At 45.2% G+C, this 57671-nt stretch carries 50 protein-coding genes and 21 tRNA genes (2 of these 71 running past the window's edge); 19 read left to right on the forward strand and 52 right to left on the reverse strand.

From position 1 onward, the window contains the following. Nucleotides 1-157, forward strand: the final stretch of a protein-coding gene (gene treB, locus H9L11_RS10530; RefSeq protein WP_005383602.1) for a PTS trehalose transporter subunit IIBC. Its footprint begins 1268 nt before the window's first position; only the last 157 of its 1425 coding nucleotides appear in the window; its start codon lies beyond the left edge, outside the window; it ends in the stop codon at nucleotides 155-157. 87 nt (nucleotides 158-244) lie between these two features. Further along, nucleotides 245-1930, forward strand: a complete 1686-nt coding sequence (treC, locus tag H9L11_RS10535) for an alpha,alpha-phosphotrehalase (protein WP_033905856.1) — start codon at nucleotides 245-247, stop codon at nucleotides 1928-1930. Between the two features lie 103 nt (nucleotides 1931-2033). On the opposite strand, the gene H9L11_RS10540 is transcribed toward treC, so the two are convergent. From H9L11_RS10540 to H9L11_RS10550, 3 genes are all read right to left on the reverse strand, one after another. Further along, nucleotides 2034-2933, reverse strand: coding sequence for a hypothetical protein (locus H9L11_RS10540; protein ID WP_033905857.1), 900 nt, complete (start codon nucleotides 2931-2933; stop codon nucleotides 2034-2036). A 131-nt stretch (nucleotides 2934-3064) separates the two neighbouring features. Continuing rightward, nucleotides 3065-4585 carry a winged helix-turn-helix domain-containing protein gene (locus H9L11_RS10545; protein ID WP_033905860.1) on the reverse strand — a complete coding sequence of 507 codons (1521 nt, stop codon included), beginning with the start codon at nucleotides 4583-4585 and terminating at the stop codon, nucleotides 3065-3067. 90 nt (nucleotides 4586-4675) lie between these two features. Then, nucleotides 4676-5278 carry a YitT family protein gene (locus tag H9L11_RS10550; protein ID WP_205390747.1) on the reverse strand — a complete coding sequence of 201 codons (603 nt, stop codon included), beginning with the start codon at nucleotides 5276-5278 and terminating at the stop codon, nucleotides 4676-4678. A gap of 347 nt (nucleotides 5279-5625) precedes the next feature. On the opposite strand from H9L11_RS10550, the gene glyA reads away from it, so the two are divergent. Then, entirely contained in the window at nucleotides 5626-6876 is a 1251-nt protein-coding gene (glyA, locus tag H9L11_RS10555; RefSeq protein ID WP_005381985.1) for a serine hydroxymethyltransferase, read from the forward strand. Between the two features lie 461 nt (nucleotides 6877-7337). Here the strand turns inward: glyA and lipA are convergent, their stop codons facing one another. The 12 genes from lipA to leuS form a co-directional block, all read right to left on the reverse strand. Then, nucleotides 7338-8303, reverse strand: coding sequence for a lipoyl synthase (gene lipA / locus H9L11_RS10560; RefSeq protein ID WP_005391329.1), 966 nt, complete (start codon nucleotides 8301-8303; stop codon nucleotides 7338-7340). Further along, on the reverse strand, nucleotides 8300-8962 hold the full coding sequence (lipB, locus tag H9L11_RS10565; RefSeq protein WP_005384137.1) for a lipoyl(octanoyl) transferase LipB: 663 nt from the start codon (nucleotides 8960-8962) through the stop codon (nucleotides 8300-8302). Before lipB ends, lipA begins: the two co-directional genes overlap by 4 nt. Before the next feature lie 176 nt (nucleotides 8963-9138). Then, nucleotides 9139-9417, reverse strand: a complete 279-nt coding sequence (ybeD, locus tag H9L11_RS10570; RefSeq protein ID WP_005384135.1) for a DUF493 family protein YbeD — start codon at nucleotides 9415-9417, stop codon at nucleotides 9139-9141. 139 nt (nucleotides 9418-9556) lie between these two features. Beyond that, entirely contained in the window at nucleotides 9557-10735 is a 1179-nt protein-coding gene (locus tag H9L11_RS10575; protein WP_005384132.1) for a serine hydrolase, read from the reverse strand. A 91-nt stretch (nucleotides 10736-10826) separates the two neighbouring features. After that, a complete protein-coding gene (locus H9L11_RS10580) occupies nucleotides 10827-11630 on the reverse strand; it encodes a septal ring lytic transglycosylase RlpA family protein (RefSeq protein WP_017635670.1) in 804 nt (267 codons plus the stop codon). 2 nt (nucleotides 11631-11632) lie between these two features. Beyond that, nucleotides 11633-12754, reverse strand: a complete 1122-nt coding sequence (gene rodA / locus H9L11_RS10585; RefSeq protein ID WP_005384128.1) for a rod shape-determining protein RodA — start codon at nucleotides 12752-12754, stop codon at nucleotides 11633-11635. Continuing rightward, nucleotides 12754-14670 (reverse strand): penicillin-binding protein 2, encoded by a 1917-nt coding sequence (gene mrdA, locus H9L11_RS10590; RefSeq protein WP_033905861.1) that lies wholly within the window; start codon nucleotides 14668-14670, stop codon nucleotides 12754-12756. Before mrdA ends, rodA begins: the two co-directional genes overlap by 1 nt. Nucleotides 14671-14699: 29 nt before the next feature. Continuing rightward, on the reverse strand, nucleotides 14700-15170 hold the full coding sequence (rlmH, locus tag H9L11_RS10595; RefSeq protein ID WP_017821762.1) for a 23S rRNA (pseudouridine(1915)-N(3))-methyltransferase RlmH: 471 nt from the start codon (nucleotides 15168-15170) through the stop codon (nucleotides 14700-14702). Between the two features lie 4 nt (nucleotides 15171-15174). Further along, nucleotides 15175-15492 carry a ribosome silencing factor gene (gene rsfS / locus H9L11_RS10600; RefSeq protein ID WP_005373015.1) on the reverse strand — a complete coding sequence of 106 codons (318 nt, stop codon included), beginning with the start codon at nucleotides 15490-15492 and terminating at the stop codon, nucleotides 15175-15177. 88 nt (nucleotides 15493-15580) lie between these two features. Next, nucleotides 15581-16600, reverse strand: a complete 1020-nt coding sequence (gene holA / locus H9L11_RS10605; protein WP_033905862.1) for a DNA polymerase III subunit delta — start codon at nucleotides 16598-16600, stop codon at nucleotides 15581-15583. 5 nt (nucleotides 16601-16605) lie between these two features. Then, nucleotides 16606-17145, reverse strand: coding sequence for an LPS assembly lipoprotein LptE (gene lptE, locus H9L11_RS10610; protein ID WP_005384122.1), 540 nt, complete (start codon nucleotides 17143-17145; stop codon nucleotides 16606-16608). Nucleotides 17146-17297: 152 nt separating this feature from the next. Beyond that, nucleotides 17298-19871, reverse strand: a complete 2574-nt coding sequence (leuS, locus tag H9L11_RS10615) for a leucine--tRNA ligase (RefSeq protein WP_005384121.1) — start codon at nucleotides 19869-19871, stop codon at nucleotides 17298-17300. Between the two features lie 153 nt (nucleotides 19872-20024). Here leuS and H9L11_RS10620 point away from each other — a divergent pair, with 153 nt between their 5' ends. Then, nucleotides 20025-20495, forward strand: coding sequence for a zinc ribbon-containing protein (locus tag H9L11_RS10620; protein WP_005373024.1), 471 nt, complete (start codon nucleotides 20025-20027; stop codon nucleotides 20493-20495). An 83-nt stretch (nucleotides 20496-20578) separates the two neighbouring features. Here the strand turns inward: H9L11_RS10620 and lnt are convergent, their stop codons facing one another. The 5 genes from lnt to miaB form a co-directional block, all read right to left on the reverse strand. Further along, on the reverse strand, nucleotides 20579-22096 hold the full coding sequence (gene lnt / locus H9L11_RS10625) for an apolipoprotein N-acyltransferase (RefSeq protein WP_033905864.1): 1518 nt from the start codon (nucleotides 22094-22096) through the stop codon (nucleotides 20579-20581). Nucleotides 22097-22128: 32 nt separating this feature from the next. Beyond that, on the reverse strand, nucleotides 22129-23028 hold the full coding sequence (gene corC, locus H9L11_RS10630) for a CNNM family magnesium/cobalt transport protein CorC (protein ID WP_005384118.1): 900 nt from the start codon (nucleotides 23026-23028) through the stop codon (nucleotides 22129-22131). Between the two features lie 105 nt (nucleotides 23029-23133). Further along, nucleotides 23134-23598 (reverse strand): rRNA maturation RNase YbeY, encoded by a 465-nt coding sequence (gene ybeY / locus H9L11_RS10635; RefSeq protein ID WP_005373030.1) that lies wholly within the window; start codon nucleotides 23596-23598, stop codon nucleotides 23134-23136. 2 nt (nucleotides 23599-23600) lie between these two features. Continuing rightward, entirely contained in the window at nucleotides 23601-24698 is a 1098-nt protein-coding gene (locus H9L11_RS10640) for a PhoH family protein (RefSeq protein ID WP_005373033.1), read from the reverse strand. A 73-nt stretch (nucleotides 24699-24771) separates the two neighbouring features. Next, on the reverse strand, nucleotides 24772-26196 hold the full coding sequence (gene miaB / locus H9L11_RS10645; protein ID WP_005373038.1) for a tRNA (N6-isopentenyl adenosine(37)-C2)-methylthiotransferase MiaB: 1425 nt from the start codon (nucleotides 26194-26196) through the stop codon (nucleotides 24772-24774). A 257-nt stretch (nucleotides 26197-26453) separates the two neighbouring features. Here miaB and H9L11_RS10650 point away from each other — a divergent pair, with 257 nt between their 5' ends. After that, nucleotides 26454-27632 (forward strand): 2-octaprenyl-3-methyl-6-methoxy-1,4-benzoquinol hydroxylase, encoded by a 1179-nt coding sequence (locus tag H9L11_RS10650; RefSeq protein ID WP_017821766.1) that lies wholly within the window; start codon nucleotides 26454-26456, stop codon nucleotides 27630-27632. Between the two features lie 136 nt (nucleotides 27633-27768). Here H9L11_RS10650 and H9L11_RS10655 read toward each other — a convergent pair. The 25 genes from H9L11_RS10655 to lolB form a co-directional block, all read right to left on the reverse strand. Then, nucleotides 27769-27853: transfer RNA gene (locus H9L11_RS10655), tRNA-Leu, on the reverse strand. Nucleotides 27854-27906: 53 nt separating this feature from the next. Further along, nucleotides 27907-27981 (reverse strand) — tRNA-Gln (locus tag H9L11_RS10660). Nucleotides 27982-28031: 50 nt separating this feature from the next. Further along, nucleotides 28032-28116: transfer RNA gene (locus H9L11_RS10665), tRNA-Leu, on the reverse strand. 29 nt (nucleotides 28117-28145) lie between these two features. After that, nucleotides 28146-28230 (reverse strand) — tRNA-Leu (locus H9L11_RS10670). A 46-nt stretch (nucleotides 28231-28276) separates the two neighbouring features. Next, nucleotides 28277-28353 (reverse strand) — tRNA-Met (locus H9L11_RS10675). Nucleotides 28354-28375: 22 nt separating this feature from the next. Further along, nucleotides 28376-28460, reverse strand: a tRNA-Leu gene (locus tag H9L11_RS10680). 53 nt (nucleotides 28461-28513) lie between these two features. Continuing rightward, a tRNA-Gln gene (locus tag H9L11_RS10685) sits at nucleotides 28514-28588 on the reverse strand. A 30-nt stretch (nucleotides 28589-28618) separates the two neighbouring features. Next, nucleotides 28619-28703, reverse strand: a tRNA-Leu gene (locus H9L11_RS10690). A gap of 54 nt (nucleotides 28704-28757) precedes the next feature. After that, nucleotides 28758-28834, reverse strand: a tRNA-Met gene (locus H9L11_RS10695). Between the two features lie 22 nt (nucleotides 28835-28856). Beyond that, a tRNA-Leu gene (locus tag H9L11_RS10700) sits at nucleotides 28857-28941 on the reverse strand. A 53-nt stretch (nucleotides 28942-28994) separates the two neighbouring features. After that, nucleotides 28995-29069: transfer RNA gene (locus tag H9L11_RS10705), tRNA-Gln, on the reverse strand. A gap of 30 nt (nucleotides 29070-29099) precedes the next feature. Continuing rightward, nucleotides 29100-29184: transfer RNA gene (locus H9L11_RS10710), tRNA-Leu, on the reverse strand. Nucleotides 29185-29237: 53 nt separating this feature from the next. Further along, nucleotides 29238-29312, reverse strand: a tRNA-Gln gene (locus H9L11_RS10715). A 30-nt stretch (nucleotides 29313-29342) separates the two neighbouring features. Continuing rightward, nucleotides 29343-29427, reverse strand: a tRNA-Leu gene (locus H9L11_RS10720). A gap of 53 nt (nucleotides 29428-29480) precedes the next feature. Continuing rightward, nucleotides 29481-29555, reverse strand: a tRNA-Gln gene (locus H9L11_RS10725). A 30-nt stretch (nucleotides 29556-29585) separates the two neighbouring features. Beyond that, a tRNA-Leu gene (locus tag H9L11_RS10730) sits at nucleotides 29586-29670 on the reverse strand. 54 nt (nucleotides 29671-29724) lie between these two features. Continuing rightward, a tRNA-Met gene (locus H9L11_RS10735) sits at nucleotides 29725-29801 on the reverse strand. A 77-nt stretch (nucleotides 29802-29878) separates the two neighbouring features. Continuing rightward, nucleotides 29879-29953: transfer RNA gene (locus tag H9L11_RS10740), tRNA-Gln, on the reverse strand. A 32-nt stretch (nucleotides 29954-29985) separates the two neighbouring features. Then, nucleotides 29986-30070, reverse strand: a tRNA-Leu gene (locus H9L11_RS10745). A 40-nt stretch (nucleotides 30071-30110) separates the two neighbouring features. Next, a tRNA-Met gene (locus H9L11_RS10750) sits at nucleotides 30111-30187 on the reverse strand. A 284-nt stretch (nucleotides 30188-30471) separates the two neighbouring features. After that, a complete protein-coding gene (ychF, locus tag H9L11_RS10755) occupies nucleotides 30472-31563 on the reverse strand; it encodes a redox-regulated ATPase YchF (RefSeq protein WP_005393178.1) in 1092 nt (363 codons plus the stop codon). Nucleotides 31564-31573: 10 nt separating this feature from the next. Continuing rightward, nucleotides 31574-32164 (reverse strand): aminoacyl-tRNA hydrolase, encoded by a 591-nt coding sequence (gene pth / locus H9L11_RS10760; protein ID WP_005384112.1) that lies wholly within the window; start codon nucleotides 32162-32164, stop codon nucleotides 31574-31576. Nucleotides 32165-32315: 151 nt separating this feature from the next. Further along, a complete protein-coding gene (locus tag H9L11_RS10765) occupies nucleotides 32316-33260 on the reverse strand; it encodes a ribose-phosphate pyrophosphokinase (protein ID WP_005393176.1) in 945 nt (314 codons plus the stop codon). Between the two features lie 27 nt (nucleotides 33261-33287). Beyond that, nucleotides 33288-34160: a 4-(cytidine 5'-diphospho)-2-C-methyl-D-erythritol kinase gene (gene ispE, locus H9L11_RS10770; protein WP_005384108.1), complete on the reverse strand. Its 873-nt coding sequence runs from the start codon at nucleotides 34158-34160 to the stop codon at nucleotides 33288-33290. Beyond that, nucleotides 34157-34795, reverse strand: coding sequence for a lipoprotein insertase outer membrane protein LolB (gene lolB / locus H9L11_RS10775; protein ID WP_017634843.1), 639 nt, complete (start codon nucleotides 34793-34795; stop codon nucleotides 34157-34159). The genes ispE and lolB overlap by 4 nt, the downstream gene beginning before the upstream one ends. A 134-nt stretch (nucleotides 34796-34929) precedes the next feature. Between lolB and hemA the strand changes: the two genes are divergently transcribed. The 8 genes from hemA (at nucleotide 34930) to ybaK (ending at nucleotide 42784) form a co-directional block, all read left to right on the forward strand. Continuing rightward, nucleotides 34930-36186, forward strand: a complete 1257-nt coding sequence (gene hemA, locus H9L11_RS10780) for a glutamyl-tRNA reductase (RefSeq protein WP_005384104.1) — start codon at nucleotides 34930-34932, stop codon at nucleotides 36184-36186. A gap of 29 nt (nucleotides 36187-36215) precedes the next feature. Continuing rightward, complete coding sequence (gene prfA / locus H9L11_RS10785) at nucleotides 36216-37304, forward strand: peptide chain release factor 1 (protein ID WP_005382222.1); 1089 nt, start codon at nucleotides 36216-36218, stop codon at nucleotides 37302-37304. A 3-nt stretch (nucleotides 37305-37307) separates the two neighbouring features. After that, nucleotides 37308-38162, forward strand: coding sequence for a peptide chain release factor N(5)-glutamine methyltransferase (prmC, locus tag H9L11_RS10790; protein WP_017634841.1), 855 nt, complete (start codon nucleotides 37308-37310; stop codon nucleotides 38160-38162). A gap of 40 nt (nucleotides 38163-38202) precedes the next feature. Next, a complete protein-coding gene (locus tag H9L11_RS10795; protein ID WP_005382225.1) occupies nucleotides 38203-38586 on the forward strand; it encodes a SirB2 family protein in 384 nt (127 codons plus the stop codon). 5 nt (nucleotides 38587-38591) lie between these two features. Next, nucleotides 38592-39401 (forward strand): SirB1 family protein, encoded by an 810-nt coding sequence (locus H9L11_RS10800; protein WP_005384098.1) that lies wholly within the window; start codon nucleotides 38592-38594, stop codon nucleotides 39399-39401. 53 nt (nucleotides 39402-39454) lie between these two features. Further along, nucleotides 39455-40306 (forward strand): 3-deoxy-8-phosphooctulonate synthase, encoded by an 852-nt coding sequence (gene kdsA, locus H9L11_RS10805; protein WP_005384095.1) that lies wholly within the window; start codon nucleotides 39455-39457, stop codon nucleotides 40304-40306. A 219-nt stretch (nucleotides 40307-40525) separates the two neighbouring features. Then, nucleotides 40526-42208, forward strand: coding sequence for a bifunctional UDP-sugar hydrolase/5'-nucleotidase UshA (gene ushA, locus H9L11_RS10810; RefSeq protein ID WP_064377050.1), 1683 nt, complete (start codon nucleotides 40526-40528; stop codon nucleotides 42206-42208). Between the two features lie 102 nt (nucleotides 42209-42310). Further along, on the forward strand, nucleotides 42311-42784 hold the full coding sequence (ybaK, locus tag H9L11_RS10815) for a Cys-tRNA(Pro) deacylase (protein ID WP_064377051.1): 474 nt from the start codon (nucleotides 42311-42313) through the stop codon (nucleotides 42782-42784). A gap of 64 nt (nucleotides 42785-42848) precedes the next feature. Here ybaK and rluF read toward each other — a convergent pair whose 3' ends face one another. From rluF to H9L11_RS10830, 3 genes are all read right to left on the reverse strand, one after another. Next, a complete protein-coding gene (gene rluF / locus H9L11_RS10820) occupies nucleotides 42849-44006 on the reverse strand; it encodes a 23S rRNA pseudouridine(2604) synthase RluF (protein ID WP_064377052.1) in 1158 nt (385 codons plus the stop codon). A gap of 94 nt (nucleotides 44007-44100) precedes the next feature. Further along, nucleotides 44101-44682 carry a DNA endonuclease SmrA gene (gene smrA / locus H9L11_RS10825; protein ID WP_064377053.1) on the reverse strand — a complete coding sequence of 194 codons (582 nt, stop codon included), beginning with the start codon at nucleotides 44680-44682 and terminating at the stop codon, nucleotides 44101-44103. Between the two features lie 132 nt (nucleotides 44683-44814). Continuing rightward, nucleotides 44815-44955, reverse strand: coding sequence for a DUF3149 domain-containing protein (locus tag H9L11_RS10830; protein ID WP_005382236.1), 141 nt, complete (start codon nucleotides 44953-44955; stop codon nucleotides 44815-44817). Between the two features lie 259 nt (nucleotides 44956-45214). On the opposite strand from H9L11_RS10830, the gene H9L11_RS10835 reads away from it, so the two are divergent. After that, a tRNA-Pro gene (locus tag H9L11_RS10835) sits at nucleotides 45215-45291 on the forward strand. 186 nt (nucleotides 45292-45477) lie between these two features. Here H9L11_RS10835 and H9L11_RS10840 read toward each other — a convergent pair. Both H9L11_RS10840 and H9L11_RS10845 read right to left on the reverse strand, forming a co-directional pair. Next, nucleotides 45478-45900, reverse strand: coding sequence for a hypothetical protein (locus tag H9L11_RS10840; RefSeq protein ID WP_064377054.1), 423 nt, complete (start codon nucleotides 45898-45900; stop codon nucleotides 45478-45480). A 112-nt stretch (nucleotides 45901-46012) separates the two neighbouring features. After that, the gene (locus tag H9L11_RS10845) at nucleotides 46013-46885 is read right to left on the reverse strand and encodes a TraB/GumN family protein (protein WP_005382001.1); all 873 of its coding nucleotides are present in this window, start codon (nucleotides 46883-46885) and stop codon (nucleotides 46013-46015) included. 494 nt (nucleotides 46886-47379) lie between these two features. Between H9L11_RS10845 and H9L11_RS10850 the strand changes: the two genes are divergently transcribed. Further along, the gene (locus tag H9L11_RS10850) at nucleotides 47380-50031 is read left to right on the forward strand and encodes a beta-N-acetylhexosaminidase (RefSeq protein ID WP_205390748.1); all 2652 of its coding nucleotides are present in this window, start codon (nucleotides 47380-47382) and stop codon (nucleotides 50029-50031) included. A gap of 438 nt (nucleotides 50032-50469) precedes the next feature. Beyond that, a complete protein-coding gene (locus H9L11_RS10855) occupies nucleotides 50470-51162 on the forward strand; it encodes an oligogalacturonate-specific porin KdgM family protein (protein WP_005382004.1) in 693 nt (230 codons plus the stop codon). 65 nt (nucleotides 51163-51227) lie between these two features. On the opposite strand, the gene H9L11_RS10860 is transcribed toward H9L11_RS10855, so the two are convergent. Both H9L11_RS10860 and H9L11_RS10865 read right to left on the reverse strand, forming a co-directional pair. Further along, on the reverse strand, nucleotides 51228-51677 hold the full coding sequence (locus H9L11_RS10860) for a DUF411 domain-containing protein (protein ID WP_005382005.1): 450 nt from the start codon (nucleotides 51675-51677) through the stop codon (nucleotides 51228-51230). Nucleotides 51678-51698: 21 nt separating this feature from the next. Continuing rightward, nucleotides 51699-54395 carry a copper-translocating P-type ATPase gene (locus tag H9L11_RS10865; protein WP_205390749.1) on the reverse strand — a complete coding sequence of 899 codons (2697 nt, stop codon included), beginning with the start codon at nucleotides 54393-54395 and terminating at the stop codon, nucleotides 51699-51701. Nucleotides 54396-54873: 478 nt separating this feature from the next. Between H9L11_RS10865 and chiP the strand changes: the two genes are divergently transcribed. The 3 genes from chiP to gltX all read left to right on the forward strand — a co-directional run. Then, nucleotides 54874-55995, forward strand: coding sequence for a chitoporin (gene chiP, locus H9L11_RS10870; protein ID WP_017819978.1), 1122 nt, complete (start codon nucleotides 54874-54876; stop codon nucleotides 55993-55995). 123 nt (nucleotides 55996-56118) lie between these two features. Continuing rightward, nucleotides 56119-56715: a DUF2057 domain-containing protein gene (locus H9L11_RS10875; protein WP_005382008.1), complete on the forward strand. Its 597-nt coding sequence runs from the start codon at nucleotides 56119-56121 to the stop codon at nucleotides 56713-56715. 177 nt (nucleotides 56716-56892) lie between these two features. Continuing rightward, nucleotides 56893-57671, forward strand: partial view of a glutamate--tRNA ligase gene (gene gltX / locus H9L11_RS10880; RefSeq protein ID WP_005384075.1) — the 5' portion only. 649 nt of this gene lie beyond the right edge of the window; the window shows 779 of its 1428 coding nt (coding positions 1-779); its start codon is at nucleotides 56893-56895; its stop codon lies beyond the right edge, outside the window.

The following is a 57671-nucleotide window of genomic DNA, read 5'->3' on the forward strand; positions in this document are numbered from 1 at the left end:
TGTGGGCGGTTTGCCGGGCATCTTGTCTATCCAACCGCAGTTCTGGGGCATTTTTGCTTTGGCTATGTTAGTCGCAATGCTGGTACCTGCTGCATTAACGTTAATTCTTTATAAGCGTGCACAAGCCAAAGGTGAGCTTGAGCCTGCAAACGCGTAATTCTATTTGAGGCAGTGACTTGGCTGCCTCCTCCTATTTTTCTTTTCAAATTTTAAGTTTCCGATTACTGGTAAGTGAGTGTTAGAAATGGCTATGACCAAGCATGATGAGAGCTGGTGGAAAACCGCAACCATCTATCAAATTTACCCAAAAAGCTTTTGTGACAGTGGCAGTAAAGGCACGGGCGACATCAAAGGGATCATTTCTAAGCTGGATTATCTTAAGCATCTTGGTGTGGATGCGATTTGGCTGACGCCGGTTTACCAATCGCCAATGATCGACAACGGTTATGACATCTCCGATTACTACTCGATCAATCCACAGTTCGGCACTATGGAAGATTTCGATACTTTGCTAGCAGAAGCGCATCAGTTGGGCATTCGTATCATCATGGACATTGTAGTGAACCACACGTCGACAGAACACAAGTGGTTCCAATCCGCACTGGGTGATAAAAACAGCCCATACCGTGATTACTACATCTGGAAAGATCCGGTAGATGGTGCTGAACCAAACAACTGGCAATCAAAGTTTGGTGGCAACGCTTGGGCGCTGGATGAAAAAACAGGCCAGTACTATTTGCACCTTTTTGCTAAAGAGCAAGCGGACTTAAACTGGGAAAACCCAGTAGTGCGTGAAGAAGTGAAAGAAGTCATCAGCTTCTGGGCAGAAAAAGGAGTGGATGGTTTCCGTCTCGACGTTATCAACCTGATTTCCAAGCAGCAAGATTTTCCAAGTGATGATATTGGTGATGGTCGCCGCTTCTACACCGACGGCCCACGCGTGCACGAATACCTTCAAGAGATTAGCGAATCTGTGTTTCAAAAATACGGCAGCGTGACGGTGGGTGAAATGTCTTCCACCACACTAGAGCACTGCCAGCAATATTCTTCGCTAGACGGCAAAGAGCTATCCATGGTGTTCAACTTCCATCATCTGAAAGTCGATTATCCAAATGGTGAAAAATGGACCAAAGCGCCGTTTGATTTCATTCAGTTAAAACAGATCTTCAATCATTGGCAAACGGGCTTAAATGGCAAAGGGTGGGGGGCGCTGTTCTGGTGTAACCACGACCAGCCACGCGTTGTGAGCCGATTAGGTAACGACGAGCAATACCGTGTTGAATCTGCCAAGATGCTTGCGGCATCAGTGCACATGATGCAAGGCACACCTTATGTTTACCAGGGGGAAGAGATCGGCATGACCAACCCGGGTTATACCGAAATCAGCCAATATCGTGATGTTGAAAGTACTAACATGTACGACATCATGGTCAACCGTGATGGTGTATCTCATGACGATATGATGGCGATCTTGGCACAGAAGTCGCGTGATAACTCACGTACACCAATGCAATGGAACAGTGCAAAACACGCGGGCTTTACTGAGGGCACGCCGTGGCTTGAAGTGGCGCAGAATTACTCGGAAATCAATGCTGAAGCTGCGGTTGCCGATTTGAACTCGGTGTTCTACTTTTACAAGCGTCTGATTGAACTGCGTAAACAGGTTCCAGTCATCACCGATGGCCGTTACGAGGACCTGCTGCCAGAGCACAAACGTATTTTCGCTTACGCTCGTCAGAACGATAAGCAAACGCTGCTGTGTATCAATAACTACTACGCTGAAGAGGTGGAATGCGTTCTGCCAGAACGTTTTGATATGAGTAAGGCGAAAAACTTGCTATCTAACTATCAAAACTCAGCGAGCGCAGTCGCGTCAAACCATCAAGTGTTACGACCTTACGAAACTCGTATTTTATTGATAGAAGAATAAACTCGGGTGTCATCACCCCTAAGATTGATGTTCGAGATGAAGGCTTTGGTGTGCTCCCCAAAGCCTTTTTTATTGAGATGCGAGATACTTGTGGAGTACAGGCTTATTTTGTTTCAATTGCTGTTAGCTGCACTTTCTCTTCGTTGATTTGTACTTGTTGTACTTTCAGCAGTTCAATTTGTTCAATCAGACCTAAGCTCGGGTTAAACCAACGTTCTGCCGAAGTGGCGAACTCCATTGAGTCCATGTCATCACAGTTCAGGTTGTAGATGTTTTCTTCCATCAGGTATGCCGCTTCAATTTTCTTGCCTGAGATCGAGAACGCTTTACGCACGCCAGTCTCTCGGATTTGCTGTTGCCAAACCACTTGGCAAGATGCTGTCATAGGAAGGTTTTGTACCCACTCATGCTCTTCAAAACGGTCTAGTAGGTTGTGAACTGAGTAGCCTGTAAGAGTGGTTTGCAGAGATATAGTTTCTTCACCGATGTCAATATTCGGGCTTTTCTCTTTTACGTCGTCACCGTTTAGGCGGAAAATCGGACCGCTGCGCATAAGCATGGCAATAAACTGATGACCAATGAAATAAGCGTCAGTGATTTCATGGAGTGCACCATCTGATCCTGCAAAGTAAAGCGTATTGCTCTCTTCGTCGTCGTTGTACTGCTCGTCTGAATAGTAGAACTGTTCGGCGCCGTAGTTCACCAAGTCATTAACCAACTGGACCATTGCCTCGCTGTTTGGGATTTGTGCCAATGCTGCCAATATTTGCTCGCGACCCATCGCTTGGAAGCTCAGTTTTATGTCGCCTTCTGGTTGGCCATCCAAGCTAAATGCGTAGTTTAGCTGTGTGCTTGGCGTGGGAGCGAAGATTGAGTTGTGAATCGAGACGTCGAAACTTTCTTGAGGCACTTTGTTTGGATTCGCACTGCCAGAAGACGAACCTCCGCCACAGCCGTAAAGAGCCAGAGTTGCTGCTGCGATAAGCGTCATTTTGTTTAGCATGGTTTACATTCCTGATTGATAAGGCCGCTTCATGTTGGGCCGTTGCTTGAATGCGAGCATGCTAAGTTCAGTGAGAGAAAAAGGGCAAAAAACAAAAGATAATAGGGGTTAATGAAAGCTTAATTTTATATTTAGGTCTTTGTTTTATTTGGGGTTATTTCGTTGGCTACGTTAATGCAATACTCGTTAATGAGCGCTTTCCATCGGCTTATGATTTCTTGATCGGTCACACTAACATGCAACGTTTTCCACGGTTGGAGGCAAGTCTCTTTTGATTCAGATTGAGAAAGACGCTCAAACAAGGTTTCGGAAGGTAAAACGCGCAGCAGCGCCACCAGTGATTCCATGTAGTTGAGACGGAACTGTTCAAGTTTGTTCTGCTTGTAAGCAATGTGAGACACAAAGGTATAAATCAGTGCGTTTTGGATACGTGAGTCGCCATCTGGTGTCGTTAACAGAGCTTTTGCCCTGTCTAAGTTACCTAATTTGAAATGCAATAGACCTAACCAGAGGCTCAGCTCATCTGGCAAAACATCAAACGACGATTGTACTTGAGTTAAATACGCTTCCAGCTTTTGATGTTCGTGCTCGTATAAGGCGAGATGTCTTGCCGTTGTTATAGCCGCAAACTCATCAGATTGTCGGAGAGGTTGGCTAGAAAAGGCATTCTCGAATAACATTTTTTTGTGAATATTCGAAAGCTGCCACGAACTTGCCGAAGGTGCAGGCAGATTGAAGTATTGCGCGACATCCGAGTGCATTTGGAAAATATCCGATTGTAAGGCAGATAAACGCAGTGTGTACTCATTGCGAAACGCCAGCTTGCCCGTCGCAGGATAAATAAGGTTCATCTGCGCTTTCAAGATGCCCTGTTTTGTGCCGTCTTTTAACTCGATATTGAGCTCGTAGTCGCTGGTCTGCATGTTTCGTGCGCCAGGGAAATATGGCGTATGACCGATAGGATCAAGAAAGTAACTGGGAGCATCTTGGTTGGCGATGTCGGTGTATGGATATTCGACCTGTTGTTGCAGCAAGATGGCTTTGACCAGTATGCGGTATTTTCGCGCCTGGGAGCCGATTGAATCGACACGGTTGAGTAGTAGCTCGACTTTGGGAATCAGTAGTTGATGACGTGTTTGTTGTGTTGAGATTTCTTGGCGTTGCCATAACAAGCTTGCGAGTGTCATGCTACATACCGCAAGTATGGCACATAAGCTGTAAGCAAAAATCAGCTTGAAGTTCTTATTACTCGCCACCTGGGTTGAGATAACGCGCCGATGGTTTTTCGCTGGTGGCACTAAACGAATATTGGCAGGGTTAAGAAAGTAGCCTTTGCGGGGGTAAGTGACCAAGAGCTTAGCGGCATCGTATTCGGGTAAGTACTGCTGTAGCAGGGCACGTAAGGTGCTAATGCGGTTCGTGAGCACATTCTTAGAGATGAACTTGCTCTGCCAAATGGTTTCAATAATGGTGTCAGCAGAGAGTGGGTGGCCAACGCTTGTTAACAGCAGTTCTAATAATTCAATGGTGCGAGGTTCAAGATCAATCGCGATAGCATCTTGATGAAGGGTCTGTGTCTTCGGGTTATAGATCAGCTCTCCAATCGCAATACAACTGTGAGTCTGTTTAGCTTGTTGCAGAAAGTCGCGCATACCGTACCGATCTATTTGGAAATCGCGAAGTATTATATAGCGATTGGAGCGCGAAATCTTATAAATCGCGCTTCAATCATTATCAAAAATTTATGAACCGTAGGTCACGGAATAGCGGTGCGGTTTGTGGTTCATCGCTAACACGAGATTGAGTGCAAACGCCCCCAAAATTGAAAGGCCAATCACTTCTGGTGTGACAAAGAAGAATGAAGCAAACAGGATACATGCATCGATTGCCATTTGGCTTTTGCCAACTGAAATGCCAAATTTGTCTTGGATAAACAAACACAGCACGTTAAAGCCACCCAAGCTGGAGCGATGTCGGAATAGGATCAGCATACCGAGCCCCATTAAAAGTCCGCCTGCGACGGCGCAATAAACTTCATTTATCGATTCGAGCGAGATTAGCAAATAAAGATGATCGGCAAAGATAGAAACCAACGCGCCAGAAATGGCACTATTAATGGCGAAATGACGGCCGAAGCGTTTCCATGCTAGTAAGTAAAAAGGACTGTTTGCTAAAAAGTACAGCACACCAAAGGTAAAAGGTGTAAATTGGCTAATAAGCAGAGCCAATCCAGTCGTGCCTCCCGTTAGAAGGTTCGCGGATTGGAGAAAGAAAACGCCTTGAGCTACTAAAAAGGTACCCGTGAGAATCGCTATCCAGTCTTCTTTTAATGAGTGTTTTTCCATCAATGTTGCAGTCATTAGTGATAAATAAGGCGTGCATAGTAGTAAAAAGATGATCTTTTCGGTAGCTAGAGGGTAAAATTTACGGTAAACCTATGTAATTGCTGTTTTACAGGGTGTAAAGCACAAATTTGACAGGCAATAGATTGTCGTTATGCGATTGCAATGCTGGCATGATAAACATTGCTTGTCATCATGAAAAAACTGCATGAGAAAAATTGTAAATTTCTCTTTATGACCTAAATCAAATTATGTAGAATGCGCGCCATTAGGGTGACGAAAACGTTTGCGTCGGGTCATTCAACAGTTTTTTTGCAACTTTCAGTACTAATCTGAGTCAGGAGATACAGATGCTTAAGCGTGATATGAACATCGCAGATTACGATGCGGAACTGTTCGCAGCTATCCAGGAAGAAACTCTTCGCCAGGAAGAACACATTGAACTTATCGCTTCTGAAAACTACACAAGCCCACGTGTAATGGAAGCGCAAGGTTCTCAGCTAACGAACAAATACGCTGAAGGCTACCCAGGTAAGCGTTACTACGGCGGTTGTGAGTACGTAGATAAAGCTGAAGCACTAGCAATTGAGCGTGCATGCCAACTATTTGGTTGTGAGTACGCTAACGTACAGCCTCACTCAGGTTCTCAAGCAAACAGCGCAGTTTACATGGCGCTTCTTAACCCTGGCGATACAGTTTTAGGCATGAGCCTAGCGCACGGTGGTCACCTAACTCACGGTTCACCAGTAAACTTCTCTGGTAAGCACTACAACGTTATCCCTTACGGTATCGATGAAGCTGGTCAAATCAACTACGACGAGATGGAACAGCTAGCACTTGAACACAAACCTAAGATGATCATCGGTGGTTTCTCTGCTTACTCGCAAATCGTTGATTGGAAACGCATGCGTGAAATCGCTGACAAAGCAGGTGCTTACTTATTTGTTGATATGGCGCACGTAGCTGGTCTTATCGCCGCCGGTGAATACCCAACACCAGTACCGCATGCTCACGTGGTAACAACAACGACGCACAAAACACTAGCAGGTCCTCGCGGTGGTCTTATCTTGTCAAATGCTGGCGAAGATATGTACAAGAAATTGAACTCAGCAGTGTTCCCTGGTGGTCAAGGTGGCCCTCTAATGCACGTTATCGCTGGTAAAGCAGTAGCGTTCAAAGAAGCGATGGAGCCAGAGTTCAAAGCTTATCAAGCTCGCGTAGTGAAAAACGCAAAAGCAATGGTTGGTCAGTTCCAAGAGCGTGGCTACAAAATCGTATCTAACGGTACAGAAAACCACTTGTTCCTTGTTGACCTAATCGACAAAGATATCACTGGTAAAGACGCAGACGCGGCACTAGGTGCAGCAAATATCACTGTAAACAAGAACTCAGTACCAAATGACCCACGCAGCCCATTCGTAACGTCTGGTATCCGTGTAGGTACGCCAGCGATCACTCGCCGTGGCTTCACTGAAGAAGATGCAAAAGAGCTAGCAAACTGGATGTGTGACGTTCTAGATAACATCGGCAACGAAGAAGTTATCGAAGCGACAAAACAGAAAGTGCTAGAAATTTGTAAGCGTCTACCAGTTTACGCCTAACTGCTTTTCATAGAGTGAGTCGATTTCGGTGTCGAACATACTCATTTGCTCGCGCAGACTCCGTGTGTTCTTCTAGAACTCGACTCATCTATTTTGAACATTGATATACTAAAGGCCCTCATTTGAGGGCCTTTTTGTTTGTCTGGCGTTTGGAATGAGATATAGCGAGAGTGTGTGATAAGGGGATGGCTACCAACACTGTCCCTTTTCAATATATCCAAACCACGTCATTCCGACGAGCCAAGGCGAGATCAGGAATCTTGTTGAGGCACACTCTTTTACTCAGAGTTTCCCTAAAAATCATCAGTATTCTGAAAACAGATTCTGAATCACGCTCGTTCCTCGCTGTTCAGAATGACGGTGGTAGAATGGCTTTTTATCATCATTTGCCAGATACAAAAAAGGTTGGCACTGAGCCAACCTTTTCTCTTCAAAACAAACTTTTCAAAACAAGCGAGAGCTTATTTAATCTCGATACCTTGAGCTTGCATATCGGCATGGTAAGAAGAGCGAACAAATGGACCACACGCTGCATGCGTGAAGCCAAGTTCTAGTGCAACTTCTTTTAGCTCGTCAAACTCTGATGGTGGAACGTAACGTTCTACTGGCAAGTGGTGACGGCTTGGCGCTAGGTACTGGCCTAGAGTCAGCATCGTTACGCCGTGTGCGCGTAGATCTTTCAGTACTTCGATGATTTCTTCTTTGGTTTCACCAAGACCCATCATCAAACCAGACTTGGTCGGTACATCGGGATGCTGCTCTTTGAACTTCTTAAGAAGCTCAAGTGACCATTTATAGTTCGCACCTGGGCGAGCTTTACGGTAAAGACGTGGCGCTGTTTCTAAGTTGTGGTTGAAGACATCTGGCGGATTGTCTTTCATTAGATCAAGCGCTACATCCATGCGACCACGGAAGTCAGGAACCAGTGTTTCAATCTTAATATGCGGGTTTAACGCACGGATCTCGCGGTTACAATCGGCAAAGTGTTGTGCACCGCCGTCACGCAGATCGTCACGGTCAACAGAAGTGATTACTACGTATTTCAGCTTCATATCGGCAATGGTTTTCGCCAGTTTTTGAGGCTCTTCTGCTTCCGGTGGTAATGGGCGGCCATGAGCAACGTCACAGAAAGGACAACGACGAGTACAAATAGCACCTAAGATCATGAAGGTTGCTGTACCGTGGTTAAAACATTCCGCTAGGTTCGGGCAAGATGCTTCTTCACATACGGAGTGAAGTTTATTCTTACGCATCGCCGCTTTGATGTCTTGAATTCGTTGGCTGTCGGCTGGTAGCTTGATCTTCATCCAATCAGGCTTACGTAGCACTTCTTTCTGCTCTGTAGGCATGTTCTTTACGGGAATCAATGCCATTTTATCGGCGTCACGATATTTAACGCCTTTTTCCATCTGGATTGGTTTGCTCATGCTTTATTACCTTGAGAAGGTGCTTCTGTGCTGAATTCTACTTGCTCATAATCGAGCAAAGTAACGAGTTCTTCTATTAATTGTTTTTCTACGGCTTCTACATTGTCTGGGCCGCCAAATTGGCTGACCTGAACCATTTCCATACCTTCATAACCACAAGGGTTAATACGCAGAAACGGTGTTAAATCCATATTTACGTTCAAGGCTAAACCATGAAACGAGCATCCTTTACGAATGCGTAAACCGAGAGAGCATATTTTCTTACCGGCAACGTAGACACCTGGTGCGTCAGGTCGCGCGGCTGAGTCAATATTGTATGCTTTTAGCGTGTTGATCACGAGGTTCTCGATTGTGGTAACGAGATCTCGTACACCTAATTTTTTACGGCGTAGGTTGATCAAGAAGTAGGCGACCAACTGACCAGGGCCATGATACGTAACCTGGCCTCCGCGATCACTTTGTACAACAGGAATATCGCCAGTGTTAATCAAGTGCTCAGCTTTACCTGCCTGTCCTTGCGTAAATACTGGGTTATGTTCTACCAACCAGACTTCATCACGGGTTTCTTCTGTGCGTTGGTCGGTGAACTCATGCATCGCCTTCCATACAGGCTCATAGTCTTGGCGGCCAAGTCGTTTTACAACAAGTTGGTGTTGCATGGGAATTCCTGTTGCTAATATATAAAGTTTTTGGATTATAAACCGGATAACCCTGATGCTCTACCGCTGCGTAACAGATTTTTAACTGAAAGCGATGTAAAGCCTCGTTATCTCTTTGATAAATAAAAAGAAAGCAGCCAAGGCTGCTTTCAAAAAAAATTTAATATATCAAAAAATTATAGAACCATGCGTACGATGTCAATTTCACCTAACTCTTTGTACAGTGTCTCAACCTGCTCGATAGAGGTTGCAGTAATGTTGATTGACACAGAGTGGTAGTTGCCCTTAGCACTTGGTTTAACGGTCGGGCTGTAGTCACCTGGAGCATGGCGCTGAATAACTTCAAGAACAAGCTCTGGAAGTTCAGGCTTTGCATGACCCATTACCTTGTAAGTAAATGAACAAGGGAACTCAAGCAGGTCTTTTAATTTTGCATCAGAGTTGATGGTTAGCATATCGATAACTCCAGTAGATATTCGTTGCGGTGCGAAATAGTACAGTCAAATTAGGGGGAACTCAAGACGAGGAGCTCAAACTTAAAAAGCCGCCCATTCAGGCGGCTTTGCGAATAAGTTTGCTACTCTAATGTTCTTTTTAGAAGAAGCTCTTGAATAACAATACGATGTAATCCCACATGCGGCTAAATAGACTACCTTGCTCTACGGTTTCTAGTGCCATTAGTGGGTATTCGGCAATATCTTCACCATCGATCTGATAGTATAGCTTACCAACTACATCACCTTTATTAATTGGGGCTTCTAGCTCTTTTTCAAGGACGAAGCTTGCTTTTAGGTTTTTCGCTTCACCACGCGGTAGTGTTACGTAAGTATCTTGGTCAAGACCCAGTGCTACGGTGTCTTTGTTACCCATCCACACTTTTTCTTCTACGAACGTTTCACCTGCTTTGTGCGGTGCCACTGTTTCGAAGAAACGGAAGCCGTAGCTTAGCAGCTTTTTACTTTCTGACTTACGAGCATTGGCATCTTTAGTACCCATAACGACCGCAACCAAGCGCATTTGACCTTCAGTTGCTGAACTTACTAGGCTGTAACCCGCATTACTTGTGTGACCCGTTTTGATGCCGTCAACGTTCATGCTCTTATCCCAAAGTAGACCGTTACGGTTGTATTGGGTGATGCCGTTGTAAGTAAATTTCTTCTCTGAGTACACTCGGTACTCATTTGGTACGTCACGGATAAGTGCTTTACCCAGCAGAGCCATGTCGTATGGTGTTGAGTACAACTCTGCGTTATCTAAGCCATGAACGTTGGCAAAGTGCGAGTTAGTCATACCCAATGTGTTGGCCCAAGCGTTCATTAGGTCAACAAACGCATCTTCTGAACCTGCAATATGTTCTGCCATCGCAACACAGGCATCGTTACCTGACTGGACGATGATACCTCGGTTCAGGTCACGTACTTTAACTGTTGTGCCTACTTCAATGAACATCTTTGATGAATCAGGGAAGTTTTTCGCCCACGCATTTTTACTGATGGTGACATCATCATCTTCTGAGATATTACCACGCGCTAGCTCTTGGCCGATTACATAGCTGGTCATCATCTTAGTCAGACTAGCTGGAGACAATTTTGTGTTCATCTCTTTCTCTGCCAGTACTTTACCTGAATGGTAATCCATCAGCACGTAGCCCTTCGCCGCGATTTGAGGGGCATCTGGAACAACGATAGGTGATGCAAGAGCAGATTGAGCGAAAGTTGCAGAAAGGGCAACCGAAGAAACGAGAATAGATTTCACAAACTTATTTTTATTCATGGTAATTCAAATTTTTGGGTTAACTGCAGACATCTTATCAGAATCCCTAGTTATGTAAGAGGGGGATCAAAGAGAAATTCATGACACGAGGTCATTTGGCAGTGTTGTGTTTTTTAATAAATGCAGACGAATAGCCGAGCAACTTTACTTTATCTAATGTGGCTTGCGTCAGGGAATAGTCAGTAAATGGCCCTAACAACAAGCGATAAGACTCTTTCGCACTCTCTAGGAAAGTTTCTGTATCCAATTTTTGACCAAGCTCGGTACCTAAAGTTCGCGCGCGTTCTTCATTTTTTGATGATGCCACTTGAATAACGTACCTAGGGTGCGCTTCTAATGACTTTTTGTCCGTGGGCTGATTGATACTGATCACTTCAATTTCCACGTTCGCGGTGCCTGTTTTTATGACATCTAACTTGTGCGCGGCGGCATAGCTTAAATCAATGATACGGCCATCGTGAAAAGGACCTCGGTCATTAACTCGTACTATGGTGGTTTTTCCGTTGTCAGTATTGGTAACTTTTACGTAACTTGGTAACGGTAGCGTTTTATGCGCTGCCGTCATTGAATACATGTCATAGATTTCGCCATTAGAAGTCAAATGACCTTGGAATTTTTTCCCATACCAAGATGCGCGGCCTTTTTCTTTAAAGCCTTTCGCATTGCGAACTATTTTGTAGTCTTTGCCACGCAAGTGGTAATCTTTGTTCCCACCTAGGCTGTACGGTTCATATTTAGGATGCGCATCCTCGATGTGTTCGACTGAAAGCGGTGTATCCGGTGCAACATCGGATTCGAGTTCGTAACGGCCTTCTTGTTCTTTTTGGCTAGTTGATGAACAGCCTGCCAAAATAAGAGCAGAGAAAACCAAGGAATATAAAGCGCGTTTTTGCATGTCTAGGTCGCCTTAGAGAATGCTTTTCGGTGCGTATGAATCGACATCAGAATACCAAAACCAGCCATCAAGGTTACCATTGATGTGCCGCCATAACTGATGAGTGGCAACGGTACACCTACTACAGGTAGGATGCCACTTACCATGCCAATATTTACAAAAATATACACGAAGAAGCTGAGTACAATACTGCCTGCCATCATTCGTCCAAATGCGGTTTGCGCTTGGCTGGCGAGATATAAACCTCGTCCAATAATAAATAGATAGATGGCTAAAAGGCAAAGGAAGCCAATCATACCCCATTCTTCAGCAATTACTGCAAAGATAAAGTCAGTGTGTCGTTCAGGAAGAAATTCTAGTTGTGACTGCGTACCTTGCAACCAACCTTTGCCGGAAATACCGCCGGAGCCAATCGCAATTTTACTCTGAATAATGTGGTAGCCCGCTCCTAGCGGATCAGATTCCGGGTTAAATAGAGTACGAACTCGCACTTTTTGATACTCTCGCATCAAGAAAAACCACAGAATTGGAATGAAACCACCTAATGCAATCGCAGCACCAGCAATTATTTTCCAGCTAATGCCGGCGAGGAAGATAACAAAAATACCGGAAGCCGCGATCAGGATCGAGGTACCTAAGTCAGGCTGTTTTGCAATGAGAATGGTTGGTAAGCAGACCATAATCAGTGCAACAATGAGTGTTCTTAGCGTTGGTGGGAGGGGCTGTCTACCAACATAGCGAGCCACCATTAATGGCACCGCGAGCTTCAATAGCTCTGACGGTTGAAAGCGCACAAAACCGAGGTTAAGCCAACGCTGCGCGCCTTTCGATGCTTCACCGAAAAACAGCACGCCGAAAAGCAGTATAACGCCACCAACGAACATCAAAGGTGCCAAGCTTTCGTAAGTTCGTGGAGAAAGCTGCGCAAGGACGAGCATCACAACGAGTGAAAGCACCATTCGCATGGCTTGGCGATCCATCATCAGTAAACTTTGGCCACTGGCGCTGTACATGATCACCAGGCCAAACCCCATCAGGGCCAGTATGCCAAGTAGGAGTGGTAAGTCGATATGGAAGCGTTCAAACAGGGCGCGATTTTTACCTGTAGAGGGATCCATCTTCATTACTGTTTTACCTCTTTCTTCGCATTGTTTTCAGGCTCAATTTCTTCTGGACCAAGAACGACTCGGTCAAAAATTTTCCTTACTACTGGGGCACCGTTACTAGAACCACCACCGGCATTTTCTAGTACTACAGTGACGACCACTTTAGGATCATCAAATGGTGCAAAGCCAGTAAATAACGCATGGTCACGTAAGTGCTCGGCGATCTCATCGGCGTTGTACTCTTCGTTTTCACCCAGACCGAAGACCTGTGCAGTACCTGATTTACCCGCTGTTTCATAATTCATTTTGTAGAATGAGCGTCGAGCTGTTCCGCGCGTGCCATGGTTTACCCGACGCATGCCTTCTTTCGCCATATCCCAGTACTTTTTAGGCACATTCTTGATTGGTGGGTAAGTCACGTATTCTGTTGTTTGCTGCTCTTCGAAGTCGTTACCATTTTCTATCGTCGCTTTGAGCAAGTGAGGTGCGATCACTTCTCCCTCGTTTACTAATACGGAGGTTGCTTTGGCGATTTGCATTGGTGTTGCTGTCCAATATCCTTGGCCGATACCCACAGGGATCGTATCACCTTTATACCATGGGGTTTTATGGCGAGACATTTTCCAGTCACGAGTCGGCATATTCGCCTTACTTTCTTCGTAGATATCAATGCCAGTGTAATCACCAAAACCGAACATCATCATCCAATTCGAAATACGGTCAATACCCATGTCATAAGCGATTTGATAGTAGAAGGTATCAACAGACTCTTCGATCGACTTAATGATATCGACGCGTCCGTGTCCCCAACGCAACCAGTCCCGGAACGGACGTGTGTTAGAGTTTGGTATGCGCCAATAACCAGGATCATTTCGTGTGGTGTTAGGTGTGACGACACCTTCTTGCAGCGCGGCTACCGCCATAAATGGTTTGATGGTAGAGGCAGGAGGGTAAATGCCAAGTGTAGTGCGGTTGACCAAAGGACGGTTTTTATCGTTCAAAAGGGCGCGATAGTCTTTACCTGAGATTCCGTGCACGAACGAGTTAGGATCGTAGCTAGGGCTCGAAACCATAGCCAGTACACCATTGTCTCTAGGATCGATTACTACAGCACTGCCTCGGCGGCCGTCCAATAATTGGTGTACGTACAACTGCAAGTTGATATCAAGGTTTAAAACGATGTCTTTTCCGGGTACAGGTGGAACGTACTTTAAGATACGAATTACTCGGCCGCGGCTGTTTACCTCGACTTCTTGATATCCGGCTGTACCGTGTAAGAGGTCTTCGTAGTATTTTTCAATACCCAGCTTACCAATGTCGCGAGTGGCTTGATAGTTTGCGTCTTTTTCTTCTCGGATCAGGCGTTGCATGTCGCGATCATTAATTCGAGAAACATACCCAATCACGTGGGTTAAGACTTCGCTGAAAGGGTAGTAGCGCTTTAAGGTCGCACTTATTTCCACACCTGGAAAGCGGTACTGATTGACGGAGAATACCGCTACTTGTTTTTCGTTCAGTTGGGTAAGCAGTGGGACCGATTTAAATCGACGAGTCCGTTTACGCTCGTGGTGGAAACGTTCAATCTGGTCTGGTGTAATTTCCAGAATAGTTTGTAATTCTTGGATGGTTGCATCAATGTCTTTAATTTTTTCTGGGGTCAGTTCTAAGTTAAAGACGGGACGGTTCTCTGCCAGTAAAACGCCATTTCGGTCATAAATTAGACCTCGGTTAGGCGCGATAGGCACTACTTTGATGCGGTTATCGTTCGAGCGGGTTTGATAGTCTTGAAACTGGTTCACCTGAATGTTGTACATGTTGGCAACCAGAGCTCCCATCAAGACAACAATGCCGATAAAAGCAACAATAGCGCGGCTGGCAAACAGACGCGCTTCGGCTTGATAATCTCGGATTTGACTGCGGCGTTTACGAATCATTAACGCTTGGCTCTAAAGTTAAACAACGATTATTCGCGATGATAAGGGTGGTTAGCGGTGATGCTCCACGCTCGGTATAAGCTTTCTGCCATTACGATACGCACTAGAGGGTGGGGTAGCGTTAAGGCAGACAATGACCAGCTTTGGTCTGCTGCAGCTTTGCATGCAGGAGCGAGTCCTTCGGGACCGCCGATTAATATTGATACATCACGGCCATCTAATTTCCAAGCTTCTAACTGCTCAGCGAGTTGAGGAGTGTCCCATTTTTTACCTGGGATATCTAACGTGACGATACGGTTGCCTTTTGGTACCGCCGCGAGCATCGCTTCTCCTTCTTTTTGCAGGATGCGAGCGATATCGGCATTCTTACCACGCTTGCCAGCAGAGATTTCAATCAACTCCAACGGCATATCATGCGGGAAACGGCGACGATATTCTTGAAAGCCTTCCTCAACCCATTTTGGCATTTTTGTGCCAACAGCAATTAGTTGAATTTTCAAAAGATTAACCCCAGAGTTTTTCTAGCTGGTAGAGTTCGCGGTGCTCTTCTTGCATCACGTGAAGCATGGCGTCGCCCATATCTAGGACTACCCATTCACCTTCGTTTTCACCTTCCATTCCTAGTGGCTCAAGACCGGCTTTTTTCACTTCTGTTGCAACATGGTCAGCGATGGATGAAACGTGGCGTTTGGATGTACCAGTACAGATGATCATGTAATCTGTCACGCTTGATTTATCTTCCACATTTAGGACGATAATGTCTTCCGCTTTCATGTCGTCGGCTTTATCAGCTAAAAAGTCTTTCAGTTCTTCGCGAAGCACTCGGTTTTCCTCGGTTTGTCTCTTATCTCTACAGTGTTTTACATTCTTGCTTGCAAAACAGGTCGCGCACTATATCACGCTTTGATTTTTAAATTGCCAGCTTAATATCAGGAGAGCAGGTTTCTAAGCTCAACTGATGAATAGTTGGCCATACAGACTCGTCATATTGAGTTTTGGCTTTTATCTCGGCTTGAGCCAATAAGGAGAGCAATGCACAAATACGACTCGCTGATAAGCGGGTCAGTGCTGCGTTATAGAGTGGACGCTTGTTTTGCCAAACTCGATATTTCTCAAATACCTGGTTCATTCCCATTTGACTTAAGTCTTGATGCATATTTAAAAGTTGGCTCAACTCTTTTTGTACACTTCGAATCAAGATCACGGTCTCAACCCCTTCCGCCTCAAGTTGGCGAAGAATACGTTGTGCACGGTTTGCTTTACCTGCCAGTAAGGCGTCGATCCAGTTAAAGGTAGTGAAGTGGTTATGGCGACTTAGGGCTTCCTCTAAACGTATGATGGTCAGCTCACCATCCGGGTAGAGTAGGGCCAATTTCTCTAAGCTTTGTGTCAATGCAAATAGGTTACCTTCATGCCATTGAGCCAACATTTGCAGTGATTGCTGATCGGGTTTTAGTCCCAACGTGCGGCAACGTGTCTGAATGAACATAGGTAGGCGTTGAAGGTCTGGCGACAAGCAGCTTACCCAATCGCCTTTTGAGCTTAATGCTTTGAACCATTTCGCATTTTCTTGGGCTTTGGTCAGTTTGCTACCAACAATGACGAGCATGATGTCATCATGAAGCATATCACACAGTGTTTGCAGCTCTTTGCTGACGGCGGTTGTCACGCCACTTTCAGGAATTTCAAGCTCAATCAATTGACGGTTTGAAAACAGGCTCATCGCTTGGAAACAGTCGTAAACTTGGTTCCAGTCGATGCTAGCATCCACAGCAAAACGGTGTTTTTCCTCAAAACCTTGTTGAAACGCTGCCTTTTGGATGGCTTGGCGGCTTTCTTGAATCAGTAACGGCTCATTACCAAAGATTAAGTAAACCTGTTTAACTTGTTTAGTTAAATGATCCGTTAGCTTATCGGCATAAATTCGCATAGTGACTAAGAGTTTTTGTTCGCTGGCTCAGAGATTTGTCCTGCTTCATATTCGGCACGAATACGGCCCAACTGGCGCATCATCTGTTTTGCAGCTTGCAAGCGCATCTCGTCTTCAATTACGTCACGCTCAACAGATTTTGCAAGTGCGGTCAACGGGTTGTCTAGGTAGTTGCGGTTTACTGTTGTCGTAAAGTTTTTAGAACCATAGCCAGGAATTGTCACACGGTATTTTACTACGTATGTCAGCTCTTTTTCTGCTGCACGGCTATTTTGATAAAGCGATAGTGTACGCTCATCGATTGTCGCTTCCGTCAAATGAAGGTTGGGTACCGTCGATGATGGTTGAACAAGTTCAACTTTGTTCAGTTCGAGTTGAGAGCGAACATAGCGAGTTAATTCACTGTATTCATCGTAGCTGGAGAAAGACATAGTGTGCAGCTCTTCCGGTACGGAATACTCGCCGCGAAGGTGAAAACCACAGGCAGAAAGAAGCCCCGCTAATACCAATACCACTGGTAGTTTAATCAAAGAGAAAAAGCGCATTGATTGTATTCATCCTAAATTGAAGGGGTTATTTACCTTAAACCACTCATGTGAATGGTTTGAGGTAAATAAACAGGGTAGCGAACTACCCTGTTTAATGACTCTTGGTTAACAAATAAGTTCGCTAAACAGAGGCAAATTGCAAGCTGCGATTAGTTTGCAACAATGTTCAGCAGTTTACCTGGAACGTAAATAACTTTACGAATAGTCAGGCCATCAGTGAACTTAACCACGTTTTCGTCGTTTAGACCAAGCTGTTCGATATCGTCTTTAGAGATATCAGCTGGGACTGTTAGTTTCGCACGTAGCTTACCGTTAACTTGAACAACGATGGTTTTTTCGTCTTCAACTAGCGCTTTTTCGTCAAACGTCGGCCATGCCGCGTTATCAATGTCTGTTTCACCTAGTGCTGCCCATAGCTCGTATGAGATATGCGGCGTGATAGGGTAAAGCATGACAACAATAGCTTTCAGTGCTTCGTCAAGGATTGCACGATCTTGCGCAGATTCTTGAGGCGCTTTCGCTAGTTTGTTCATCAGCTCCATGATCGCTGCGATCGCGGTGTTGAATGTTTGACGACGAGCGATATCGTCCGTCACTTTCGCGATAGTTTTGTGAACGTCGCGGCGAAGTGCTTTTTGATCACCAGAAAGCGCTGAGGTATCTACTGCTTCTGCTGCGCCTTTCGCTGTGTGCTCTTTCACTAGTTTCCAAACACGTTTTAGGAAGCGGTTCGCACCTTCTACGCCAGACTCTTGCCATTCAAGTGTCATGTCCGCTGGAGACGCGAACATCATGAATAGGCGTACTGTGTCAGCGCCGTACTTGTCTACCATTTCTTGAGGGTCGATACCGTTGTTCTTAGACTTAGACATCTTGATCATGCCTGAGTGCGTTACATCACGACCTTCAGTGTCTTTAGCAGAAGTAATGCGGCCTTTACCATCACGTTCAACGGCTACGTCTGTTGGAGCTACCCACTCTTTGCCGCCTTTCTCGTTCTCGAAGTAGAACGCATCAGCCAGTACCATGCCTTGACACAGTAGTTGCTTGAACGGTTCGTCAGAAGTTACGTAACCCGCATCGCGCAGTAGTTTGTGGAAGAAGCGTGAGTACAGTAGGTGCATACAAGCGTGCTCGATACCACCGATGTACTGATCTACTGGTAGCCAGTAGTTTGCTTTTTCTGGGTCTAGGATGTCGTCCGCTTGTGGTGAACAGTAACGCGCGTAGTACCAAGAAGATTCCATGAACGTATCGAACGTATCTGTCTCACGTAGAGCAGGTTCGCCGTTAAAGGTTGTCTTCGCCCACTCTTTGTCTGCTTTGATTGGGCTGGTTACGCCGTCCATTACCACGTCTTCTGGAAGAATCACTGGTAGTTGGTCAGCAGGTACTGGGTGAACTTCACCGTCTTCAGTCGTTACCATTGGGATTGGTGCGCCCCAGTAACGTTGACGAGATACACCCCAGTCGCGTAGACGGAAGTTTACAGTCTTAGTGCCTTTGCCTTCTGCTTCTAGCTTCGCTGCAATTGCATCGAACGCCGCTTGGAATTCTAGGCCGTCGAATTCACCAGAATCGAACAGTACGCCTTTCTCTGTGTATGCCGCTTCAGAGATGTCTAGCTCGCTGCCATCAGCAGGCTTGATAACAGGCACGATGTCTAGACCGTACTTCGTTGCGAACTCGTAGTCACGTTGGTCGTGTGCTGGTACTGCCATTACCGCGCCTGTACCGTAGTCCATCAGTACGAAGTTTGCTACGTAAACAGGAACTTCACGGCCGTTCAATGGATGAATAGCAGTAAGGCCAGTAGCCATACCTTTCTTCTCCATTGTCGCTAGCTCAGCTTCTGCAACCTTGTTGTTCTTACATTCGTCGATAAACGCTGCAAGCTCTGGGTTGTTCTCTGCAGCAAGAGCTGCAAGTGGGTGGCCGGCTGCGATGCCCACGTAAGTCACACCCATTAGCGTATCTGGACGTGTTGTGTAAACTTCTAGGTCTTGTTGACCCTTAACTTCAAACTTCAGCTCAACGCCTTCAGAGCGGCCAATCCAGTTGCGCTGCATGGTTTTCACCATTTCAGGCCAACCTTCAAGCTTATCTAGGTCGTCTAGTAGCTCTTGAGCGTACTCAGTGATTTTGATGAACCATTGAGGGATTTCTTTTTGCTCTACAGGCGTATCACAACGCCAGCAACAACCGTCTTCAACCTGCTCGTTTGCAAGAACAGTTTGGTCGTTAGGACACCAGTTAACAGAAGAAGTCTTTTTGTAAACTAAACCTTTCTCGTAAAGTTTAGTGAAGAACTCTTGTTCCCAGCGGTAGTACTCCGGTGTACATGTTGCGAATTCACGGTTCCAATCGTAACCAAAGCCTAGAAGCTTAAGTTGGTTCTTCATGTATTCGATGTTTTCGTAAGTCCAAGGTGCTGGCGCAGTTTTGTTTTTTACTGCTGCGTTTTCTGCAGGTAGACCGAATGCATCCCAACCGATTGGTTGCATCACGTTTTTGCCTTGTAGGCGTTGGAAACGAGATACTACATCACCGATAGTATAGTTGCGCACGTGACCCATGTGCAGTCGACCACTTGGGTATGGGAACATGGACAGACAGTAGAATTTTTCTTTATTTGGGTCTTCACTTACAACAAAGGTTTTGTTGTCATCCCAGTGCTTTTGAACTTTTTGTTCAATATCTTGTGGGTTGTATTGTTCTTGCATCGATGGTATCCGTTATCTTGGAATTTGTGAGTTCGGTTAGAACAGACTTAAATAGATCGTCATAGAATACCTAAAGCTAGGGATCACAACAATAGCCAATCTGTACCCATGCGCCCTTAAGTGACGCAGGTAGGAGAAAGATGGAGGTCAGTTATGCCTAAACGTAAAACAGGTTATGAGGAAATGCTCGAGGATGTGATTGAAACCTTGAAGCACAGTCCGGAAGAAGTTAACAAAGCGATTGAGACGTCGGGCAAAGTGGTGGATGCTGCTAATGACTTGACCAAAGATGAATTGGCTTTAATCAAAGCGTACCTTAAAGCAGACTTAAAAGAGTTTTCAGAGAGTTACGAGGACAGTAAAAGCGGCCCGTTTTACTTAACGATTGCGGACTCGATATGGCAAGGGTTGTTAGAGATTACAGACCGAACTAAAGTTGAGTGGGTTGAGTTGTTCGATGACTTAGAGCATCAAGGGCTATATGAAGCAGGAGAGGTGATAGGCTTAGGCACCTTGGTCTGTGATGAGTGTGGTCACAAGACAACGTATAACCACCCAACAGTAATCATTCCGTGTATTAAGTGTGGTCACAAAGGCTTTACTCGTCAGTCATTAAAGCCATAAATGGCGAGTAACGACTGTATAATGCAATGAATAAAAAGAGGCTTAGTCGCCTCTTTTTTGTCTTTTCTACTTTCAAGCTGTTATCAGCTCTGTTTTCTTCTTAAACCGAAAGTCAGCGCTAAACTTGACCCAACCCAAATATACAATGGCCAAGTACCAAGGATTCGATATGGCGTTTTCCCATCGGTTGGGGTGAGCTCTGCGCGCAGTACTGCAGTTTCAAACTGCGGTACTTGCTCAACGATTTTACCTTTGTGATCGGTTACCGCTGTTAATCCGTTGTTAGTCGAGCGGATGAGCGGTTTACCCAATTCTAAGGCACGCATACGGGCGATCTCCATATGCTGAAGAGGACCGATAGAGTGACCAAACCATGCATCGTTTGAAAGCGTTAGAATGAAGTCTGTTTCGTCAGTCACATTTTGACGCACTTGCTCATTAAAGATGATCTCATAGCAAAGCGCTGGTGCCATGTGCATGCCATTCGCAACGATGTTTGGCTGCACAAAAGCCCCACGGCTAAACGATGACATCGGTAGGTTAAAGAATGGCGCTAATGGGCGCAAAATATCTTCAAATGGTACAAACTCACCAAACGGTAGTAGGTGATGCTTATGGTAACGTTCGCTTAAATCGAAGCTGTAGTCACCGTATGGTGTGATGCCGAGGGACAGAATACTGTTGTAGAACTGTCGATCTTCAGCTTGGTTGACGACACCGGTGATGATTGCGCTGTTATTCATTTTTGCAGCGCTGTCGATATTGCTCAAAAATGAAGGCACTTCAATTTCAAAAGCGGGAATTGCTGCTTCTGGCCAAACGATAATGTCAGCGTCCCAGTTTTCACGAGTTAAGTCAGCATATTTCATGATGGTTGGCCAGCGTTGACTTGGTAGCCACTTTAGGTTTTGGTCTACGTTACCTTGAATCAGTGCGAGCTTAGTCGTGTCTTCTGGTCGGGGTGTTACCCAATCGTAGCTGCGAATCCCAAAGCCAGTACTGAGTAGTACCGCAGGGATAATCACCATCAGCCACTGCTTATGAATCCATGCATAGGCTAACGCCCCTGCGCTGATAAGGATAAATAGAGTAAGCAGTTCTACGCCGCCAATTGGTGCAAAGCTTGCGAGTGGAGCATCTATCTGGCTATAGCCTAGCCATAACCAAGGGAAGCCGGTCATCACCCAACCACGCAACCAATCACTGATCAGCCATAAAGCAGGTACTGCGAGAAGTGCTTTTGTGAGCGTAAATTGAGGAAACAGCTTGTTGTTGAGCCAAGCAAATAAGCCTGAATAAACAGCCAAGTAGGCAACAAGTAAGCCCATTAAAAATAAATTGGCAATGAGCGGCATACCGCCAAAACCGGAGATACTGACGTAAACCCAGCTAACGCCAGTTGCAAATTGACCTAACCCCCAAGCATAACCAATCCATAGTGCGCGTTTCGGAGTTTGGTTAGCAAGAAGAATCAGTAGAATTGCAGGGCTAAGAATGGCAATAGGCCACAGCTGGTAAGGAGCGAAAGCGAGTGTAGTAGAGGCGCCAACAAAAGCGGCCACTAAGGGCCGCTTAAGGCGATGAAAGAGTTCATTCATCATTGTAATTTCTGAGATTCCCAATGGGTATCGCGTTACTCTTGAGTGGCTTCAACCAGGGTTTCTTCGTCTGGGATCGTCACTTGGAGTTGAATGACACGACGGTTATCGGCAGCGGTGACTTTGAAGTTGTAGCCTTCAATTTCAACCAGTTCACCACGAGAAGGTAAGTGACCAAAGGCAGTCATGACCATACCACCAACGGTATCAACTTCCTCATCGCTGAAGTTGGTTCCGAATGTCTCATTAAACTCTTCGATGGTTGTCAGCGCTCTGACAGCAAACGTATGCTTGCTCAGCTTACGAATGTCCGTCTCTTCACTTTCATCGAATTCATCTTCAATATCCCCGACGATTTCCTCAAGGATATCTTCAATGGTCACAAGACCAGAAACACCACCGAATTCATCGACAACAATGGCCATATGATAACGTTCTTCACGAAATTCTTTCAGCAGTCGATCAACGCGTTTACTTTCCGGTACCACAACCGCTGGTCGAATGACTTCTTCGATATCAAATGGATTACTGCCTGAGCCTAAGTATTTAAGTAAGTCCTTCGCTAGAAGTATGCCTTCCACATGGTCTTTATCTTCGCTGATCACAGGGTAGCGAGAGTGTTGAGCATCGGTAATCAAAGCAACCAAGGTATCAAGGTCGTGAGTACGCTCAACGGTAACCATTTGCGAACGCGGGATCATAATGTCACGCACACGCATTTCGGAGATTTCCATAACACCTTCAAGCATATCGCGAGTGTCATGGTCAATCAGGTCGTTAACTTCAGAGTCGCGGATAACATCCACAAGCTCTTGGCGATCTTTTGGTTCGCCCTGAAATAGTTGACCTAGACGTTCAAAGAAGGACTTTCTACTCGGACCTTCTGCCTTTTCTTTCTTATCTTCGTTAGAAGAGGGAGAATTATCTTCGTTCATTGTTTCTCAATTAAGTAACGCTATCAGAAGTGTGATAGCACACATAGAGAGGCGAACACGAGAGTCATTTAGGTGGTTCGCCTTTCCCTGTCGAGTGGCCAATAGCTACTCTTTTTCAGCAATGTAAGGATCTTCATAACCCATACCTTGCATGATTTCGGTTTCGAGGGACTCCATCTCTTCGGCTTCGTCATCCTCTATATGATCATAACCTAGCAGATGCAAGCTGCCATGTACAACCATATGCGCCCAATGTGCTAGCAGAGGCTTGCTCTGTTCAACCGCCTCTTTTTCAACAACTTGGCGGCAAATAATCAAATCACCAAGTAAATCTATTTCCATACCAGGAGGTGCTTCAAATGGAAACGACAACACATTAGTTGGTTTATCTTTGCCGCGATACTCATGGTTGAGCGTATGACTTTCTTGTTCATCAACAATACGAATGGTGACTTCGGCTTGTGGTTGGAAGAGAGGAATGGTCTTATCTAGCCACAATTGGAAATCTTGCTGCGAAGGCAAACCTTCTTCATTTTCGACTGCCAGTTGCAGATCAAGTTCAATCGCCATGGTTATTCCTTAGTTGAAGCAACTTGTGCATTCAGTTCGGCTTTTGCTGCTTCTAGTAACTTCGCATCGCGTTCTTCACGACGGCGTTTCTCGAACTCTTTACGCTCTTTCTGGTCTTGTGCTTCCCACTTCTCGTACGCGTTAACGATACGAGCAACCACAGGGTGACGTACAACGTCGTCGGCCAAGAAGAAGTTAAAGCTGATGTCGTCAACTTCGCTTAGTACTTCAATAGCATGACGAAGACCCGATTTCGCACCACGAGGTAAGTCAATCTGCGTGACATCACCAGTGATAACCGCGCGAGAGTTAAAACCAATACGCGTTAGGAACATCTTCATCTGTTCAACAGTGGTGTTCTGACTCTCATCAAGAATGATAAAGGCGTCGTTTAGAGTACGACCACGCATGTAAGCAAGAGGGGCAACCTCAATCACGTTACGTTCAATCAGCTTCTCTACGCGCTCAAAGCCCAGCATTTCAAATAGAGCGTCGTATAGCGGACGTAGGTATGGGTCGACTTTCTGGCTTAAATCACCAGGCAGGAAGCCCAATTTTTCACCAGCTTCAACCGCTGGACGAGTAAGTAGAATACGACGGATCTCTTGGCGCTCTAGTGCGTCAACAGCTGCTGCTACAGCAAGGTAGGTTTTACCTGTACCAGCCGGGCCAATACCAAAAGAAATATCATGCGTGACCATGTTAACCAAGTACTGCGCTTGGTTTGGCGTACGTGGTTTGATCACACCTTTCTTGGTTTTGACGAAGACTTCTTTACCGTGCTCGATATTAGACTCAGTATTCTGCTCAAGAACACCAGACTCTTTGATCGCTAGGTGGATTTGCTCAGGCTCAATATCTGGGATCTCACCTCGTACAGGTGCGGTATCAACATATAGAGTTTTCAGGATATCCAGCGCAGCTGATGCGGTATGAGGTTTACCGACAATCGTAAAGTGGTCACTACGGTGGTTAATTTCAACGCCTAGACGACGTTCTAAATGCTTGATGTTGTCATCGAATGGGCCGCACAGGCTAGCTAGTCGGCGGTTGTCTGAAGGTTCTAGGTTAATTTCTAGAGTTACGATTTTATTGCTCAATGTTGCCTCTCATTTTTTGCCACTTAGTGAGAGCCTGATAACGACCAGGCTCTCTATGGCTATTTATACGAGCTTACGGCGTAAAAGTAGCTACACCCAGCTCATCTTCGCGACGTGTTTTCGCCATCATCTGCGTTGGGGAAATCACACTACGAAGATCCATGTCTTTTTCAGTACGTACTAGCTCACCACGCAGTGAGTTTGCAAATACGTCTACGATCTTCACATCAACGAACTGACCAATTAGGTCTGCACTACCTTCAAAGTTTACTACACGGTTGTTTTCTGTACGAGCGCGTAGTTCCATTAGATTTTTCTTCGAAGGACCTTCAACTAGAACACGTTGTTCTGTGCCAAGCATTAAGCGAGAGTAACGCATCGCTTGAGCATTGATAGTTTGCTGTAGTTCGTAAAGGCGCTCTTTCTTCACTTGTTCTGACACATCACAAGGGTAATCCGCTGCTGGCGTACCTGGACGTGGAGAGAAAATAAAGCTGAAGCTCATGTCAAAGTCTACATCTTTGATTAGCTTCATGGTGTCTTGGAAGTCTTTGTCTGTCTCACCAGGGAAACCAACAATAAAGTCTGAACTGATTTGGATATCAGGACGAGCTTTACGCAGTTTACGGATGATCGATTTGTATTCGATAGCGGTGTGAGGGCGTTTCATCATCGTTAGGATACGGTCACTACCACTTTGCACAGGTAAGTGCAGGAAGCTCACAAGTTCTGGCGTATCTTCGTATACTGCGATGATGTCGTCTGTGAATTCTAACGGGTGGCTCGTCGTGAAACGAATACGGTCGATACCATCGATAGACGCAACCAAACGAAGCAGTTCTGCAAATGAACAGATCTCACCATCGTGCATAGGACCACGGTACGCGTTTACGTTTTGACCCAGAAGGTTTACTTCACGTACGCCTTGTTCAGCAAGTTGGGCGATTTCGAACAGTACGTCATCCATTGGACGGCTTACTTCTTCACCACGAGTGTACGGTACGACACAGTAAGTACAGTACTTAGAGCAGCCTTCCATAATAGAAACGAATGCTGTCGCACCTTCAGCGCGAGGTTCAGGTAGGCGGTCGAATTTTTCGATCTCTGGGAACGAAATGTCCATAACTGGTGCATCATCGGACTGAGATTGTTTGATCATCTCAGGTAGGCGGTGCAAAGTTTGTGGGCCAAAAATAACGTCAACGTATGGTGCACGTTCACGAATATGGTCACCTTCTTGCGTTGCTACACAACCACCTACACCGATAACTACGCCAGGTTTTTTATCTTTTAGTGTTTTCCAGCGGCCTAGCTGGTGGAAAACTTTCTCTTGCGCTTTTTCACGGATCGAACAGGTGTTAAGTAGAAGTACGTCTGCTTCCTCTGGCTCTTCCGTCAGCTCGTAGCCGTTTGCAGCATTAAGCAGGTCGGCCATTTTTGATGAATCGTATTCGTTCATCTGGCAGCCCCAGGTTTTAATTAGCAGTTTCTTACTCATCTCACTTTCGCTCGTTCAGTTGTACTTAAATCGGAGAGCTATTGCTCAAATTATAGCCGCCATCACGGCGGTAAGCGGCGTATTGTACTGCTTTAAAAAGCACCTGACTAGTGATCTAGCTAATTCTCTGCAAAGCCTGATGAAATCTAGTTTTTCGCCCTATGCAGAACAAGGTTTTTTGTTAAACAATTTTGTAAAAATAGCCATGGAAAGTACAATAAAAAACGCCAATTAATCAGCACGATGAAGAGTGAAAAATGAACAAGTATGACATCGCCGTGATCGGTGGCGGTATGGTTGGGGCAGCCGTCGCTGTTGGATTTGCCAAGCAGGGCAGAAGCGTTGTCTTGGTTGAAGGTACAAAACCTAAAGTTTTTGATGCCGCTCAGGCGATGGATATTCGTGTATCTGCAATCTCGCACCAGTCGGTGGAGTTACTTGATTCACTCGGAGCATGGTCAGAGATCAAGAGCATGCGAGTTTGTCCTTATCGTCGCTTAGAAACTTGGGAGCACCCAGAGTGCCGTACTCGTTTTCACTCTGATGAATTGTCATTGGATCAGCTAGGTTACATCGTTGAAAATCGCCTAATCCAATTAGGTCTTTGGCAAGTCTTCTCTCAGTATGAAAATCTAACCGTGATGTGTCCTGAGCGATTAAAAGCCATTGAGTTTGCAGATGTAAACCTTGTGACACTAGAAAGTGGGGAGCAGTTTGAAGCTAACTGGGTGATTGGTGCTGATGGTGCAAACTCTAAAGTTCGTCAATTGGCTGGAATTGGTGTAACTGCGTGGGATTACCGACAACACTGCATGTTGATTAACGTGAAAACAGAATTGCCTCAGCAAGATATTACTTGGCAACAATTTACACCTTCAGGCCCACGTTCATTTTTACCTCTGTGCTCTTTGAGTAACGACGATGGTCAAGTAGTAGGCCAAGGTTCTTTGGTTTGGTATGACTCGCCTAAACGTATTAAACAACTGTGTGCGATGGGTAAACCTCAACTAAGGGAAGAAATCTTACGTCATTTCCCTGCTGAATTAGGCGATATTGAAGTTTTACAGTTTGGCTCATTCCCACTCACTCGTCGTCATGCGCAAAGCTACTCAAGCAAAAATTGCGTGTTAGTGGGTGACTCTGCTCATACGATCAATCCGCTTGCAGGGCAAGGGGTAAACTTAGGCTTCAAAGATGTAGACGTTCTCCTTTCGGTAACAGAGCACCAAGAAAAGCTGGAAGATACCTTACTCGCGAAATACGAACGCGCACGTCGACCTGACAACTTACTCATGCAGACGGGCATGGACTTTTTCTATAAAGGTTTTAGCAACGATCTTGGGCCATTGAAGTTCGTACGTAATGCTGCATTGAAGCTTGCTGAAAACTCAGGGCCAATTAAGGCTCAAGTACTGAAATACGCGTTAGGTATGTAGTAAGCTACTCAAATCACAGATAGAAAAAAAGCGAGCCATGAGCTCGCTTTTTTAATTCGGCAAATCTAATGATTTCCCGAGTCCAGAACCAAAAAAAAGAAAAAACCCAGCAAAGTCATGCTGGGTTTTCCGATAATGGTGCGGAAGGAGAGACTTGAACTCTCACACCTTGCGGCGCCAGAACCTAAATCTGGTGCGTCTACCAATTCCGCCACTTCCGCAACTTAATCTGTAGATATCAAGATAATTGGTAAAATCTCAATATCGTTGTATATGGCAGGGCTACCTGGATTCGAACCAGGGAATGGCGGCATCAAAAGCCGCTGCCTTACCGCTTGGCGATAGCCCTAGAGCGTAAATAGTCAAAGACTACTTAACCTCTCTTATCGAGAGAAAGAATGGTGCGGAAGGAGAGACTTGAACTCTCACACCTTACGGCGCCAGAACCTAAATCTGGTGCGTCTACCAATTCCGCCACTTCCGCGTATTCTGATAGTGTAGATTAATTTAAGATGGTGCGGAAGGAGAGACTTGAACTCTCACACCTTGCGGCGCCAGAACCTAAATCTGGTGCGTCTACCAATTCCGCCACTTCCGCATCTTAAATCTACGTGACTGATAGCTTATGCTAGCAATCTAATCAATGGTGGCTACGACGGGATTCGAACCTGTGACCCCATCATTATGAGTGATGTGCTCTAACCAGCTGAGCTACGTAGCCATTTTAAATTTTTGACCAAGAATGGTGCGGAAGGAGAGACTTGAACTCTCACACCTTGCGGCGCCAGAACCTAAATCTGGTGCGTCTACCAATTCCGCCACTTCCGCAACTTGATCTGTAGATATCAAGATAATTGGTAAAATCTCAATATCATTGTATATGGCAGGGCTACCTGGATTCGAACCAGGGAATGGCGGCATCAAAAGCCGCTGCCTTACCGCTTGGCGATAGCCCTACATTGCTCTAATAAAAGAGACTTAAATAATGGTGCGGAAGGAGAGACTTGAACTCTCACACCTTGCGGCGCCAGAACCTAAATCTGGTGCGTCTACCAATTCCGCCACTTCCGCAACTTATTCTGTAGTTATCAAGGTAATTGGTAAAAACCTAAATAACGTTGTTTATGGTGGCTACGACGGGATTCGAACCTGTGACCCCATCATTATGAGTGATGTGCTCTAACCAGCTGAGCTACGTAGCCATTTTAAAACTTTGATCAAGAATGGTGCGGAAGGAGAGACTTGAACTCTCACACCTTGCGGCGCCAGAACCTAAATCTGGTGCGTCTACCAATTCCGCCACTTCCGCAACTTGACCTTTAGATATCAAGATAATTGGTAAAATCTCAATATCATTGTATGTGGCAGGGCTACCTGGATTCGAACCAGGGAATGGCGGCATCAAAAGCCGCTGCCTTACCGCTTGGCGATAGCCCTACATTGCTCTAATAAAAGAGACTTAAATAATGGTGCGGAAGGAGAGACTTGAACTCTCACACCTTGCGGCGCCAGAACCTAAATCTGGTGCGTCTACCAATTCCGCCACTTCCGCAACTTATTCTGTAGATATCAAGATAATTGGTAAAATCTCAATATCATTGTATATGGCAGGGCTACCTGGATTCGAACCAGGGAATGGCGGCATCAAAAGCCGCTGCCTTACCGCTTGGCGATAGCCCTACATTGCTCTAATAAAAGAGACTTAAATAATGGTGCGGAAGGAGAGACTTGAACTCTCACACCTTGCGGCGCCAGAACCTAAATCTGGTGCGTCTACCAATTCCGCCACTTCCGCAACTTGATCTGTAGATATCAAGATAATTGGTAAAATCTCAATATCATTGTATGTGGCAGGGCTACCTGGATTCGAACCAGGGAATGGCGGCATCAAAAGCCGCTGCCTTACCGCTTGGCGATAGCCCTACATTGCTCTAATAAAAGAGACTTTAATAATGGTGCGGAAGGAGAGACTTGAACTCTCACACCTTGCGGCGCCAGAACCTAAATCTGGTGCGTCTACCAATTCCGCCACTTCCGCAACTTATTCTGTAGTTATCAAGGTAATTGGTAAAAACCTAAATAACGTTGTTCATGGTGGCTACGACGGGATTCGAACCTGTGACCCCATCATTATGAGTGATGTGCTCTAACCAGCTGAGCTACGTAGCCATCTTTTGGAGCGAGACAATATAAACCTTCACGCTCTCAGTGACAACCCCTTTTATAAAGGAATCTCACTTGAATAATGGCAGGTCTACCTGGATTCGAACCAGGGAATGGCGGCATCAAAAGCCGCTGCCTTACCGCTTGGCGATAGACCTGCAGGCAATAGTCACAATGACTATTTAAAATATGGTGCGGAAGGAGAGACTTGAACTCTCACACCTTGCGGCGCCAGAACCTAAATCTGGTGCGTCTACCAATTCCGCCACTTCCGCATCTATTCCTAACTGCTCTGATAAAAAGAACATTTAGGAATGGTGGCTACGACGGGATTCGAACCTGTGACCCCATCATTATGAGTGATGTGCTCTAACCAGCTGAGCTACGTAGCCAAAACCATATTTTTTGTTCTCAACGCTTTGTTGCCTTGTCGTTGGGAACGGCGCGCATTATGCGAAGTTGAGTGAGATCCGTCAACAGTTTTTTTTAATAAATTTCGGAAAAAACCTCGTTCGCTTCCTTTTTAAACAAAGAGGCGTGTTTATGATCTAAAACTGGAAATAAATTAGCTTGCAGTTGCGTAATTTATTTTTGTTCATTTACTTAAGGTATTAAAAAAGCCAGCTTAACAGCTGGCTTTTAGTGTAAATGAAGTGTTTAGAATTCATTCATTTAATTAAACATTGAAGCGGAAGTGTACAACATCGCCATCTTTTACGATGTAGTCTTTACCTTCTAGACGCCATTTACCTGCGTCTTTTGCGCCATTTTCACCATTGAATTGGATGAAATCGTCGTAACCAACTACTTCTGCACGAATAAAGCCTTTCTCGAAGTCAGTGTGGATCTTACCTGCCGCCTGAGGCGCAGTTGCACCAACAGGGATTGTCCAAGCACGTACTTCTTTAACACCTGCTGTGAAGTAGGTGTGTAGAGTCAGTAGTTCGTAACCAGAGCGAATTACACGGTTCAGGCCCGGCTCTTCGATCCCCATATCTGCTAGGAATTCTTCGCGATCTTCATCTTCTAGTTCAGATAGTTCAGATTCGATAGCTGCACATACAGGTACAACGACATTGTTTTCTTTTTCTGCGAACTCACGAACCGCATCTAGATATGGGTTATTTTCGAAGCCATCTTCGTTTACGTTTGCAATGTACATAGTTGGCTTCAGTGTTAGGAAGTTTAGATAGCCGATTGCTGCTAACTCTTCTTTAGATAGCTCAACTGTGCGTGCCATGCCGCCTTCAGTTAGTACTGGTAACAGTTTTTCTAGTACGGTTAGTTCAAATTTTGCGTCTTTATCGCCGCCTTTTGCCTTCTTCGCGTTACGTTGAATCGCTCGCTCACAAGAATCTAGATCAGCCATTGCAAGTTCGAGGTTGATCACTTCGATATCTTCGATAGGTGAAACTTTACCTGAAACATGAACAATGTTTTCGTTTTCAAAACAACGTACAACGTGGCCAATCGCGTCTGTTTCACGGATGTTAGCTAGGAATTTGTTACCTAAACCTTCACCACGTGATGCACCAGCAACAAGACCAGCGATGTCCACGAACTCCATCGTCGTTGGAAGAACTCTCTGTGGGTTAACGATCTTAGCTAGTGCGTCTAGACGTAGATCTGGCACAGGAACCACACCAGTGTTTGGTTCAATGGTACAGAACGGGAAGTTTGCTGCTTCGATACCCGCTTTAGTTAGTGCGTTGAACAGAGTTGATTTACCTACGTTAGGTAGACCAACGATGCCACATTTAAAACCCATGATAGTAACCTTATTCAGCTTTGAACGTGTGGAGGCGATTTTGTGCTTTAGATAGGCCATCCTTAATCAGGATATCTAGACAACGAACAGCCTCATCAGCTGCTGCATCTAAAAGCTCTTGCTCTTTAGCTGGCGCTTTACCTAATACAAAACCCGCCACTTTATCTTTGTGTCCCGGATGACCAATGCCAATACGAAGACGATAAAAATCTTTGTTATTGCCCAGTTTGCTAATGGTGTCACGCAGACCGTTGTGTCCACCGTGCCCCCCACCTTTTTTAAACTTAGCGACACCTGGCGGTAAGTCTAGCTCGTCATGAGCAACCATGATCTCTTCAGGTTTAATTTGATAAAATTTCGCAAGCGCTGCGATCGATTTACCTGATAGATTCATGAAGGTGGTTGGGATAAGCAAACGGAGATCCTGGCCATTGACCATAATGCGTCCTGTTAGACCAAAAAACTTTGGTTCGTTCTTCAGTGTAACGTTGTGAACGCGTGCTAATTCTTCTACAACCCAAGCGCCCGCATTGTGACGAGTTCTGGCGTATTCTGGTCCTGGATTAGCAAGACCAACAAGAAGTTTGATTTGTTGACTCAAGGTTAGGATCTCTCTGGAATCTCAAAAAGCGCAGTATGATAGCACAGAAAACTCGCGGTGGGCGACCAAGGGATTTTCTAGTTATCAGTACAAATAAAAAAACACCCCAAAGAGGGGTGCTTTTGAAATCAGTGTAACTGAAATGTTCGTATTAGTTGAACATTGCAGAGATTGACTCTTCGTTGCTGATACGACGAATCGCTTCAGCTAGCATGCGAGATAGGCTTAGTGTTGTCACTTTACCTGTTGCAGCCATCTCTTTAGACAGAGAGATAGAGTCAGTTACGATAACTTGGTCAAGAACTGAGTTCTTGATGTTATCCGCAGCGTTGCCTGAGAATACTGCGTGAGTAGCGTAAGCGAATACACGCTTAGCACCGCGCTCTTTTAGTGCTTCAGCTGCTTTACATAGTGTGCCACCTGTGTCGATCATGTCATCAACGATCACACAGTCACGACCTTCAACATCACCGATTAGGTTCATTACTTCAGAAACGTTTGCACGTGGACGACGCTTATCTACGATTGCGATGTCGATGTCGCCTAGTGCTTTTGCTGTTGCACGAGCACGAACAACGCCACCTAGGTCAGGAGATACCACTACAGGGTTATCTAGACCGCGAGCCTGCATATCTTCAAGTAGCACTGGCGTGCCGAAGATGTTGTCTACAGGTACATCGAAGAAGCCTTGAATTTGCTCTGCATGTAGGTCGATAGTTAGAACGCGGTCAACACCAACGTTAGATAGGAAATCAGCAACAACTTTTGCAGTAATTGGCACACGCGCAGAACGTACACGACGGTCTTGGCGAGCGTAGCCGAAGTAAGGGATAACTGCAGTGATACGGCCTGCTGAAGCACGGCGCATTGCATCAATCATAACAACCAATTCCATTAGGTTGTCGTTAGTCGGTGCACAAGTGGATTGAATGATGAAAACATCGCTACCACGAACATTCTCATTGATTTGAACTGCAACTTCGCCATCAGAAAAGCGAGAAACAGATGCATCACCAAGAGAGATGTAAAGACGATCAGCAATACGTTGGGCTAGTTCAGGTGTTGCGTTACCAGCAAATAGCTTCATATCAGGCACGGTGGAAACCTCGGGTTTGCGTCCAGTTTAAATAGGTCGGTGTGAGGCTGATTGGTATTCAGCCAAAGTCTCTTTTAATGGCGAAATATTGCGCCCTTGAGCGACAAATGCCGAGACTTTATCAGAGAGTTGTGCAAGGATAGTTTCTGCTTCAGATTTGCTCGAAAATTCAGCAAAAACGCAAGATCCTGTCCCCGTCAATCTTGACGGCGCGTATTGTAGCAGCCAAGAAAGTTGCTTATCAACCTCTGGGTAGAGCATTCGTACAATTTTTTCGCAATCGTTTACGCTTGGCGTATTTAAAAGTGTTTCTAGATCTCGTTTTGGGGTGTTTCGCGTTAGATCTGGATGACAAAAAACGTCGACGGTTGCGATAGATACATTCGGTCTGACGACTAAATACCACTTTTCTTCGGGATAAGCAGGAGAGAGTTTTTCACCAACACCTTCAGCAAAAGCTGCAAATCCGCGCACAAATACGGGCACGTCTGCGCCTAGTTTTAAACCTATTTCAGCCAGTTCGTCGTCAGTTAGATTCAGTTGCCATAAGTAATTCAGTGCCACTAATGCTGTAGCTGCATTCGATGAGCCCCCACCAATGCCTCCACCCATAGGCAGCACTTTCTGTAGCTCAATATGCGCGCCAAAAGGGCAGTTTGAGTAAGCTTGAAGCGCGGTTGCTGCTTTCCAAATTAAATTGTCTTGAAGAGGCACACCTTCTATCTCTGGAGAAATCGTAATATCACCAGAATGGTTCGCTTGAATGGTGAGCTCATCGCCGTGATCGACGAATTGGAATAAGGTTTGTAACTCGTGGTAGCCATTCTCTGTACGGCCGTTGATATATAGAAAGAGATTCAATTTCGCTGGTGATGGCCAGCGTGTTGAAAGTTCAATCATTGGGTGATGTTCCATTTTGTGATCACTAGATTTATTTTGACATCAGCTGTGGTGAGTTTCAGCTTATTTGGCAGAGGGAGAGACTGTTCATGCCATTGAACGTCGCCATATCGTTGATAAGCGATACTCCAATCATTTAAACCAATTTGTTTGTTTAACGCTTGCAGTGTATTGGTTGGAGACAGTTGGAATTTGTCGGCATCGGTCGGTAGACCTAATAGCCAGTCAGGCATGTGATCGACGGGCATCATCAACCCTGTAAGACGGTAAATCAGCTGATTAGCACTGCGAGAAGAAAGGACCTGATCATCGTAAGTTTCTACTGTGGCGCCTTGTGGGGTGATGGTGAGCTTTAATGCCGTTTGTCCGAGAATCGTTGTTAAACGCAACTGGCTTAGTGCTGAAGAATGTTTCCAGTAGAAGTTTAAATTTTGTCTTTGGTCTGGGCCAATATAACCAAGTTTCCCCGTTGCTTGAAAATCTTGGATGGTTTCGAGTCGCTGCTCATGAGCTTGCCATTCAACGCTGGTAACACTTTCAGGAACGGACGAACAACCAGCGAGCAGTAAGCTCGACAAGAAAAAAAGAATAAAGGAGCGTAACGTCATGTTTGATGGCTTATTAATCAGTTTCATCGGGAATCGCTCACAACTATAGCATTGAAAAGTCGCACTTAGGAAAACAAATCCGGCTTACCCTTTCAATAAATGCGTGCTTACAGTAAAATTCTGGACCTATTTTATAACCTATCCCAGAGATACCACGTTAGATGTCCTTGCTTGCTATTGGAATTAATCACAATACAGCGTCTGTCGACTTGCGAGAGAAGGTGGCGTTTGGTCCGGATAAACTCGGCCCTGCACTCGAGCAACTTAGAGAGCACGAAGCGGTTAACGGCAGTGTGATTGTTTCAACCTGTAACCGAACTGAGTTGTACTGCGATGTTAAGCAAGGAGCGCGAAACAAGTTGATCGATTGGCTTGCTCAATTTCATCAAGTGAGCCGCGAAGATTTAATGCCGAGTTTGTATGTTCATGAAGAACAAGCTGCAATAAAGCATTTGATGCGCGTATCGTGCGGTCTTGACTCTCTGGTGTTGGGTGAGCCTCAAATTTTGGGGCAGGTAAAGCAAGCATTTTCTGACTCGCGAGATCATCAAGCTGTCGATGCCTCGATTGATAAACTGTTTCAAAAGACGTTCTCAGTCGCCAAACGGGTAAGAACAGAGACAGATATTGGTGGTAATGCCGTGTCCGTGGCTTATGCGGCATGTACACTGGCAAAACATATTTTTGAGTCGTTATCAGATTCAACCGTGCTTTTAGTTGGTGCGGGCGAGACGATTGAATTGGTCGCGAAGCATTTAGCGTCCAACGGTTGCACAAAAATGATTGTCGCGAACCGCACTAAAGAGCGCGCGCAAGGCTTAGCGGACCAATTTGGCGCAGAAGTGATCAGTTTGAACGAAATTCCTGAACATTTGGCGAAAGCGGATATTGTGATTAGCTCAACGGCGAGCCCATTGCCTATTATTGGCAAAGGTATGGTCGAAACGGCTCTAAAGCAGCGCCGACATCAACCTATCTTGTTAGTCGATATTGCGGTGCCGCGAGATGTGGAGTCGGAAGTCGGTGAACTGAACGACGCATATCTGTATTCTGTTGATGACTTGCAATCTATCATCGACAGCAACATTGAGCAGCGTAAAGTCGAAGCGATTCAAGCTGAAGCGATTGTTAGTGAAGAAAGCGCTGCATTTATGACATGGTTGCGTTCACTGCAAGCCGTCGATAGTATTCGCGACTATCGCAAATCAGCCAACGAAATTCGTGAAGAGTTACTGAGCAAAAGTTTGCAATCTTTAGCGGCAGGCGCAGATCCGGAGAAAGTGCTGCGCGAGCTGAGTAATAAACTCACCAACAAACTGATTCACGCTCCAACTCGCGCATTGCAAAGTGCAGCAGAGCAAGGCGAACCAGCAAAATTAACGATTATCCGCCAAACACTTGGCTTGGATGATCTATAACTCACGCTTTTTATTAAGAAAACGACACTATGAAAGCCTCTATTCTGACTAAGCTAGAAACGCTAGTAGAACGTTACGAAGAAGTTCAACATCTTCTTGGTGATCCTGATGTAATTGGAAATCAGGACAAATTCCGTGCTCTATCAAGAGAGTACTCTCAGCTAGAAGAAGTAACCAAGTGCTTCCAAGCTTATCAACAAGCACAAGAAGATCTTGTCGCCGCTGAAGAGATGGCAAACGAAGACGACGAAGAAATGCGTGAAATGGCGCAAGAAGAAATCAAAGAAGCGAAAGCGACGATTGAGCGTCTTACTGATGAGTTACAGATTCTTCTTCTGCCAAAAGATCCGAACGATGATCGTAACTGTTTCCTAGAAATTCGTGCAGGTGCGGGTGGCGACGAAGCGGGTATCTTCGCGGGTGATCTATTCCGTATGTACAGCAAGTACGCAGAAAAGCGTGGCTGGCGCATCGAAGTCATGTCTTCAAACGAGGCAGAGCACGGTGGTTACAAAGAGATGATCGCGAAAGTAAGCGGCGACGGTGCATACGGCGTGTTGAAATTTGAGTCAGGCGGTCACCGTGTACAGCGTGTTCCTGCAACTGAATCTCAAGGCCGTGTGCATACTTCTGCTTGTACAGTAGCAGTAATGGCGGAAATCCCTGAAGCGGATCTGCCTGAAATCAAAGCAGCAGACCTGAAAATCGATACGTTCCGTGCATCTGGCGCGGGTGGTCAGCACGTTAACACCACGGATTCTGCAATTCGTATTACCCACTTACCAACGGGTACGGTAGTAGAGTGTCAGGATGAGCGTTCACAGCACAAGAACAAAGCGAAAGCAATGGCGGTTCTTGCTGCTCGTATCGTTCAAGCGGAAGAAGAGCGTCGTGCCGCAGAAGTGTCTGATACACGTCGTAACCTTCTAGGTTCTGGTGACCGTAGTGACCGTATTCGTACATACAACTACCCACAAGGTCGTGTGTCTGATCACCGTATCAACCTGACCATCTATCGTTTGAACGAAGTGATGGAAGGTGACCTGCAGAGCTTGATTGATCCTGTGATTCAAGAGCACCAAGCAGACCAACTTGCGGCGCTCGCAGAGAACGGCTAATCGATGAGCCAAGTTCAATCGATTGAGCAAGCACTGAAAAGTGCGACGGCGAAACTGGCAGAAGGCGGCAAAGAGTCGCCTTCTCTCGATGCAGCTGTACTCCTTTGCCATGTCCTTGGCAAACCACGAACTTACCTGCTGACCTGGCCAGAAAAAGCATTAGAAGCAGAGCAAAAATCTCAGTTTGACGCTCTACTTGAACGACGTTTAACTGGTGAACCCGTCGCTTATATTATTGGTGAGCGAGAGTTTTGGTCTTTACCATTCAAAGTTTCTCCCTCTACCTTGATCCCAAGACCGGATACAGAACGTTTGGTCGAAGTTGCACTCGATAAGACCTACGAGCAGACTGGGCCTATTTTAGATCTTGGAACGGGGACGGGAGCTATCGCCATCGCGCTTGCATCTGAAATGCCAAAGCGTCAAGTGATGGGCGTAGACCTTAAGCAAGAAGCGAAAGCACTTGCAGAGTACAATGCTGAGCAGCTAAACATCAAAAATGTGACCTTTGCTCAAGGCAGTTGGTTTGAGCCTATTACAGAAGGTACGAAGTTTGCTTTAATTGTCTCCAACCCGCCATATATTGATGAAAAAGATCCACATTTATCCCAAGGCGATGTGCGCTTTGAGCCAAAATCTGCATTAGTTGCTAAAGAGAATGGCTTAGCTGATATTCGTCATATCTCGGATCTTGCTCGTCAGTATCTTGAAGTGGGCGGTTGGCTGGCATTTGAACATGGTTATGATCAAGGTGAGGCGGTGCGTGAGATAATGCGTGGCTTTGGTTACCAACAGGTCGCTACGGAAAAAGATTATGGCGGTAACGATCGAGTAACACTTGGTTGTCTGGCCAGTTAATCATGGAAGTCAGCAAACACTAACTAAAAAGAGAAGAAAAATGTACGTAGCTCTAAAACACATACACTTAGTGACGATCGCTCTCAGCGCGACGCTACTATCGATCCGATTCGTGTTAATGATGATGAACTCACCGAAGCGAAATAATCGCTTTTTGAAAGTGTTTCCCCACATCGTTGATACTGCATTGCTAGTGTCAGGTATCGCGCTTATTTTCATTACGGGTTTCATCCCGTTTACCGATGCCGCACCGTGGTTAACAAACAAAATCACCTGCGTACTGGCGTACATTGCGCTTGGATTCTTCTCATTGAAACTTGCGAAAAACAACCTACTGAAGATATTTGGCTTTTTCGGCGCATTAGGTTGGTTGGTCATGGCTGCAAACATTGCTGTGTCTAAGAGCCCTACGTTATTTGGATAGACGTCATGTTAGAGTTTTTTGACGAAGATTTTGACAATATACCGTTGGTGGAAGGTGCGCTTGAGCTAAACAAAGCGATTAACCCAGAAACCAAAGTACATTGGGCGAAACAAGAGTTAGAGCGTCTTTACAAAGATGCAGAAGCCACGCTTGTTCATGAAACCGATGAAGAGCAACGATTTGATGCATTCCTACGACTGTTTTTCCACGAGTGGGGGTTCAAAGGCGACGAGCAGGAATACTTTATTTCGGACAACAGCTTCATCGATAAAGTGTTGGAGCGCAGAAAAGGTATTCCTGTGAGCTTAGGTTCGATTTTGTTATACCTAGGCAAAAAGCTGGGGTTCCCGTTGAAGGGAGTTACTTTCCCTACTCAGTTCCTGTTAAAAGTCGACTGGATGCATAAGAAGCCAGACTACATCAACCCATTTAATGGTGAGTATGTAGGTGAAAGGATTCTTCAAGCTTGGCTTATTGGCCAAGAAGGACCGCTAGCTCAGCTAAAGCCTGAACATTTTGAGGAAGCTGACAACCCAACAATTATTGGTCGCTGGTTGGCGTTGATTAAAAGTGCGATGTTGCGTGAAGAGCATTATACGCTGGCATTACGTTGTACAAATCTTGCTCTAACATTTGTGCCAGATGACCCATACGAAATTCGTGACCGTGGTTTTATTTTCCAACAGCTAGAGTGCCCTCAAGTAGCGGTATCAGATTTTCAGTACTTTATTGACCAATGCCCTGACGATCCGGCTTCCGAGCTACTAAAATCACAAGTTAATGTGATGAGTGAAACGCACGTCACACTTCACTAATTTTATCGATGTGCCGAACTGTGGCGTATCGTGGACAGAAAAAGAGAATCAAAATGGAACAGAAAATCGTTAATATCGGCGACATTCAGGTTGCTAACGACAAGCCATTCACCCTATTTGCAGGTATGAACGTTCTTGAGTCTCGTGATCTTGCGATGCAGATCTGTGAGCACTACGTAAAAGTAACGGAAAAACTTGGTATTCCTTACGTATTTAAGGCGTCGTTTGACAAAGCAAACCGCAGTTCTGTTCATTCATACCGTGGTCCAGGTCTGGAAGAAGGTATGAAAATCTTTCAGGAGCTGAAAGACACTTTTGGTGTAAAGATCATCACGGACGTTCACACTGAAGCACAAGCTCAACCTGTCGCTGACGTGGTAGACGTTATTCAGCTTCCTGCATTCCTAGCTCGTCAAACTGACCTTGTTGAAGCTATGGCTAAAACAGGTGCGGTTATCAACGTGAAGAAACCTCAATTTATGAGCCCTGGTCAAGTGGGTAACATCGTTGAGAAGTTCGCAGAATGCGGTAACGACAAGATCATCCTATGTGAGCGCGGTTCTTGCCACGGTTACGATAACCTAGTTGTAGACATGCTTGGTTTTGGTGTGATGAAAAATGCTTCGAAAGGTAGCCCAATCATCTTTGACGTAACGCACTCACTACAAATGCGTGACCCATCAGGCGCAGCATCTGGCGGCCGTCGTGAGCAGACAGTTGAGCTTGCTAAAGCGGGTCTAGCGACAGGCATCGCAGGTCTATTTATCGAAGCGCACCCAAACCCAGACCAAGCGCGTTGTGATGGCCCATCTGCACTGCCTCTAGACAAGTTAGAGCCATTCTTAGCACAAATGAAATCGCTTGATGATCTGATCAAGAGCTTTGCAGATATAGATATCAAGTAAACGCCAGATGACTGGTGGTAACAAATACTATAGCCAACCGATGTTGGCTATTTTTTTATCTGAAAAGCCGTGAATTCTCAAACTTGTTACTGATGAATTTGTTATTGCTAAACAATGCATCATAATTATTAAATCAATGTGTTAGGGTGCACGTGGTTTTCAAATAGATCCAATGCTTAAAATGTGCGTCAGTAATCCCAATAAGAAAAAGGTAAATAAATGAATCAGCGTCTGATGATCAAAACTGTTTTGAGTGCCGCTATCTTGGCCTCGTTAGCTGGGTGTGCTACGCAACCTGTACCAGATTGGAATGCCGATACAACCTATAAATTGACCGTATTGCACACTAACGATCATCATGGTCGCTTTTGGCAAAATCGATACGGTGAATATGGCATGGCGGCGCGTAAAACGTTAATCGATGATTTGCGCGAAGAAATACAGGCTGAGGGGGGGAGCGTGTTATTGCTTTCTGGTGGTGACATCAACACAGGAGTACCTGAGTCTGATTTACAAGATGCCGAGCCGGATTTCAAAGGCATGAGCAAAATTGGTTACGATGCGATGGCTCTAGGTAATCATGAGTTTGATAATCCATTGGATGTGCTATTCAAGCAGCAAGAGTGGGCAAACTTTCCGATGTTGTCTGCCAATATTTACGATAAAAATACTGGCAAGCGTTTATTCCAACCATACGCGATGTTTAACAAGCAGGGCATTAAAATTGCGGTCATTGGTCTTACAACCGAAGACACAGCGAAACTTGGCAACCCTGAGTTCATTGAACAAATTGACTTCCGTGACCCAAAAGAAGAAGCCAAGAAGTTGATTGCAGAACTGAAAGAGACAGAGTATCCAGATCTGATTTTTGCTGTCACGCATATGGGACACTATGAAAATGGTAATAGAGGCATCAATGCTCCTGGCGATGTGGCGTTAGCTCGTTATTTGAATGACGGCGATCTCGACATGATCGTTGGAGGACACTCACAAGAACCTGTGTGCATGGAAGGTCCAAACGTTATCAAAAAGAACTTTAAACCAGGTGATGAATGTCAGCCCGATAAACAAAATGGTACCTTTATTGTTCAGGCACATGAGTGGGGGAAATATGTGGGACGCGCCGATTACGAGTTTCGTAATGGCGAACTCTCGATGGTGAGCTACGATCTGATCCCTGTAAACTTGAAAAAGAAAGTTAAAGTTGATGGGCAGTCGCAACGAGTCTTTATCCAAGAAGAGATTAAACAAGACGAAATGATGCTTGAGTTTCTTCGTCCTTATCAAGAAAAAGGTCAGGGCAAGCTAAACGTGAAGATTGCAGAATCTAACGGTAAGCTTGAGGGTGACCGCAATGTGGTTCGTTACCAGCAAACAAACTTAGGTCGATTAATTGCAACGGCTCACATGGAACGTGCGAAAGCAGATTTCGCTGTAATGAATTCTGGTGGTGTTCGAGATTCGATTGCTGCGGGTGATATTACTTATAAAGACGTGCTCACTGTTCAGCCATTTGGCAATATGGTTTCTTACGTTGATATGACGGGTAAAGAGGTATTAGATTATCTAAATGTCGTTGCAACTAAGCCTGTTGACTCTGGGGCTTATGCACAGTTTGCCGGCATTGCGATGAGTATCAATAATGGTGAGGTAACCAATGTGTTCATTGGTAATAAGCAACTTCGCTTAGATGGTAATTACCGCTTTACCGTACCAAGCTATAATGCTGCTGGTGGAGATGGTTACCCTAAAATCGACGATCATCCAGGGTATGTAAATACAGGTTTTACCGATGCTGAGGTTCTGAAGGATTATTTAGAAACACACAGCCCTATTGATGTTAATGAGTATGCCCCTTCAGGTGAAATCACGTATTTAGTTGATACGGCGATTGATCAGTAACCCAACAGAGAAAAAGCGATTGACTCAAACTCGCTGATATCATTAACTAAAAGCGCAGATCCAATTCAGTCTGCGCTTTTTGTTTTTATGAGGAGAATCTTGATGACTCCGGCCATTAATCTTGCGAAAAAGAAAAAAATTCCACACACGATTCATCAGTATGAGCATGACCCTAGAGCCGATAGTTATGGCTTGGAGGCTGCTGAAGTACTGGGGCAGGATCCGAAAACAGTATTTAAAACCTTGTTGTTCTGCTTGAACGGGGAGCCAAAGAACCTTGCGGTTGCGATTATCCCTGTTGATCAAAAGCTGAACCTAAAACTGGCGGCGAAAGCAGCGAAGGGCAAAAAGGCCGATATGGCTGATCCGGAAATCGCGCAAAAGACCACAGGTTATGTCGTTGGTGGAATTAGCCCACTAGGGCAGAAGAAAGCCTTACCTACTTTTTTGCACGAAAGCGCAGTAGAGCAAGACACAATCTGTGTGAGTGCTGGTAAACGTGGTTTAGAAATTGAGTTAGCCCCGAGAGATTTGCTGAACTTAACTCGCGGTCAGTTTGCACCTCTTTGTTTGTAAACTCATGACAAATAAAAAGGACGCTCATGAGCGTCCTTTTTTGATCTTGCCTGTCAGTGAAGCGTTACTTCTTCAGACTCAATGTACCACCAGTGCGTTTAGCTGGTTTACTTGGTTTCGCGGCATTTGGGTTCATGTAATGCTGCTTAGGCTTACTCGGTGATTGAGGCTTGTTTGCTGAATGCGTATTGCTCGATGCATCTGGTTTACGGTGTGATTTACCATGCTCGCCTTGCGGTCTGCTGCGTTCACCTTGTGGTTTCGCTTTGTAATGTTCTTTAGCTGGACGTCCGCCTTCATCATCACGCTGACGACGCTTTTGTTGACCTTTTTTCGAGTTTGGTGCATGACGGAATTCATCAGCATTGTTACCGCGGAAAGTTCGTGTCTTCTGGTTACGACGAGCAGTAGAATCTTGGTTTTCTTCACGGCTATCAAACAGCTTCGCGTCGGTCGCTTTACGAATGTTGCGACCTCTAGAGTCTGTTTTTGATGCTTCTTCTGTACCTACAGAGCCTTCACACATTGCTAGGATCTCTGCCACTTCTTCGTCACTTAGGTAACGCCATTTTCCATTCGGAATACCATCAAGAGAGATATTCATGATGCGTACGCGACGCAGCTTGAATACTTCATAGCCCAGCGCTTCACACATGCGACGGATCTGACGGTTAAGTCCTTGAGTGAGCACAATACGGAAAGAGAATTTAGTTTCTTTCGTTACCTTACAAGGTAGGGTGACTGTGTCGAGAATCTTAACGCCGCTCGACATCTGTTTGAGAAACTCACCTGTAATCGGTTTGTCCACGCGCACAACGTACTCTTTTTCGTGGCTGTTGCCAGCACGGAGGATTTTGTTGACGATATCGCCATCGTTGGTCAAAAAGATCAGACCATCAGAGGGTTTGTCTAAGCGGCCGATCGGAAAGATACGTTTTTGATGGCCGATGAAATCAACGATGTTTCCAGGGACGTCTCTCTCAGTTGTACAGGTGATGCCTGTTGGTTTATTGAGAGCGATATAAATCGGCTTCTCTTTTGCTGCCACTGGCTTACCATCCACACAAACATCATCACCAGGTAGCACTTTTGTCCCCATTTCAGGTTTGTTGCCATTAATGGTGACACGGCCTTGCTCAATCAGTCTGTCTGCTTCACGGCGTGAGCAAAACCCCGTTTCACTGATGAATTTATTTAATCGTTTAGCGTTGTCTTGTGACATTTTTGTCTCCTAACGTTTCACAACGGCGAATGAAGCTCCCTTCCTTTAAGGGGAAGGAAGAATAAGGGCGGGCATTCTAGCATTAGGGTGAAATTTAGCCTAACCGTTTTTGGTGACGTTCGCGGGTTTCTAATTTCTTTTCCGCACTTTTTCTAAGTAGGACGTAAACGGCTCCAGTTCCACCGTGAAAGCGTTGCGCACTATGGAAGCATTGGACTTCCTTTATTTGTCGTAGCCAACTGCTAACAAAACTTTTCATCATTGCAGGTGGATTTGAGCGTTCTCCTCGACCATGGACGATAACGACCGTTCTAATGTCCATTGATAGGCATTGCTTTAAAAACGTCACGACTTCATCACGTGCTTCTTTCAATGTTTTACGGTGCAAACCCAAGCGAGCTTGGATTGGATACTTACCAAGGCGAAGTTTGCGGTAAACCCCGTCCTGTACACCATCACGTTTGAACTCAACAAAGTCCTCTGGCTTGAGCATTTCAGCGTGATCAAGTGATAGGTATTCTGGGTCATCTTCCGTTAACCAGATTGCTGCTTCGCGTTTTGCGAGCTGTGCTTCTGTTACTTGGTGTACTTTTTTGTGTTCGGTGGTGTCTTGAGTGATTGGCTTTACATCGCCCATCATCTGTTGAAATAGATCAAAATCGTCGTCGTGAGACATAGCAGTAATCTCATTAAGAACAGGGAAGAATAATAGGATTATATCAATGAGTGGTGCATTGAGATCAAATAAAAAACCGGAGTAGGCAAGTAACCGACTCCGGTGCAAAGCGTTTCTAGAGCTAAGCGAGATCTAGTGAGGAGATTTGTCGTTCATGATCTTGTATATGAAGAAACCGCCGTAAAATAACATCAGACCAATTGCCCCAAAAATTACTATCATTGACGATAGACCCACTGCATTACCAAATAGGAGATCAAGCCAAAAGTCCATACGTTTCCTCCAAGATGTTCCCGACAGGAATAAACTAAATGGCGGTGTCTTGTTGCACACTGATCTGGATCAATTATGTTGCTAAGGTTAATAAACTGTATTTTGTTGTGAGTTATCAGTCACATTTTACGTGCTAGTGTTCAGTTATTCATCAAACGAATTAAGACCTAAGGTTTTTTTGTAAAAAGCACTTGCGCCACAGTTCAGAATCCGTAATATACGCATTCGTTGACGGGGACAATTCCTCAGTTAAACATCTCGGTGAATAGCGCAGCTTGGTAGCGCATCTGGTTTGGGACCAGAGGGTCGGGGGTTCGAATCCCTCTTCACCGACCACTTTTAGAAAGCCTGCTCAATGAGCAGGCTTTCGTCGTTTTTAGCGCTAGTAATTTTAGACTTCAATAGTATCGAATCAAATTGGGGTTCGCCTGATGTTCGAATATGGCACTTCACCGACACGTATTGAGAGGAAGGCTCTACAGAAATGTAGGGCCTTTTCATTTTTTAGAGTGAGTAAATTTATTACTTGATGTCACACGAGATAGTATTGATAGGAGTTTCAGAAGTAGTGAAGCGGACATAAGCGGTCTTTGGGTGATTTGGACCAATCTTGACGTAACCCGCTTTTAAATCGTCTTCATCAAACGTTAATGAGTGAGATTTGCTTGTGTTTCCATCATAGTAAACCGCTTCAAAGCCTTGGTTCATCATATGTGCAACGCGATTTCGAGTGTGGGCTGTTGAAAACGTGATGTTCGCGCAACGCATCATTGGTTTTTCGGTAATAAGAAATTGACCACTCTCTTTATCTAAAACACCGCCTTTTACTTCCGGAGTTATATCAATAGCTTGAAAAGCTTCTACGTTGCATGGCGGTTTAGCATAAGACAGCGAAGAAGTGAGCATAATTCCAATCGTGTATAGGAATAAATATTTAAATTTCATATGAGTTGTTTTGTATCCACTTAGCTTAACGGCGTTTTATAAGAAAGTTTGAATGAATTTTAAATGGTTGTATTTAAATAATTGTATTTAAATGGCATTTTTCAAACAATCACTAGATATCACAATTTGCTTGGCGCGTCTTACCCAGTGGTTTGATGTTAAATCCCCGATTTTTAAGCAGTTCAATCAGGTTATCTTTACCTACTAAATGCAAGCCACCAACAACAACGGTGTAACGACCCGATTGCTGAGGTAGAACACTGCCAGTGTCGAGTTTTTTAGCCCAATCTCGATTACGCTCGTATAAAAAGGCTTGGTTAAACTCTTCTGTTGTATGATCGGTCAAAGAGGCTTCGACCAACATGCTACCATCACCACTCTTCCAACTCTCTATCAAGCATTGAACCAACTCTTCTCCGCCATCATATTCTTCAATTGATGAGAGAAGTATCTCTTTACCGCCTTCTGATTGACCTGCGATTAAATCGATTTGGAATTGCACGGACTCCAGTGGAATGACCGGGATTTGCTTTTTATCAGCGAGTCCTATTAAGTGCATGTCGACCCCTTTATCAGAGACATACCCCAGTTTGTTGACTAAAGCGAGTTGGATGGTGAATGCCGCCATCCAAGGTGGGGAATTTAGGAGTTGAGTTTCTGGTAAACCTAAATCTTGGGCAATTTCAATTAAGTGGCGACGTTGAGCTCTGTCTAAAACATCTTTAGAAAGAATGGTTGTTTGTGGGTAAACCAAGCCTTCAGAATTCCTGACGTCTGCTTCAATAATCAACCCTGCGCTTTGGCTTAAATGCTGGATGACCGTTCTAGGGAGTGGGTACATCGTTTTATCCCCCACATGTACCGAGCCAATAATCATAAGTTCGGTTTCCCCTTTTTTCGCTAACCAATGCTGTGGCTCTGCATAAGAGGAAAAAGGAGTCAAAGTAACAAGTAGAGATGATATTAGCGTCAAGAGACGAAACATAGAATGGTCCTCAGATAAGATACCTTTAAACTTTATACGCAAAATAGCGTGAGGTTAAGTGCAATTTCTCCAGTGGGGTATTCGACAAAATCGTCATTTCTAAAAATATTGACGAGTTTTGACGACGAATAAATGAGAGTCACTTCACGAAAGGTAAATAGGTAATTCGCTTACTAATGGTTCACAAAATAATTAGGCGTGATCCAAATCTTACAAAATCAGTCGTAACTCATGAATATAAGTGACCTAGATCGCAGCAAACTCGTCAAAACAAGTTGTTCGATTTTGACGTGTATTGTAACTCCATGAAAATTAGGTTTTTATTGTTTTTGCTGAGTGTCATTTTTTGAGCTGGATCACTTCCTATTTCTATTTATTTTACGCTTAGAAATAACAGGTTGTATGTTGAATGTAACGGTTAGGTACCTCGCATTTGAGGGGCCGAGATTTTTATCATTGTCGTTTTGAACCACTGACTTTTTTGGGGAAGTAAGATGTTTAAACCTAGTCTGATTGCTGTTTCTGTTATCACTACATTAGCAGGTTGCTCTGCGCTGCAAAGCTCTGAACAACAAGTTGTAAATTCGTTGGCTAATAATCTTGATATTCAATACCAAGTGTTGACTAACCACGGTGCAAACGAAGGTCTTGCTTGTCAGGACTTAGGGGCTGAGTGGGCGTCTTGTAACAAGGTAAACATGACGCTGGTTAACCAAGGTGAAGCGGTTGACTCAAAAGATTGGGCTATTTACTTCCATAGCATTCGTCTGATTCTGGATGTTGAAAACGAACAGTTTAAAATCTCTCGCGTAACGGGTGATCTACACAAACTAGAACCAACAGATAAGTTTGATGGTTTTGCTGCGGGTGAAGAGGTTGTGCTTCCTCTTGTTGCTGAATACTGGCAGCTCTTTGAAACCGACTTCATGCCAGGCGCTTTCGTTGCTGCACCAAATGCAGAGCCTAAGATGATCGCTTCTCTTAACACAGAAGACGTTGCATCTTTCGTGACTGGCCTTGAGGGTAACAACCTAAAACGTACGCCAGATGACAACAACGTATTTGCGAGCGCTGTGTCTCGTTTCGAGAAGAACGAAGACCTAGTAAAACAAGACGTATCAACCACGTTACTACCAACGCCACTGTCTGTTGAAGCAGGTAACGGTACGGTAGATATCGCGGCGGGTATTGCGCTGCCTAAAGCCGCTTTCGATGCAACTCAATACGCGGTAATCCAAGATCGTGCAGAAGTGGTAGGTGTGGATGTTCGTGGTGATCTTCCTGTAAGCATCACTGTTGTTCCTGCAGACTTCACCGGTGAATTGGCAAAATCTGGTGCTTACGAAATGAGCATCAAAGGCGACGGTATTGCGATTAAAGCGTTTGACCAAGCAGGTGCTTTCTACGCAGTACAATCTATCTTTGGCCTGGTAGATAGCCAAAATGCTGATTCTCTACCACAACTGTCTATTAAAGATGCGCCGCGTTTTGATTACCGTGGTGTGATGGTGGACGTGGCTCGTAACTTCCACTCTAAAGACGCGATTCTTGCAACGCTTGACCAAATGGCCGCGTACAAGATGAACAAACTACACCTTCACCTAACGGATGATGAAGGCTGGCGTTTAGAAATCCCGGGTCTGCCTGAGCTGACTGAAGTTGGCGCTAACCGTTGTTTCGATTTGGAAGAGAAAAGCTGTTTACTGCCTCAGCTTGGCTCAGGTGCAACGACAGACAACTTTGGTTCTGGCTTCTTCAGCAAAGCAGACTACGTGGACATCTTGAAGTACGCGAAAGCGCGTAACATCGAAGTGATTCCTGAAATCGATATGCCAGCACACGCTCGTGCAGCAGTGGTATCAATGGAAGCACGTTACGACCGTCTAATGGAAGAAGGTAAAGAAGCAGAAGCGAACGAGTACCGCCTGATGGATCCTCAAGATACATCGAACGTAACGACGGTTCAGTTCTACAACAAGCAAAGCTTCATCAACCCATGTATGGAATCTTCAACTCGCTTTGTTGATAAAGTGATTTCAGAAGTAGCAGCAATGCACCAAGAAGCGGGTACGCCGCTAACAACATGGCACTTCGGTGGTGATGAAGCGAAGAACATCAAGTTAGGCGCTGGTCTGCAAGACATTAACGCAGAAGACAAAGTAAGCTGGAAGGGTAACATTGATTTGTCTAAGCAAGACAAGCCATTCGCACAGTCACCACAATGTCAGACGCTAATTGCAGACGGTACGGTAAGCGATTTTGCTCATCTACCAAGCCACTTTGCAGAAGAAGTGTCGAAGATGGTGGCAGAGAAAGGCATTCCAAACTTCCAAGCTTGGCAAGATGGCCTTAAGTACAGTGAAGGTGAGAAAGCGTTCGCAACAGAAAACACACGTGTTAACTTCTGGGACGTTCTTTACTGGGGTGGCACATCATCAGTGTACGAATGGTCTAAGAAAGGTTACGACGTTATCGTTTCTAACCCAGACTACGTATACATGGACATGCCGTACGAAGTTGACCCGAAAGAGCGTGGTTACTACTGGGCGACGCGTGCAACAGATACTCGTAAGATGTTTGGTTTTGCACCAGAGAACATGCCTCAGAACGCAGAAACCTCTGTAGACCGCGATGGTAACGGCTTCACTGGTAAAGGTGAAATCAAAGCGAAACCTTTCTATGGTCTATCAGCACAGCTGTGGTCTGAGACAGTACGTAACGACGAGCAATACGAGTACATGGTATTCCCTCGCGTACTGGCAGCCGCTGAACGTGCATGGCACCGTGCTGATTGGGAAAACGACTACAAAGTGGGTGTTGAATACTCGCAAAACTCTAACCTAGTAAACAAAGCTGCGCTAAACCAAGACTACAACCGCTTTGCGAACCTACTTGGCCAACGCGAACTGGCTAAGCTAGAAAAAGCGGGTATCGACTACCGCCTACCTGTACCAGGCGCGAAAGTTGAAGAGGGTAAACTGGCAATGAACGTTCAGTTCCCGGGTGTGAAGCTTCAATACTCTCTAGACGGCAAGAACTGGCTAACTTACGCAGATAATGCTCGTCCAAATGTGAAAGGTGAAGTGTTTATCCGTTCTGTGTCAGCAACCGGTGAGAAAGCAAGTCGAGTGACCAGCGTGAAATAACTCGATTCTTGTAAGTTAATTTTTTGGCAAAGCCTCAACATCATGTTGGGGCTTTCTTTATTTTTTGAGGAAATTAAGCGTGATCGATGTCTAATTATTTTTCATTGATAAATAAGTTTTTGGTTGTAATGGTCAAGGTTATTGTGAACTGGATCGACTTAATCTGCTAAATATCAATAAACAACCTGTTTATGATCACACTTCTATTTTTTGAATAATTTTATAAAAATACAATAAGTGCCTGTATTTCCGATGTTTTTATCAGGGTTGTTGAGCTCGGTTTGAACAAGATCACTTTTTAAAATGTTTTATTTTCCATCGCGAATTAATTAAAACAATATTGCGAACGCCAAGGAGGCACATTCCAAAGTTTGCGATAAAAGGGAAGAGATGCCCTCTAAAACTATCGCATAACGTGAATAAATAAAGGCAGTAATTATGAAAAACATTTTTGCACTGAGTGCTCTTTCTCTCGCTTTCGCTTCTAGCGCTTTTGCTGGTTCTTCTTACGTAACAGGTAATGTTCAATTCCACGATGATGGTCGAATTCATGGTTCGGACGTTACGTCTACACTGGAAGCTGGTCATACTTTTGATAACCAATTCGGCGGCTTTACGGTTTACACCGAATTTGATGGTATTCAGTTGGGTAAACTGGAAACAGAAAACGGTGGCGCAGGTAACACAACACCAGCAATCACTGTGGGTGGTGAGCAGTCATTTAATATTACCGATCATTTATGGGTTGCCGCGGGTTACCAACACCTGTTCTCTGCTGGCGAGAATGTACAGTACCGTCCATTGGTTAAGATCGGTTACAACTTCGATAACGGCATCTCCTTAAGTAACCGTACTCGTGCGCACATTGATGCGACAGACGCAGATGCGGATACAGATTACCGCATGGACAACCGCATCGGTTACGTGATGAATGAGGATGTGACGCTAAGCTACAACAACGTCTACATGATTGAAGCGGAAACCATGGACCACGAGCTTCGTGCAACGTGGACTCGTAAAGGTGTTCAACCTTACTTTGAGTTCCGTAGTCAAGCACACGGTGCAGAAAACGCGAGTGGTGACAGCCTAGTGAATAACGCTTTTGTATTTGGTGCCTCTTACGGCTTCTAATTTTATATTTGTCTTAACTGTCCATTAAGAAAAAGCCCAGCGGTTTATCTCGCTGGGCTTTGTTTTTATTGGTCGTTGCCTTCGTGGTGGCTATATTCGAACACTTGGCCTTTTTCGTTAAAGGCGTAAACGGTGTAGCTGTCTTTTTTGTCGCCATATTCCATACCAGGGGAGCCCATTGGCATGCCTGGTACTGATAGGCCTTTTGCGTTACGTGGTGGATTTTTCAAAAACGCTTTAATGTCTTCGGCTGGAATGTGACCTTCAAACAGATAGCCGTTGATCTCTGCCGTGTGGCAAGAGTAAAGCTGTTCATTCTTGATGCCTAGATCGCGTTTGATGGCGTTCATGTCATCGTGCAATTTTTCTTCGACCGTAAAGCCGTTCTCTTCCATGTGTTTTGTCCATTCTCCACAACAGCCACAGTATGGCGATTTATGGTTAATGACATCGGCTGCCAATACGTTGGCGGACACGGTCGCAAGCATTGCAAAGGTCAATAGTTTCAACTTCATAATACCCTCAAAAAGAAGTGGTTATTTTACTGAAAACAGTCGTAGTCGATTTGCATTACTAACGACAGTAATTGAAGACAGTGCCATTGCCGCTCCTGCGACAACAGGACTGAGCAAAAATCCAAACGCTGGGTAAAGCACACCAGCGGCAACTGGAATACCCAACGAGTTGTAAACAAAGGCACCAAATAGGTTTTGCTTCATGTTTTTAAGTGTAGCGCGAGAGAGTTCAATCGCATGTACTACCGCCATTGGTGACGTGTTCAGGATGGTCATTTGCGAACTTTCAATGGCGACATCACTGCCGCTACCCATGGCAATACCTAGGTTGGATAACGCGAGAGCAGGGGCGTCGTTAATGCCATCCCCCACCATTGCCACGACATGTCCTTGAGATTGAAGTTGCTCAATGTGCTGAGCTTTCTCATCTGGCATTACTTGGGCAATCACTTCATCAATACCAAGTTCTTGGCCGATAGTATTGGCAACGTGTTGGTTATCGCCCGTCAGCATTACCGTTTTGATGCCTTGCGATTTTAATGCAGAGAGCGCTTGCTTCGCATCTGATTTGATCGGGTCGGCAATGGCGATCAGACCGATCAGTTCGCCGTTCAATGCCACAGCTACCGGAGTCCACGCATTTTTTGCGCATTCATCGATGGCAGGTTTTAGTGCGCTGGTCTCGACGTTCTCTGCTTGCATAAATTGAAGCGAACCAATGAGTAGCGGTTTATCTTGATACGTCGCCCAAATGCCGCGCCCGCGAACGTTCTCAAACTTGTCTAATGAGACATCCTTTGCGTCGTGTCGTTTGGCGTAATCACATACCGCTTTTGCCAGTGGGTGCTCAGACTGACGCTCTGCCGCATACGCTAAAGCCAATAGATTTTCTTGGCTGGTGGCGTGAGTAAACACTTTCTGAACGCTAGGTTTACCTTGGGTAAGCGTGCCAGTTTTGTCGAACACAACCGTGTCGACTTTGCTTGCCAATTGCAGGGCGTCGGCGTCTTTGATTAGAATGCCGAGCTCTGCGGCTTTACCCACTCCCACCGTGACAGAAAGCGGGGTTGCTAAGCCTAGAGCGCAAGGGCAGGCGATGATCAGGACGGTTGTGGTGACCACCAGCATATAACTCGCTTTTGGCTCTGGGCCAACGGCAAACCAAACGAGCGCGGCCAGTATTGCTATGCCAACAACGACAGGGACAAACACCGATGAAATCTGGTCTGCCAGTTTCGCGATGGCAGGCTTACTGCTTTGCGCTGTGCGCACCATGCGGATGATACGAGCCAGCATGGTATTTGCGCCAATACCCGTTGCCTCAATGACTAATCCACCATCGGTATTTAATGTCCCGGCAGACACTTGAGCCTCTTGTGCTTTTAATACTGGTACTGGTTCACCAGTGAGCATCGACTCATCAATGTATGATTCACCTTGAATCACAACGCCATCAACAGGCACTTTCTCGCCTGGTTTGATACGCAGTTTCATGCCTAACGTGATTTGCTCAACCGCGATTTTTTGGTCGCCTTGTTCCGTAATTACCGTAGCTTGCTGAGGTTGCAGGTTAATCAACGCTTGTAAGGAACGTGTTGTGTTTGCTTTGGCTTTTGCTTCTATATAGTGACCAAGAGAAATTAAGCCGATGATCATTGCACTCGCTTCAAAGTACACGTGGCGTGAAGCAAGAGGGAACCAGTCTGGGAAAATCACCACAAGCATCGAATAGAGCCACGCTGCGCCAGTACCGAGCGCGACTAACGTGTCCATGGTGGCGCGCTTGTGAGTAGCTGCTAACCAAGCGTTACTGAAGAAGTGTTTCCCTGCTGTGGCAAGAAGGAGTAAACATACGATACCGATCGCGCCCCAAGCTAATTGGTCGTTGGTGTTGCGAATCATCATATTGCCGCCAGCTACGCCCCAAATCATTAAAGGGGCACCGACGACAAGGCCAGCAATAGCATCCAGTTTAAAGCGTTTTTGTTGCTGACGTTGTTGCTGTGCTTGCTTTTCTTGCTGGGTTGCGGCGTCTTGTAGGATCTCTGCTTGGTAACCGGCTTGTTTTACCGATTCAACAATTGCGTTAAGGAGGTCATCAGAGTCTTGGCTTGCGAATATTAGTGCGCTTTGTTCTGCAAGGTTGACCTGTGCTTTCTCAACGCCTTCTACGTTAGTAAGTGCTTTCTCTACTGAAGATACGCAACTCGCACACGTCATGCCTTGAATCAGCATTTGCAATTGAATACTCGCTGGTGGCACCTGCGTATCTTTAATATTGCTTTGCTGTTCTACCTGTTCGGTCTCTGGTGAGCTTTCGTTCTCTACTTCAACAGAATCAAGGTTGGCGGTATAGCCGAGTGTTGCTATTAAGTCGATCACTTGTTGCTCGGAGAGGAGGGTACGAATCTCTAAGTGCGTTGTTGAAGCCTCAAAAGAAATAACGTCTTGATTAGATTCTAATAAAGATGAAAGTTTTTTGACGCAACCGCCACAGCTTAAGCCTGAAAGGTTTAGTTCGTAGTGATTTCCTGCTTGGTAACCAAGAGATTCAATCGACGAGACGAGCTCTTTAAGAGAAGACTCGGTTTTGACCTCTACTTGCGTCGGGGACAAATTGAGGATCTCCACATCGTGATTTGCATGTAAAGCCTTCTCAACTTTTCTCGCACAGCCCATGCAGTTGAGCCCTGATAAAGGTATAACTAACTGATACATAATCTGCACCTCAATAGTAGTGATGCCATGAGCTTAAACCTTCCTGCAAGGGTAAGGTCAATACCCATTTGCTACTCACAACAATTTCGTCAAAATCTCTCGAATCCCACAAGTGCACGGTCATTTTACTTGCGAGTGATCTCAAGGTTTTTTCTCTTTGAATATAAAGTTCCGTTAAAACACCTAAAAGATGAATGAAGTCGCTCACGTTTTTTAGATACTCTCAATGTCAGTTCAGTGTCAAAACGTACTTTTAACGTTTTTTATTTTTTATATTTGATGTTAAGTAATTGTTTTTTATTATTTTATTTTATTTTTGATCTTCTCATTTTGAAGTCGCTCAGATTGCTGTAGGGAAAGTTTTTTAGTGCGAAAAAAGTTTGTCATATTTGCCCCGTCCAAACACTGTTTCAAGTTCCTGCCATGTCCTAGTTAGTGAATTTGAAAATGGAAAAAACTAAAAATATAGGGGTTTATAATGTCTTACCTAAAGAAAAGCCTACTTGCCACGGCAATTACCGGCATGATGTTCAGTGGTGTTGCATTTGCTGATGGTGCAAACAGTGACGCAGCAAAAGAGTTTCTAACCAAAGATTCATTTTCTTATGAAGTTTACGGGATCATCGCGATGCAGGCCGCGTACCGCGATTACGATTCTGGCAGCAAAGCAACGGACGATGATTTGGGTGGCATGCAGCTAAACAACGAATCTCGTATTGGTTTCCGTGGTAAAAAACAATTTGCTAACTTCGACCCTACTTTTATTTGGCAAATCGAAGGCGGTTATGTAGACCCTAGCTTTGGTGGCGAGGGCGCAGGTCTTGGTGAACGTGACACATTCGTCGGTTTTGAAAGTGCATCTTGGGGTCAAATTCGTCTGGGTCGCGTTTTGACACCTATGTACGAATTGGTTGACTGGCCAGCATCTAACCCTGGTCTCGGCGATGTATACGACTGGGGTGGTGCTATTGGAGGCGCCAAGTACCAAGACCGTCAATCAAACACTATCCGCTGGGACTCTCCAATGTTTGCTGACAAATTCTCCCTAGATATCGCAGCTGGTGCAGGTGATAAAGCAGGTCTAGGTGAAGGGGATGACTACTGGGGTGGTATTGCAGCACACTACAAAATTGGTCCTATCCAGTTAGATGCGGCATATGAAGGTAACCGTAATATAAAGATGGAAAGCCAAACGTGGGAAAACAACACGTACTTGGTAGGGGCACAAGGCTGGTTTGATAACGGGATCTCTTTCTTTGCGCAATACAAATACATGGAAGCGGACGCAAGCAATGGTGTGAGTGAAAAGCAAGATGCAATGTCTGCCGCTATCATGTACACGACGGGTGATTGGCAATACAAACTGGCTTACGCCGCTAACTTTGATCTCGAGCGTGATGGTAAGAAAATTAACGATACAGCGGACGATGTGTTATCAGCACAAGTTATGTATTTCGTAGACCCATCGGCAGTGCTGTACGTACGTGCTCGTACTCTAGACTTTGGCGACGGTGCGTCTCAATTAGATAAACCAACAGAAGCACGTTGGAAGTCTGCTGACTACGACGAGTTCTCTGTAGGTGTTGAATACTACTTCTAACTAAAGAAGCAGCTAAAAGGGCGGAAACGCCCTTTTTATCTTGATACTTATTCAAATAAGCCTTTGAAATGACTGGCCTGTAAATTTTAGAGGCTTATCTAAATTGGTATAAAGTGAGAAACCATGATGAAAAAAACAACGACACTTCTAGGACTTTGCGCAATGCTTTCGGCGCCAGCTTTTGCTGCTCAACTCACTCTGCAATCTGAATTAGTTCCTCGCGTTCTCAACGGCGAGTTCGTCTACCCTGAGTGGATATCCAAGAACAACAGCATCGAGTTAAAGGATGGGGAAAACCAATTAGCGGTAACGGTTGGACAAATTGTATTTGAAGATGGAAAGCGCCGTAAATTCGATTCGCAGCCGCTGGTATTAGAGTTTGATGCAGAAAAAGACACCGAGCTTTCTCTGACTTATCAAACATTCCGTACTATTGAAGAGGCGAGAGCCTTCGAACTCGATCCTAAAGTGGTATTGAAAGACAAAAACGGAAAAGAAGTGGCATTCTCTATGGTTCAACTTCGTAAAGGTGGTTTGCAAGGTTTTCGTGATTACGAACGAGAAGTTGCCGACTATAATAACGCAATGAATAAAGAATCGACTAAGGCAAGCATTGCGTCTTCTCCAGCGGAAACCAAAACAATCAAAGCATCGTTTAATGAATTGAGCCGTGAAGAGCAGCAAGAATTTATGCAATGGGCAATGCGTAACCTGAAGTAATTTCGTCTCGTGCTTTAACAGTAAATAGCAGGACTGTGCCTTTTTGGTTCTGCCCTGTTTTTATTTCTGTTGTCAAACCGATTGTAGAATTGACTTACGGTGGTAAAATGTCGCCACTTTTATCCTTGACATTACAACGAGAGATCTCTCGTTGCTCATTACCCCTAAGGAACTCAAATGACGGTTAAAACTCGTTTTGCTCCTAGCCCAACTGGCTATCTACACGTTGGTGGTGCGCGTACTGCACTTTACTCTTGGCTATACGCTAAAAACCAAGGTGGTGAATTCGTTCTACGTATCGAAGATACAGACCTTGAGCGTAACTCTCAGGAAGCGGTTGATGCAATTCTTGAAGGCATGGAATGGCTAGGCTTGGAGTGGGATGAAGGTCCTTACTACCAAACTCAACGTTTTGACCGTTACAACGAAATGGTTGATAAGCTTCTTGCTGAAGACAAAGCTTACAAATGTTACGCGTCTAAAGAGCTGCTAGATGAAATCCGTGCAGAGCAAGAAGCAAATAAAGAAATGCCTCGCTACGATGCTAACCATCCAAAAATCAAAGCAGCAAACGAAGCGGCAAAAGATGGCGATCCATGTGTTATCCGTTTCCGTAACCCGAAAGAAGGCAGCGTAGTATTTGATGATCAAATCCGTGGTCGCATTGAAATCCGCAACGATCAAATGGATGACCTAATCATTCGTCGTACTGACGGTTCACCTACTTACAACTTCTGTGTAGTAGTGGATGACTGGGACATGGGTATCACTCACGTTGTTCGTGGCGAAGACCACATCAACAACACCCCTCGTCAAATCAACATCTACGAAGCACTAGGTGCGCCAGTACCTACATTTGCACACTGTGCAATGATCCTGGGTGATGACGGCGCGAAACTGTCTAAACGTCACGGCGCTGTATCAGTCATGCAATACCGCGATATGGGTTACCTGCC

The organism is Vibrio sp. sp1 (assembly GCF_016920955.1).
GTDB lineage: Bacteria > Pseudomonadota > Gammaproteobacteria > Enterobacterales > Vibrionaceae > Vibrio > Vibrio alginolyticus.

Bases quoted from the DNA above. Each gene is read 5' to 3' on its own strand.
- holA (WP_033905862.1), bottom strand. From the start codon at position 16,600: ATGCGAATTTATGCCGATAAGCTAACGGATCATTTAACTAAACAAGTT.
- H9L11_RS10545 (WP_033905860.1), bottom strand. From the start codon at position 4,585: ATGCGCGACTTTCTGCAACAAGCTAAACAGACTCACAGTTGTATTGCG.
- H9L11_RS10850 (WP_205390748.1), top strand. From the start codon at position 47,380: ATGTTTAAACCTAGTCTGATTGCTGTTTCTGTTATCACTACATTAGCA.
- ispE (WP_005384108.1), bottom strand. From the start codon at position 34,160: ATGATTGAACTTTCAACACGCTGGCCATCACCAGCGAAATTGAATCTC.
- H9L11_RS10840 (WP_064377054.1), bottom strand. From the start codon at position 45,900: ATGAAATTTAAATATTTATTCCTATACACGATTGGAATTATGCTCACT.
- miaB (WP_005373038.1), bottom strand. From the start codon at position 26,196: ATGAGTAAGAAACTGCTAATTAAAACCTGGGGCTGCCAGATGAACGAA.
- H9L11_RS10865 (WP_205390749.1), bottom strand. From the start codon at position 54,395: ATGTATCAGTTAGTTATACCTTTATCAGGGCTCAACTGCATGGGCTGT.
- lnt (WP_033905864.1), bottom strand. From the start codon at position 22,096: ATGATGAATGAACTCTTTCATCGCCTTAAGCGGCCCTTAGTGGCCGCT.
- H9L11_RS10800 (WP_005384098.1), top strand. From the start codon at position 38,592: ATGTTAGAGTTTTTTGACGAAGATTTTGACAATATACCGTTGGTGGAA.
- hemA (WP_005384104.1), top strand. From the start codon at position 34,930: ATGTCCTTGCTTGCTATTGGAATTAATCACAATACAGCGTCTGTCGAC.
- corC (WP_005384118.1), bottom strand. From the start codon at position 23,028: ATGAACGAAGATAATTCTCCCTCTTCTAACGAAGATAAGAAAGAAAAG.
- ybaK (WP_064377051.1), top strand. From the start codon at position 42,311: ATGACTCCGGCCATTAATCTTGCGAAAAAGAAAAAAATTCCACACACG.
- chiP (WP_017819978.1), top strand. From the start codon at position 54,874: ATGTCTTACCTAAAGAAAAGCCTACTTGCCACGGCAATTACCGGCATG.
- H9L11_RS10575 (WP_005384132.1), bottom strand. From the start codon at position 10,735: ATGAATAAAAATAAGTTTGTGAAATCTATTCTCGTTTCTTCGGTTGCC.
- leuS (WP_005384121.1), bottom strand. From the start codon at position 19,871: ATGCAAGAACAATACAACCCACAAGATATTGAACAAAAAGTTCAAAAG.
- H9L11_RS10580 (WP_017635670.1), bottom strand. From the start codon at position 11,630: ATGCAAAAACGCGCTTTATATTCCTTGGTTTTCTCTGCTCTTATTTTG.
- H9L11_RS10860 (WP_005382005.1), bottom strand. From the start codon at position 51,677: ATGAAGTTGAAACTATTGACCTTTGCAATGCTTGCGACCGTGTCCGCC.
- H9L11_RS10795 (WP_005382225.1), top strand. From the start codon at position 38,203: ATGTACGTAGCTCTAAAACACATACACTTAGTGACGATCGCTCTCAGC.
- prmC (WP_017634841.1), top strand. From the start codon at position 37,308: ATGAGCCAAGTTCAATCGATTGAGCAAGCACTGAAAAGTGCGACGGCG.
- lipB (WP_005384137.1), bottom strand. From the start codon at position 8,962: ATGCAACACCAACTTGTTGTAAAACGACTTGGCCGCCAAGACTATGAG.
- H9L11_RS10540 (WP_033905857.1), bottom strand. From the start codon at position 2,933: ATGCTAAACAAAATGACGCTTATCGCAGCAGCAACTCTGGCTCTTTAC.
- kdsA (WP_005384095.1), top strand. From the start codon at position 39,455: ATGGAACAGAAAATCGTTAATATCGGCGACATTCAGGTTGCTAACGAC.
- lolB (WP_017634843.1), bottom strand. From the start codon at position 34,795: ATGAAACTGATTAATAAGCCATCAAACATGACGTTACGCTCCTTTATT.
- prfA (WP_005382222.1), top strand. From the start codon at position 36,216: ATGAAAGCCTCTATTCTGACTAAGCTAGAAACGCTAGTAGAACGTTAC.
- ychF (WP_005393178.1), bottom strand. From the start codon at position 31,563: ATGGGTTTTAAATGTGGCATCGTTGGTCTACCTAACGTAGGTAAATCA.
- lipA (WP_005391329.1), bottom strand. From the start codon at position 8,303: ATGAGCAAACCAATCCAGATGGAAAAAGGCGTTAAATATCGTGACGCC.
- H9L11_RS10875 (WP_005382008.1), top strand. From the start codon at position 56,119: ATGATGAAAAAAACAACGACACTTCTAGGACTTTGCGCAATGCTTTCG.
- treC (WP_033905856.1), top strand. From the start codon at position 245: ATGGCTATGACCAAGCATGATGAGAGCTGGTGGAAAACCGCAACCATC.
- ybeD (WP_005384135.1), bottom strand. From the start codon at position 9,417: ATGCTAACCATCAACTCTGATGCAAAATTAAAAGACCTGCTTGAGTTC.
- H9L11_RS10845 (WP_005382001.1), bottom strand. From the start codon at position 46,885: ATGTTTCGTCTCTTGACGCTAATATCATCTCTACTTGTTACTTTGACT.
- H9L11_RS10855 (WP_005382004.1), top strand. From the start codon at position 50,470: ATGAAAAACATTTTTGCACTGAGTGCTCTTTCTCTCGCTTTCGCTTCT.
- H9L11_RS10550 (WP_205390747.1), bottom strand. From the start codon at position 5,278: ATGGAAAAACACTCATTAAAAGAAGACTGGATAGCGATTCTCACGGGT.
- lptE (WP_005384122.1), bottom strand. From the start codon at position 17,145: ATGCGCTTTTTCTCTTTGATTAAACTACCAGTGGTATTGGTATTAGCG.
- H9L11_RS10620 (WP_005373024.1), top strand. From the start codon at position 20,025: ATGCCTAAACGTAAAACAGGTTATGAGGAAATGCTCGAGGATGTGATT.
- ushA (WP_064377050.1), top strand. From the start codon at position 40,526: ATGAATCAGCGTCTGATGATCAAAACTGTTTTGAGTGCCGCTATCTTG.
- mrdA (WP_033905861.1), bottom strand. From the start codon at position 14,670: ATGATTCGTAAACGCCGCAGTCAAATCCGAGATTATCAAGCCGAAGCG.
- H9L11_RS10650 (WP_017821766.1), top strand. From the start codon at position 26,454: ATGAACAAGTATGACATCGCCGTGATCGGTGGCGGTATGGTTGGGGCA.
- rluF (WP_064377052.1), bottom strand. From the start codon at position 44,006: ATGTCACAAGACAACGCTAAACGATTAAATAAATTCATCAGTGAAACG.
- glyA (WP_005381985.1), top strand. From the start codon at position 5,626: ATGCTTAAGCGTGATATGAACATCGCAGATTACGATGCGGAACTGTTC.
- ybeY (WP_005373030.1), bottom strand. From the start codon at position 23,598: ATGGCGATTGAACTTGATCTGCAACTGGCAGTCGAAAATGAAGAAGGT.
- rodA (WP_005384128.1), bottom strand. From the start codon at position 12,754: ATGAAGATGGATCCCTCTACAGGTAAAAATCGCGCCCTGTTTGAACGC.
- smrA (WP_064377053.1), bottom strand. From the start codon at position 44,682: ATGTCTCACGACGACGATTTTGATCTATTTCAACAGATGATGGGCGAT.
- H9L11_RS10830 (WP_005382236.1), bottom strand. From the start codon at position 44,955: ATGGACTTTTGGCTTGATCTCCTATTTGGTAATGCAGTGGGTCTATCG.